This window comes from Micromonospora sp. CNB394 (assembly GCF_000374985.1).
GTDB lineage: Bacteria > Actinomycetota > Actinomycetes > Mycobacteriales > Micromonosporaceae > Micromonospora > Micromonospora marina.
Genome location: NZ_KB895844.1, coordinates 1 through 56702 on the forward strand (window position 1 = coordinate 1; position 56702 = coordinate 56702).

50 protein-coding genes, 1 tRNA gene and 4 pseudogenes (1 of these 55 running past the window's edge) are annotated in these 56702 nt (G+C 73.3%); 17 read left to right on the plus strand and 38 right to left on the minus strand.

All coding sequences use genetic code 11. The features are described from left to right. Positions 1–290: 290 nt before the first annotated feature. Both C569_RS35085 and C569_RS34425 read left to right on the plus strand, forming a co-directional pair. Positions 291–692: pseudogene (locus C569_RS35085) on the plus strand (Eco29kI family restriction endonuclease); the annotation flags it as partial. A gap of 42 nt (positions 693–734) precedes the next feature. Next, positions 735–1061, plus strand: coding sequence for a hypothetical protein (locus C569_RS34425; RefSeq protein WP_018787616.1), 327 nt, complete (start codon positions 735–737; stop codon positions 1059–1061). Here C569_RS34425 and C569_RS32495 read toward each other — a convergent pair. From C569_RS32495 to C569_RS0120370, 4 genes are all read right to left on the minus strand, one after another. After that, positions 1054–1893 (minus strand): very short patch repair endonuclease, encoded by an 840-nt coding sequence (locus C569_RS32495; RefSeq protein ID WP_231394848.1) that lies wholly within the window; start codon positions 1891–1893, stop codon positions 1054–1056. The two genes, C569_RS34425 and C569_RS32495, sit on opposite strands and share 8 nt — an antisense overlap. Positions 1894–1907: 14 nt before the next feature. Further along, positions 1908–3161, minus strand: coding sequence for a DNA cytosine methyltransferase (locus C569_RS0120360; protein ID WP_018787618.1), 1254 nt, complete (start codon positions 3159–3161; stop codon positions 1908–1910). Between the two features lie 356 nt (positions 3162–3517). After that, complete coding sequence (locus C569_RS0120365) at positions 3518–3955, minus strand: DUF6416 domain-containing protein (RefSeq protein ID WP_018787619.1); 438 nt, start codon at positions 3953–3955, stop codon at positions 3518–3520. Between the two features lie 919 nt (positions 3956–4874). Next, a tRNA-Tyr gene (locus C569_RS0120370) sits at positions 4875–4958 on the minus strand. 147 nt (positions 4959–5105) lie between these two features. Between C569_RS0120370 and C569_RS0120375 the strand changes: the two genes are divergently transcribed. Continuing rightward, entirely contained in the window at positions 5106–5600 is a 495-nt protein-coding gene (locus tag C569_RS0120375; protein WP_018787620.1) for a YajQ family cyclic di-GMP-binding protein, read from the plus strand. A gap of 52 nt (positions 5601–5652) precedes the next feature. Here the strand turns inward: C569_RS0120375 and C569_RS30625 are convergent, their stop codons facing one another. After that, entirely contained in the window at positions 5653–6846 is a 1194-nt protein-coding gene (locus C569_RS30625) for an epoxide hydrolase family protein (RefSeq protein ID WP_051090509.1), read from the minus strand. 185 nt (positions 6847–7031) lie between these two features. On the opposite strand from C569_RS30625, the pseudogene C569_RS30630 reads away from it, so the two are divergent. Next, positions 7032–8313 (plus strand): annotated as a pseudogene (locus C569_RS30630) (MFS transporter); the annotation flags it as partial. A gap of 44 nt (positions 8314–8357) precedes the next feature. On the opposite strand, the gene C569_RS0120390 reads toward C569_RS30630, so the two are convergent. From C569_RS0120390 to C569_RS0120425, 8 genes are all read right to left on the minus strand, one after another. After that, positions 8358–9617 (minus strand): MFS transporter, encoded by a 1260-nt coding sequence (locus tag C569_RS0120390; RefSeq protein WP_018787623.1) that lies wholly within the window; start codon positions 9615–9617, stop codon positions 8358–8360. Positions 9618–9754: 137 nt separating this feature from the next. Beyond that, positions 9755–10633, minus strand: a complete 879-nt coding sequence (gene htpX / locus C569_RS0120395) for a zinc metalloprotease HtpX (RefSeq protein ID WP_018787624.1) — start codon at positions 10631–10633, stop codon at positions 9755–9757. A 149-nt stretch (positions 10634–10782) separates the two neighbouring features. Then, positions 10783–12249: an NADH-quinone oxidoreductase subunit N gene (locus C569_RS0120400; RefSeq protein ID WP_018787625.1), complete on the minus strand. Its 1467-nt coding sequence runs from the start codon at positions 12247–12249 to the stop codon at positions 10783–10785. Continuing rightward, complete coding sequence (locus C569_RS0120405) at positions 12246–13751, minus strand: NuoM family protein (protein WP_018787626.1); 1506 nt, start codon at positions 13749–13751, stop codon at positions 12246–12248. Before C569_RS0120405 ends, C569_RS0120400 begins: the two co-directional genes overlap by 4 nt. Next, positions 13748–15673 (minus strand): NADH-quinone oxidoreductase subunit L, encoded by a 1926-nt coding sequence (locus C569_RS0120410; protein ID WP_018787627.1) that lies wholly within the window; start codon positions 15671–15673, stop codon positions 13748–13750. The genes C569_RS0120405 and C569_RS0120410 overlap by 4 nt, the downstream gene beginning before the upstream one ends. Next, positions 15670–16023: an NADH-quinone oxidoreductase subunit NuoK gene (nuoK, locus tag C569_RS0120415; protein WP_018787628.1), complete on the minus strand. Its 354-nt coding sequence runs from the start codon at positions 16021–16023 to the stop codon at positions 15670–15672. The genes C569_RS0120410 and nuoK overlap by 4 nt, the downstream gene beginning before the upstream one ends. Next, entirely contained in the window at positions 16020–16604 is a 585-nt protein-coding gene (locus tag C569_RS0120420; RefSeq protein ID WP_018787629.1) for an NADH-quinone oxidoreductase subunit J, read from the minus strand. Before C569_RS0120420 ends, nuoK begins: the two co-directional genes overlap by 4 nt. Next, complete coding sequence (locus tag C569_RS0120425; RefSeq protein ID WP_018787630.1) at positions 16601–17191, minus strand: NADH-quinone oxidoreductase subunit I; 591 nt, start codon at positions 17189–17191, stop codon at positions 16601–16603. Before C569_RS0120425 ends, C569_RS0120420 begins: the two co-directional genes overlap by 4 nt. Before the next feature lie 104 nt (positions 17192–17295). On the opposite strand from C569_RS0120425, the gene C569_RS0120430 reads away from it, so the two are divergent. Continuing rightward, positions 17296–17871: a Uma2 family endonuclease gene (locus C569_RS0120430; RefSeq protein WP_018787631.1), complete on the plus strand. Its 576-nt coding sequence runs from the start codon at positions 17296–17298 to the stop codon at positions 17869–17871. Here the strand turns inward: C569_RS0120430 and C569_RS0120435 are convergent. Continuing rightward, positions 17852–18274: an ester cyclase gene (locus tag C569_RS0120435; RefSeq protein ID WP_018787632.1), complete on the minus strand. Its 423-nt coding sequence runs from the start codon at positions 18272–18274 to the stop codon at positions 17852–17854. The two genes, C569_RS0120430 and C569_RS0120435, sit on opposite strands and share 20 nt — an antisense overlap. A 112-nt stretch (positions 18275–18386) precedes the next feature. On the opposite strand from C569_RS0120435, the gene C569_RS0120440 reads away from it, so the two are divergent. After that, entirely contained in the window at positions 18387–19409 is a 1023-nt protein-coding gene (locus C569_RS0120440; RefSeq protein WP_018787633.1) for a glutathione S-transferase C-terminal domain-containing protein, read from the plus strand. Positions 19410–19478: 69 nt separating this feature from the next. On the opposite strand, the gene nuoH is transcribed toward C569_RS0120440, so the two are convergent. Further along, positions 19479–20441, minus strand: a complete 963-nt coding sequence (gene nuoH / locus C569_RS0120445; protein WP_013288672.1) for an NADH-quinone oxidoreductase subunit NuoH — start codon at positions 20439–20441, stop codon at positions 19479–19481. A gap of 335 nt (positions 20442–20776) precedes the next feature. Further along, positions 20777–21376, minus strand: a pseudogene (locus tag C569_RS34430) (NADH-quinone oxidoreductase subunit C); the annotation flags it as partial. Positions 21377–21479: 103 nt separating this feature from the next. Here C569_RS34430 and C569_RS0120455 point away from each other — a divergent pair. Next, on the plus strand, positions 21480–22526 hold the full coding sequence (locus C569_RS0120455; RefSeq protein ID WP_026268426.1) for a glucose 1-dehydrogenase: 1047 nt from the start codon (positions 21480–21482) through the stop codon (positions 22524–22526). A gap of 20 nt (positions 22527–22546) precedes the next feature. Here C569_RS0120455 and C569_RS0120460 read toward each other — a convergent pair whose 3' ends face one another. After that, on the minus strand, positions 22547–23863 hold the full coding sequence (locus C569_RS0120460) for a DUF2252 domain-containing protein (protein WP_018787636.1): 1317 nt from the start codon (positions 23861–23863) through the stop codon (positions 22547–22549). A 37-nt stretch (positions 23864–23900) separates the two neighbouring features. Further along, positions 23901–24461 carry an NADH-quinone oxidoreductase subunit B gene (gene nuoB, locus C569_RS0120465; RefSeq protein WP_018787637.1) on the minus strand — a complete coding sequence of 187 codons (561 nt, stop codon included), beginning with the start codon at positions 24459–24461 and terminating at the stop codon, positions 23901–23903. 353 nt (positions 24462–24814) lie between these two features. On the opposite strand from nuoB, the gene C569_RS0120470 reads away from it, so the two are divergent. The 3 genes from C569_RS0120470 to C569_RS0120480 all read left to right on the plus strand — a co-directional run bounded on the left by C569_RS0120470 (position 24815) and on the right by C569_RS0120480 (position 27595). Continuing rightward, positions 24815–25372, plus strand: coding sequence for an RNA polymerase sigma factor (locus tag C569_RS0120470; RefSeq protein WP_026268427.1), 558 nt, complete (start codon positions 24815–24817; stop codon positions 25370–25372). Next, on the plus strand, positions 25365–26555 hold the full coding sequence (locus tag C569_RS0120475) for a hypothetical protein (protein ID WP_018787639.1): 1191 nt from the start codon (positions 25365–25367) through the stop codon (positions 26553–26555). Before C569_RS0120470 ends, C569_RS0120475 begins: the two co-directional genes overlap by 8 nt. A 98-nt stretch (positions 26556–26653) precedes the next feature. Beyond that, the gene (locus tag C569_RS0120480; protein WP_018787640.1) at positions 26654–27595 is read left to right on the plus strand and encodes a hypothetical protein; all 942 of its coding nucleotides are present in this window, start codon (positions 26654–26656) and stop codon (positions 27593–27595) included. A gap of 48 nt (positions 27596–27643) precedes the next feature. On the opposite strand, the gene C569_RS0120485 is transcribed toward C569_RS0120480, so the two are convergent. From C569_RS0120485 to C569_RS0120495, 3 genes are read right to left on the minus strand one after another with little or no spacing between them, the layout of a single operon-like run. Further along, complete coding sequence (locus C569_RS0120485; protein WP_018787641.1) at positions 27644–29122, minus strand: aminotransferase class V-fold PLP-dependent enzyme; 1479 nt, start codon at positions 29120–29122, stop codon at positions 27644–27646. Positions 29123–29153: 31 nt separating this feature from the next. After that, a complete protein-coding gene (locus tag C569_RS0120490) occupies positions 29154–30548 on the minus strand; it encodes an MFS transporter (protein ID WP_036346393.1) in 1395 nt (464 codons plus the stop codon). Between the two features lie 32 nt (positions 30549–30580). Then, positions 30581–30895, minus strand: coding sequence for an MGMT family protein (locus C569_RS0120495; RefSeq protein ID WP_018787643.1), 315 nt, complete (start codon positions 30893–30895; stop codon positions 30581–30583). A 13-nt stretch (positions 30896–30908) separates the two neighbouring features. Between C569_RS0120495 and proB the strand changes: the two genes are divergently transcribed. After that, positions 30909–32066 (plus strand): glutamate 5-kinase, encoded by a 1158-nt coding sequence (gene proB, locus C569_RS0120500; RefSeq protein ID WP_051090510.1) that lies wholly within the window; start codon positions 30909–30911, stop codon positions 32064–32066. A gap of 77 nt (positions 32067–32143) precedes the next feature. Next, positions 32144–33385 carry a glutamate-5-semialdehyde dehydrogenase gene (locus C569_RS0120505; protein ID WP_018787645.1) on the plus strand — a complete coding sequence of 414 codons (1242 nt, stop codon included), beginning with the start codon at positions 32144–32146 and terminating at the stop codon, positions 33383–33385. Positions 33386–34379: 994 nt separating this feature from the next. Here C569_RS0120505 and C569_RS35090 read toward each other — a convergent pair. The 6 genes and pseudogenes from C569_RS35090 to C569_RS0120535 all read right to left on the minus strand — a co-directional run. Continuing rightward, positions 34380–35312, minus strand: a pseudogene (locus tag C569_RS35090) (prenyltransferase/squalene oxidase repeat-containing protein); the annotation flags it as partial. A gap of 42 nt (positions 35313–35354) precedes the next feature. Next, on the minus strand, positions 35355–36602 hold the full coding sequence (gene moeZ / locus C569_RS0120515; protein WP_026268429.1) for an adenylyltransferase/sulfurtransferase MoeZ: 1248 nt from the start codon (positions 36600–36602) through the stop codon (positions 35355–35357). 41 nt (positions 36603–36643) lie between these two features. Next, positions 36644–37462: a DUF3152 domain-containing protein gene (locus C569_RS0120520; protein WP_026268430.1), complete on the minus strand. Its 819-nt coding sequence runs from the start codon at positions 37460–37462 to the stop codon at positions 36644–36646. A 78-nt stretch (positions 37463–37540) separates the two neighbouring features. After that, positions 37541–38419 carry a DUF3152 domain-containing protein gene (locus C569_RS0120525; RefSeq protein ID WP_026268431.1) on the minus strand — a complete coding sequence of 293 codons (879 nt, stop codon included), beginning with the start codon at positions 38417–38419 and terminating at the stop codon, positions 37541–37543. A gap of 5 nt (positions 38420–38424) precedes the next feature. Next, complete coding sequence (locus C569_RS0120530) at positions 38425–39423, minus strand: alpha/beta fold hydrolase (protein ID WP_018787650.1); 999 nt, start codon at positions 39421–39423, stop codon at positions 38425–38427. A 40-nt stretch (positions 39424–39463) separates the two neighbouring features. After that, the gene (locus C569_RS0120535; RefSeq protein ID WP_036346398.1) at positions 39464–42304 is read right to left on the minus strand and encodes a hypothetical protein; all 2841 of its coding nucleotides are present in this window, start codon (positions 42302–42304) and stop codon (positions 39464–39466) included. Between the two features lie 149 nt (positions 42305–42453). On the opposite strand from C569_RS0120535, the gene C569_RS0120540 reads away from it, so the two are divergent. Further along, entirely contained in the window at positions 42454–43092 is a 639-nt protein-coding gene (locus C569_RS0120540) for a TetR/AcrR family transcriptional regulator (protein ID WP_018787651.1), read from the plus strand. 65 nt (positions 43093–43157) lie between these two features. Beyond that, the gene (locus tag C569_RS0120545; protein ID WP_018787652.1) at positions 43158–43385 is read left to right on the plus strand and encodes a DUF3107 domain-containing protein; all 228 of its coding nucleotides are present in this window, start codon (positions 43158–43160) and stop codon (positions 43383–43385) included. A 136-nt stretch (positions 43386–43521) separates the two neighbouring features. On the opposite strand, the gene C569_RS30640 is transcribed toward C569_RS0120545, so the two are convergent. Then, the gene (locus tag C569_RS30640) at positions 43522–43746 is read right to left on the minus strand and encodes a ferritin-like fold-containing protein (protein WP_018787653.1); all 225 of its coding nucleotides are present in this window, start codon (positions 43744–43746) and stop codon (positions 43522–43524) included. A gap of 282 nt (positions 43747–44028) precedes the next feature. Here C569_RS30640 and C569_RS0120560 point away from each other — a divergent pair, with 282 nt between their 5' ends. Together C569_RS0120560 and C569_RS0120565 are read left to right on the plus strand one after the other, a co-directional pair. Beyond that, positions 44029–45681: a DEAD/DEAH box helicase gene (locus tag C569_RS0120560; protein ID WP_018787655.1), complete on the plus strand. Its 1653-nt coding sequence runs from the start codon at positions 44029–44031 to the stop codon at positions 45679–45681. Between the two features lie 161 nt (positions 45682–45842). Then, the gene (locus tag C569_RS0120565) at positions 45843–46991 is read left to right on the plus strand and encodes an SAM-dependent methyltransferase (protein WP_018787656.1); all 1149 of its coding nucleotides are present in this window, start codon (positions 45843–45845) and stop codon (positions 46989–46991) included. An 11-nt stretch (positions 46992–47002) separates the two neighbouring features. Here C569_RS0120565 and C569_RS0120570 read toward each other — a convergent pair whose 3' ends face one another. Then, entirely contained in the window at positions 47003–47434 is a 432-nt protein-coding gene (locus C569_RS0120570) for a hypothetical protein (RefSeq protein WP_018787657.1), read from the minus strand. Between the two features lie 191 nt (positions 47435–47625). Here C569_RS0120570 and C569_RS0120575 point away from each other — a divergent pair, with 191 nt between their 5' ends. Continuing rightward, a complete protein-coding gene (locus C569_RS0120575) occupies positions 47626–48045 on the plus strand; it encodes a helix-turn-helix transcriptional regulator (protein ID WP_026268433.1) in 420 nt (139 codons plus the stop codon). A gap of 20 nt (positions 48046–48065) precedes the next feature. Here the strand turns inward: C569_RS0120575 and C569_RS0120580 are convergent, their stop codons facing one another. From C569_RS0120580 to C569_RS0120620, 9 genes are all read right to left on the minus strand, one after another. Next, positions 48066–49187 (minus strand): hypothetical protein, encoded by a 1122-nt coding sequence (locus tag C569_RS0120580; protein WP_018787658.1) that lies wholly within the window; start codon positions 49185–49187, stop codon positions 48066–48068. Then, positions 49180–49410 (minus strand): heavy-metal-associated domain-containing protein, encoded by a 231-nt coding sequence (locus C569_RS0120585; protein WP_018787659.1) that lies wholly within the window; start codon positions 49408–49410, stop codon positions 49180–49182. Before C569_RS0120585 ends, C569_RS0120580 begins: the two co-directional genes overlap by 8 nt. A gap of 151 nt (positions 49411–49561) precedes the next feature. Further along, positions 49562–51673 carry a RecQ family ATP-dependent DNA helicase gene (locus C569_RS0120590; protein ID WP_026268434.1) on the minus strand — a complete coding sequence of 704 codons (2112 nt, stop codon included), beginning with the start codon at positions 51671–51673 and terminating at the stop codon, positions 49562–49564. Continuing rightward, positions 51670–52377 carry a helix-hairpin-helix domain-containing protein gene (locus tag C569_RS30645; protein WP_231394850.1) on the minus strand — a complete coding sequence of 236 codons (708 nt, stop codon included), beginning with the start codon at positions 52375–52377 and terminating at the stop codon, positions 51670–51672. Before C569_RS30645 ends, C569_RS0120590 begins: the two co-directional genes overlap by 4 nt. 99 nt (positions 52378–52476) lie before the next feature. Further along, the gene (locus tag C569_RS0120600) at positions 52477–53229 is read right to left on the minus strand and encodes an SDR family NAD(P)-dependent oxidoreductase (RefSeq protein ID WP_018787662.1); all 753 of its coding nucleotides are present in this window, start codon (positions 53227–53229) and stop codon (positions 52477–52479) included. Between the two features lie 114 nt (positions 53230–53343). Further along, entirely contained in the window at positions 53344–54453 is a 1110-nt protein-coding gene (locus C569_RS0120605) for a branched-chain amino acid ABC transporter permease (protein WP_018787663.1), read from the minus strand. Continuing rightward, complete coding sequence (locus tag C569_RS0120610; RefSeq protein WP_018787664.1) at positions 54450–55340, minus strand: branched-chain amino acid ABC transporter permease; 891 nt, start codon at positions 55338–55340, stop codon at positions 54450–54452. The genes C569_RS0120605 and C569_RS0120610 overlap by 4 nt, the downstream gene beginning before the upstream one ends. Further along, positions 55337–56080, minus strand: a complete 744-nt coding sequence (locus C569_RS0120615) for an ABC transporter ATP-binding protein (RefSeq protein ID WP_018787665.1) — start codon at positions 56078–56080, stop codon at positions 55337–55339. The genes C569_RS0120610 and C569_RS0120615 overlap by 4 nt, the downstream gene beginning before the upstream one ends. Further along, a protein-coding gene (locus C569_RS0120620) for an ABC transporter ATP-binding protein (protein ID WP_013288706.1) crosses the window boundary here: on the minus strand, positions 56077–56702 show its 3' portion. The gene runs 118 nt beyond the window's last position; 626 of the gene's 744 nt are visible here — the last part of the coding sequence; its start codon lies off the right edge, out of view; it ends in the stop codon at positions 56077–56079. The genes C569_RS0120615 and C569_RS0120620 overlap by 4 nt, the downstream gene beginning before the upstream one ends.

Sequence of the window (56702 nt, forward strand, 5' to 3'; positions counted from 1 at the left end):
AGCCGGTGCCGGACACCGCGGCGGGCACGGGGATCCGGCAGGTCGGCCAGCGCTGCGGGCAGTCCAGCAGCGGTTTCGGGCACGGTGACATCCGGTGCGCTGGACACAGACGATATCAGCGATGATGGCAGGGCGGGCATGACTCACTTCGGACGATCAACAAGGCGTAGAGAACCTCGATGATCATTTAAACGAGTCATGCCCGCCCTGCTACCACCAGCACGGGCGCGTCTACACCAAGCGGATCAAGCCGGACACCCTCACGACTTTGCCGGGGCCCTGGTGACTTCCTGGGGGCCGGCGTTTACGCCCTCTACTACCACGGAGACTTCGCGCTCTACGCGTCGCTCAAGGACACCGAGCGCGAGGTCCCGATCTACGTCGGAAAGGCCGAGGCCGGCAACTCCAGCTACGGAGATCCCGCGAGTCCGGACGGCTTCCAGCTCGTCAATAGAATCAAGAAGCACGCCGAATCCGTTGCCGAGGCAGGTCAAACCCTGAACGTCACCGACTTCAAGGTCCGGTACCTGCCCCTCGACGATGCTTGGATCGTGCTCGCCGAGCGGGCGCTCCTCCGCGAGTACCGGCCGGTTCTTTGGAACACCGTGATGCCCGGATTTGGTGCGAACGCCCCAGGCTCTGATCGCCAGAACGCGCGGTCTATCTGGGATACAGTCCATCCCGGGCGGCCTCGTGCTGGACGCTTGTGTAACCGCCGGTTCACGTTAACAGAGATGTGCGAGAGGGTCCGCCTGGCAGTCGCCGCGTCGATCCTCGAAGAGGGACACGAGCGGATTGCAGCTATAGAAGCCTTGGAGGAGTACCAGAAGCGACCGATCTGGCGCCCCAAGAAGAAACGCGAGGGCGGCCCCAGGGTTGTGGTCCAGGACCAGGCTCGGTTCCTCTCCGAGATGGCGCGGCTCGGCCTTGAGATCCCTGACCACCGGGTGGTGGACAACGAGCTCGTTCCGACGGAGGACCCAGAGGCCACTGCTGAGCGGAACACTCTCGTCGCCGAGCAGTTGAGCATGGATTTGGAGACCGCAGGCAGGCTTATGTGACGGTGAACGGGACGGTGGACTGATCTTCCAGATGGCGGACCCGTCTAGTGCTCGGCTTCGCCTGACGCCGGTCGGCACGCAAGGCCAGCACAGCCTCCGCGATGCGGCTAGCCGCTTGCTGCGTGTCCTCGTGTTCCCACACTCGGATTACGGTCCAACCCGCAGCGGCCAGGTTCTCGTCGGTTTGTGCGTCACGCTCCCTATTGCCCGCGATCTTGCTTGACCAGAACTCGCTGTTGCGCGTCGACGGCCGGTAGTGCTGCGGGCATCCGTGCCAGAAGCAGCCGTCTACGAAGACGGCGACGCGCGGCCCGGCGAAGACTAGGTCAGCTTTTCGCCGTAGTCCGACCAACGGTTGGCGGTCTACGCGGTAGCGCAGCCCCAGGGCGTGCACGGCCGAACGAAGGGCCATCTCTGGTCGGGTATCGCGGGAGCGGTTCGCCCGCATGACGCTACGTACGGCCGGAGATGAGGCCCACGACTGCGCCGCCTTCTTTGGCCGCTGAAGCGAGGCCAGTCCGACGCTCAGGGCCTGGCGCCATGCTTGCGCGAGGTTTTCCTCCCGAGTGTCGCAGTCGACCTGGCAGACGTATCGCTCGCGCGTCTTCCGTCCTTCCGGCCAGCGAAGGTACGCGTACACCCGCCGTGACTTCGGCGGTAGCCGCAAACAGATAGAGGCTAGAACGGTCCGGCCGGACGCCCCCAGCAGATACCTGTTCCTTCGTCCACCTGCTGCCTTGTCCTGTTCCTCGGCTCGTTCGCTGGCTGACATGCCCTTGACCGGCTTCCATGCCGATTCAGTGGGCGCGGCGTCCCGCCATTGAGTGGCCATAGAACGATTGTGGCCTATGCCCGCTCGCTGGAGGACTGCTGCAGTGCCTTGGCCACGGACTCTGCCATTACCTGCCCAAGCTGCACCGGCACGGCGTTGCCAAGCTGGCGCATCTGCTCCCCGCGTGGGCCGTCAAGCCGCCAGTCGTCCCGGAAGGTCATCACACGAGCGGTCTCCCGGACCGTCATGTACCGGATTGACCCGTCATCAAGCCGCACCACACTCTCGCCGCCCGGAACGCCATGAACACCCGCCTTAACAGTCTTTGCCGGTCGGTCCAAGTCGTTGGGAGTATGTCCCGGGTACTGGCGGGCGCCCGGCCAGCCGACATGGTGCAGCCAGTCTGGGTGCTCGATGTAGTCACCTACAGGTTCGGGAAGGCGTAGCGAGCGCGATTCCGGCGACGCCGGCCAAATCGCATCTCGCAGGGTCCGCCAGCGCGGCTTGCCGTCAGGCAGCGGCAGGACTTCTGGTAGCAAATCCTCTCGCACCGGGACGCCGTGCTCCTCCCAGTACTCTCCACTGTCCTGGGCGTGCTTCAGCGCGAGCTCCGAATGAGTCGGCTCGGGGAACTCCCAATCAGCTAGCCCGAGATCCTTGCGGAAGGCCACGACGAACACTCGCCACCGCACTTGCGGAACGCCGTAGTCCGCCGCGTTGACCAGCTTGTACTTGACGTCGTACCGCTCGGTTAGGTCAACGTCATGAGCGCGGAGCGCTTTGACCAGGCGCTTGTCGTGGTCGCGCCAGTCCTCACCCTCGATCCGCTGCTCGAAGGGGGCCGACAGTTCCCGGATGATGTAGTCGTAGTACGGCTTGAACGACGGCCGCAACAGGCCCTTGACGTTCTCCGCCACGATCGCCCGCGGTCGGGTTTCGCGGGCACAGCGGAACAGTTCGGGCCACAGGTTGCGTGGATCATCGAAGCCCTTGTGAGCGCCTCCGAGGCTCCACGGCTGGCACGGCACGCCACCGGCGACCACGTCGACCTCGCCAAGCCACCGGTCGAACTTCACCTCCCGCACGTCGCCCTGCCGCAGCGGCCAACGGTCGCCCAGTGACTTCGGAAGGGGGGACCCCTTTTCGTAGTCGACAGCGCCGTTCAGCCGCAGCGTGCCGCACGCCCGCCGCTCCAGCTCAACCGCCAGGAGGTGACGGAAGCCAGCCTCATGCATCGCCAGGGCCAAGCCGCCGCCACCCGTGAACAGTTCGATGCTGGTACCCACGCCCGGCTCTGCCTGAGCGGTGGGCTTCTTGCGGCTTGTCATGCCGAAACTATACCGCGGATCTTGATCAAGTACTCGATCGTATGTGCGTGTCATCGACGGACTTCCCGTCTGTGAGCCCCGGCGGGCCACGGCGCCCTAGCTCCCGTAGTTCGCGACAGCAACGAGTGGCAGCGTCGGCACTGGACTCCGCGATGCGGCGATGCGGCCCCGCCGTCAGCAAGAAGTCAGCGAGACGCGCGACAACCGCCGACAACCGCTGGCACAGGACAACAAGATCGCCGACGCGAACCGCACTCGCCGACATCCATCAGCGAGCGTTCACTGCCGCGAGCCGCCTTTGCAAGGCAAGGGTTAGGGGCGGAGTCCGTGTGAAGCTGGTTAACGTTGCAGGTGGGCTAGCCTTCGCGCGCCTGCCGAAACAGGCCAGCGAGCTCGTCGGTCATCCAATACACGACGGGGCCGCCCTCCCGGGAGCTCCATAGCCAGCAGTAGTTGCGTCCCGCTGCGGCGCAGTGCCGGCTGGGCCATGCCAGGACACCCGCGACGCCATGCCGCCCGTTAGGGATGTTCAGCGACTCTGCTAGATCATCGCCATCAAACTCGCGGCCAGGCTGATCGATCAAGGTGGAGAAGAGCGCCTTAGCGTTGTCGCTGAACCTCCCCCAGACAGTGCGGGCCAGGTCTACATCTGCTTGGGTCCAGTCGGTTGGCTCTGGCTTGACCCCGCTAACTTGCCCGGCGCTGGCTGCGTCTGCCCCAGCCAACCAGCGGCCATACATCGAGTAAAAATCCGCTACCCGCTCCGGGGGCACCTTCACAGTGATGTCCAACATCGCGACCGACCCCTTTTTGGCGCTAGTACATGTTTCCCGGAGGGTATGCGCGACCCCCGCACGGGGTCAAGACTTACCTAAAGCGGGTCTGGAGGCATCTCTTAGGTACCTCCGCTGGCATGCTTGCTGAGAGGAAGCCGAGCTGCCCTGCATGCCCAGTTTCTGCATCTTCGGGCTCTCGGCCACAGCCAGGGGTCAACAAGATCATCGGACACAATCCGGGCACAACTGACAGCGACAAGGACTGTCAACCGCTGTAAAGCAACGAGAGACCTCGCCCAGGTCAGGACGCCGATCCGCCCGATCTGAGTCGATCCACAGACAGCCGAAGGGGTTCAGGGTTCGAGTCCCTGGCAGCAAAAGCGTGCGGCATCCGGGGGCGGAAGCCGAATGGCTTCATTGCCGATTTCCTCTTGTTTGGATCAAGGCACCGCGCTCCGCGCGGCGCAGGGCGGTAACCCGGCCGGCGGCAAGCCGCCCCGGCCGCCTTCGGCGCCGGGGCGGAGAGCCACCGACTACCGCCGGACCACCGCCCCGAGTCTGCTGATCCGGCCGACGACACGATCACGGCCAGGCGGTACGGAAGCCGAGCTGGTCGGCCTTGTCGGCGGTCAAGGCTTCCGACTGCCGCGCCAGTCCAACCCCGGGACTGGCTTGCCCCCGGTCCATCTCCCGCAGCCGGCGACACCTCACCGCGGAAGCCCTCAGCCGGTCGATACACGCATGGCGCCTGCCCGACCGGACCCTCACGGCCAGCCCAAGCGTTCACCGCCCCAGAAGAACGCTCAGGCCGCAAGATCGACCTGCCCACCATCTGCCCACAACCAGTCGTCAACGGCTGGACTCAGCCGGACTCGGCTAGATCAACGACAACGGCCCCCGATCAGCATTCCTGCTGGTCAGGGGCCGTTGGTGCACCTGGTGGCGGGTAGAGGATTCGAACCTCTGTAGCTTTCGCGACGGATTTACAGTCCGCTCCCATTGGCCGCTCGGGCAACCCGCCAGGGCACGCCACCGCGTCGCAACGCGGCAGCGGAAGCAAGGATAGCGGTTGCCCCCGGCACTGCCGCAACCGGGTACCGTCAGGAGGTCCCACGCTGGTCAGCGCGGGACGGACCAGGACAGACCGCCGGACAGCAGGAGCATGAGCATGGCAGCGAACCCGTCGTTCGACATCGTGAGCAAGGTCGACCGGCAGGAGGTCGACAACGCCGTCCGCCAGTCGGAGAAGGAGCTCTCGACGCGGTTCGACTTCCGGGGCACCGGCGCGGAGATCTCCTGGGCGGGCGAGGAGGCGATCAGCCTCCAGGCAGAGACCGAGGAGCGGGTCCGGGCCGCGCTGGACGTCTTCAAGGAGAAGTTGGTCAAGCGGAACATCTCGTTGAAGTCGCTCGACGCCGGCGAGCCCCGGCAGTCGGGCAAGATCTTCAAGATCGACGCCAAGGTGGTGCAGGGCATCGACTCGGACAAGGCCAAGGCGATCAGCAAGAAGATCCGCGACGAGGGCCCGAAGGGCGTGCAGGCGCAGATCCAGGGCGACCAGCTCCGCGTCACCGGCAAGAAGAAGGACGACCTCCAGTCCGTCATCACGCTGCTCAAGGGTGAGGACTTCGGGCTGGCGCTCCAGTTCACCAACTACCGGTGAGCACGACCGCGTCGTGGCCGGTGACCGGCCCGGTCACCGGCCACGACGCGGGTCAGCGGCCCCGCAGCGGCCGGAACGCGGCCCGCATCTCGGCCGCGAACAGCTCCGGCTCCTCCCAGGCGGCGAAGTGCCCGCCCCTGTCGACCTCGTTGAAGTACGCGACGCCGGGGTAGACCGCCTCGACCCAGCTGCGCGGCGCCGCCCAGATCTCGTCGGGGAACGCGGTGAATGCGACGGGCACCTTGGCCGGCGGCGGGGCCTGGCCGGCCTCCTTGGCGGCGGCCAGGAACCGGCCGAACTCCCAGTACCACCGGGCGGACGAGGCGCCGGTGCCGGTCAGCCAGTAGAGCGTGATGTTGTCGACGACGCTGTCCCGGGTCAGGCCACCGACCGGTGTGCCGTCGACGAACGCGCGGGAGATCTTGTAGTAGCTGTCGGTGTCGTGGTCGAGCATCCAGGCGGCCAGCCCGACGGGTGAGTCCAGCAGCGAGTAGCCGATGGTCTGCGGCCGGGTGGTCTGCTCCAGGAAGTAGCCGAACCCATCCGTCGTGAACAGCTGGAGCGCGTCGTGTGCCGCGCGTTCCTGCTCGGACTCCGCCGGCAGCTCGTCCTTGAGGTCGATCGCCCCGGCGAGCAGGTTGACGTGGACGCCGAGCAGCCCGTCCGGTCCCTGGCGGGCCATCGCGTCGGTGACGGCGGCGCCCACGTCGCCGCCCTGGGCGACGTAGCGGGTGTAGCCGAGGCGGCGCATCAGCTCGGCCCAGGCGGCGGCAATGCGGCCGTTCTCCCAGCCGGGTTCGGTCGGCGTACCGGAGAAGCCGTAGCCGGGCACGGACGGCAGCACCAGGTGGAAGGCGTCCTCGGCGGTGCCGCCGTGGGCGGTGGGGTCGGTGAGCGGACCGACGACCCCGAGCAGTTCCACCACCGAGCCCGGCCAGCCGTGCGTCATGATCAGCGGCAGGGCGTTCTCGTGCTTCGACCGTACCTGGACGAAGTAGATCTCCACGCCGTCGATGGTGGTGGTGAACTGCGGCAGGGCGTTCAGCCTCGTCTCGCAGGCGCGCCAGTCGTACTCGTTCGTCCAGTAGTCGGCCAGCGCCCGGACGGTCGCGAGCTGCACACCCTGCGAGCGGTCGTCGACCAGTTCCCGGCTGGGCCAGCGGGTCGCCGCGATCCGGCGGTGCAGGTCGGCGATGGTCTCGTCCGGCGTGTCGAGCCGGAAAGGGTGGATGTCGTCGGTGGCCATGGCCTGCACCTTTCGCGTCGAGTGGAATGGGCGCGGAACACCGGCGGGTAACGATCAGTCTGGCAGGGGCCGGACGCCCGCCGGGCCGGAACGACGTGCCCGCCGGTTGCCACCGTTTCCAGCCCTGTTTCTGCCGTCAGGCGACTTCCTTGGGGTACGGGCCGGGCATACGGTCGGGTGGGAGCATGACGCCCACGATGCTCCTCCCCTATCGGCCGGTGCTCGGTCAACCGGTGCTGCGCCGGCTGCTGCCCGGGCTCGCGGCCTCCGCTCTCGGTGACGGGCTCGCCCTGGTCGCGGTGACGTGGCTGGCCCTGCAACTCGCCCCCGCGGGGCAGCGCGGCACCTGGACGGCGTTCGCGGTGGCCGCGTACACGCTGCCGGGGGCGGCCGGCACGCTGCTGCTCGGGCGGTGGCTGGGTGGGCGGAGCGGGGCCCAGCTCGCCGGCTGGGACGCGACTGTGCGGGCCGCAGCGTTGGGGGCGATCCCGGCCGCCCACCTCGCCGGGGTGCTGGACGTCGGCCTCTACGTCGCCTTGCTCGCGGTGTCCTCACTCCTGCATCCCTGGGGGTCGGCCGGTCGCTTCACGCTCGTGGCCGAGCTTCTGCCACGGCGGCACCACCTGGCCGCGAACGCGCTGCTCGGCGTGTTCGGCCAGGCGGCGACGATCGTCGGCCCACCGCTCGCCGGTCTCCTCATCGCCTGGGCGGGCGCGGTGTGGGTGATCGCGATCGACGCGCTTCGCCGTGCTGGCCGTCAGCTACCGCCTCGTCGTCCCGGCCGTCCGCCGTGGCAGCGCCGTCCGGAGTGGAGGCGCCCGCCGTGAAGGCAGCGTCCGCCACCCGGCCGGAGCCCAGCACGAGGACGGAGACCGCGAGGACGGAGACCGCCACGAGGACCCGACGGCCGGACCGTCCCGTACGTCGGGATTCCGGATCATCGCGCGGGACCGGTCGCTGCTCGGCCTGCTGTCGCTGTCCTTCGCGTTCTTCTTTTTCTTCGGACCGTTCTACGTCGCCATGCCGATCTTCGTCACCGACGACCTGCACGCCTCCGCCGGGACGCTCGCGGCCTACTACACCGCGTTCGGCGTCGGCTCGCTGCTGGGCGGGCTGCTCACCGGTCACCTGCGCGGACGGCCACTGCGGGCCACGCTCGCCGGGGTCGTCGCGCTGTTCGGCGCCGCACTGCTGCCGCTCGGCCTGGGCGCGCCGGTCGTCCTGTCGCTGCCCGCGTTCGCGCTCGCCGGCCTGGTGTGGGCGCCTTACCAGCCGACCGCGATGGCGTTGTTCCAGCGCCGCGCCGGCACCGTGGACCTCCCCCGCGTACTGTCGGCCAACGGGGCGGTCACCGTGCTGGCGGTGCCGCTGGGCACGATGCTCGGCGGTCCGGCGACCGCCGCGTTCGGGGCACGTCCCACGCTGCTGGCGTGCGCGGTGGCGATCCTCGCGCTGGGCCTGGCCGCCGCCCGGCGGCGCGGAGCGGGTGGTGACCGCCGGCGGGTGAGCGGTCAGGCGGCGAGCGACTGCTCGGCGCGTACCGCTGTGGCTTCGGCCCGGGCGATCGGGCCACCGGGCAGCGCGGCGACCGCGGCCCCGACGGCGACCGCCACCCCGGCGAAGACGAACGCCCACGAGACGCCACCGGCGTGATCGATGATCAGGCCCGCGACCGAGCCGCCGGCGGCGCTCGCCGCGACCGACATGGTCACCACCCAGGTGTACGCCTCGTTCAGCATGCCGGACGGGGTGATCCGTCCGACGAGTGTGTTCTCCAGGGTGAGGGCGGGGGCGATGGCCGCGCCGCCGAGCACCAGCGCGACGCCCAGCGCCGCCGGGTCGGGAATGAACGCGAAGACGACGAGGCTGGCCGCGACGGTGCCGAGCAGCCAGGCGAACTGGCGGGTCATGTTGGCGGCGGGCTTGCGTACGCCGAACCAGAAACCACCGATGGCGCTGCCGATGCCCCAGACGGCGAGCAGGACGCCGGCCAGGCTCTCGGGGTCGTCGGCGCCGGAGTTTCCGGCGAAGGCCGGGACGATGACGCCGGAGGCGCCGAACGCGATGCCGAGGCTCGCCACGCAGAGCAGCAGCGCGGGGAAGCCGCCGAGCCGCAGCGGGCCGAGGCCCCGGGCGTGGTGCTCTCGCGCGTGCGGGCGCCAGCCGCGCATGACCCGGCCGAGCGCGACGGTGCCGGTGCCGACCAGGGTGACCACCGCGGCGCCGACGAGCGCGGCGGAGGCGTCGGCGAACAGCACGAAGCCCGCCACCAGCAGCGGGCCGACCACGAACACGACCTCGAACAGCGTGGTCTCGGCGGCGAGCGCGGTGTTGCGCAGGTGCCCCCGGCCGGTGGCGGGGGCGGTGAGGTCGTTCCAGGCGCCTCGGATCGCGGCGGTCAGCGGCGGATACGTGGCGCCGGCCAGGCCCGCGGCCAGGTAGATCAGCCCGAGGTTGCCGCTGTCGGAGCGGGTGGCGACGAGCAGCCCGATCAGGGCGAGCGGGTGGGCGAGCGCGGTGGCCAGCAGGACGGGAGCGGGTCCGACCCGGTCGGCGATCCGGCCGGCGACCGGGCTGAGTGCGGCACCGGAGAGCGCGTAGATGCCGCCGGCGACGGCGGCCAGGGAGTACCGGCCGGTGACCTGCTCGACGACGAGCAGCAGCGCCAGCGGGGTCATGCCGATCCCGAGCCGGCCGATGATGCCGAGGATCAGCAGCATCGGCGCGCCAGGGATCCGCCAGACGCCCTGGTACGGGCGCAGTGCGGCCACGGTCGACCTCCAGGAGGGTAATGAGCGGGAGACGTTTCGACCCTAACGGCGCGGCACGACCGGGGGAAGCGCATTGTGCCCGGACACACCACCGCGCCCGCGTCGTGCGACGCGGGCGCGGCGGGGCGTACGGCGGGTCAGCGCTGGAACTGCACCGGCCCGGAGTTGCGGGCCATCTGCTCCAGGCGGGCCACCCGCTGCTCCATCGGCGGATGGGTGGCGAACATCGCGGCGATGCCGCCGCCCCGCTTGAACGGGTTGTCGATCATCAGGTGCGCGGTGCTGGCGAGCTGGCCCTGCGGCGCCAGCGGGCGCGCCTGCGTACCCCTGTGGATCTTGCGAAGGGCGCTGGCAAGGGCCAGCGGGTCGCGGCTCAGCTCGGCGCCCGACTGGTCGGCCTGGTACTCCCGGCTCCGGCTGATCGCGAGCTGGATCACCGTGGCGGCGATCGGGCCGAGGATCAGCGTGAGCAGCAGCACGGCCGGGTTCGGGCCGTCCTCGTCGTCGGACGAGCCCAGCGGGATGAACCAGGCCAGGTTCGCCAGCATGGTGATGATGCCGGCCAGGCCGGCCGCCACGCTGGAGATCAGGATGTCCCGGTTGTAGACGTGGGACAGCTCGTGGCCGATCACGCCGCGCAGCTCCCGGTAGTCCAGGATCTCCACGATGCCCTGGGTGACGCAGACCGCCGCGTTCTCCGGGTTACGACCGGTGGCGAACGCGTTGGGCTGCGACGTCGGGCTGACGTAGAGCCGGGGCATCGGCTTCCCGGCCAGCGTGGAGAGCTCCCGCACCATCTGGTACAGCTCGGGGAACTGTGCCTCGCTGACCGGTTGCGCCTTCATCGAGCGCAGTGCGAGCTTGTCGGAGAAGAAATAGGTGACGCCGTTCATCAGCAACGACACGACGACGGCGATGACGAGACCGCCGCTACCGCCGAACCAGTAGCCGACCGCGAGGATCAGCGAGGTCAACAGGCCGAGCAGCGCTGCGGTCTTGAGACGGTTGTGATGCACGATCTCTCCTTCGGTGCACGGACCCTTGCGGGAGGCCCGCTGACCGGTTCAACACACCGGTACCCGTCAACCATCCGGCTCATGGCTGAAAGTTGGCTGGATGTTGCTGTGCGCAGGCTGAAGCGGTCGCCCATCCGGGCAGGAACCGGTCAGCGCGCCGCCACGTCCAGCACGATCTGCGGTGCGAAACCGATCACCACCGCCGCGGCGGTGGCCACGCCGAGCGCCAACACCACGGTCCGGGCGGGCCGGACCGCCGCCGCGCCGGCCGGCGTCGCGTAGAGGGACGCGGTGACCCGCAGGTAGTACGCCAGGCCGATCACCGCGTTCAGCGCCACCACCAGCGCCAGCCATCCCGCGTGCCCGGCCAGCAGCGCGCGTACCACAGTCACCTTGGCGAACAGCCCGGCCAGGCCCGGCGGGAGTCCGGCGAGCCCGATCAGCGCCAGCGCGAACGCGCCGCCCACCCACGGGTGCCGCCGTGCCGCGCCGCGCAGGTCGGCGAGCGTGCCGCCGTCACCGTCCGCCGGGCGCAGCGCCACCACCGCGGCGAACGCGGCAAGTTCCAGCAGCACGAAGAAGATCGCGTACGCGACGGCTGCGGCGTACGCGGCCGCTCGCGCGTCGCCGGTGCGGCCCGCGGACAGCGCCAGCGCGCCCAGCGGGGCCAGGATGTAGCCCGCCTGGGCCACCGACGACCAGGCCAGCAACCGCACGGTACGCCGCTGCCGCAGCGCCACCAGGTTGCCGACGGTCATGGTCAGCACCGCCAGCGCTGCCAGCACCGGACCGGTCAGGTCACCCGGCAGCGCCCGCTGCACCACCGCCAGCAGCGCCACCACGCCGCCGAGCTTCGAGGCGGTCGACAGGTACGCGGCCACCGGCAGGGGCGCGCCGTCGTACGTGGCGGGGGCCCAGGCGTGGAACGGCACGGCGGCGACCTTGAACGCCAGCCCGGCCACCACGAGGGCCACCGCGACGCCGGTCAGCGGCAGATCGGTCAGGTCGGCGCGGACGGCCAGGGTGGCGCCGAGCCGGTCCAGGTGCAGCGTGCCGGTGACCGCGTAGAGCAGCGCCGCGCCGAGCAGCGTCACAGTGGTGGCGACCACGCTCACCACGAAGAACGTCACCGCCGCCTCGGCACCGGCGAGGCTGTCCCGCCGCAGCCCGACCAGCACGTACAGCGGCAGCGTCAGCGTCTCCAGCGCCACGATCAGCGTGATCAGGTCACCGGCGGCGCCGAGCACCACGCCGCCGGTCATCGCGCAGGCGAGCAGGAAGCAGTACTCGCCGACCGGGGTACGACCGGCGCGCAGCAGCGGGCCGGACAGCGCCAGCACGCCGAGCGTGAGCAGGGCGATCACGGCACCGACCAGTGCGGCCCGGCCGCCCCACACCCAGGAACAGTCGTCGCCGACGCAGAACGTGCGCCGCTCACCGGCCGCCCCGACCAGTGCCGCGCCGGCCGCGGTGCCGGCCGCGCCGAGCGCCGCCATCGCCACCGTGACGGCGGGCCGGGCCACCAGCAGGTCGAACAGGAGCACCAGCACGGCCGTGCCGGCGGCCAGGTACGCGGGCAGCATCGCCACGTTGTCGACCGGCTGGACCAGGCTCATGGGACGACCCCCAGCAGCGCCTCCACCGGACCGGAGGCGTACGACAGCACGAGCGCCGGGGCCAGACCGACCGCGAGCGCGAGCAGCACGAGCGGCGCCCAGGCGGTCAGCTCCGCCCCGGCCAGCCCGGGTGCGAGACCGGCCACCGCCGGGCTGGGCCGGCCGTGCGTGACCCGGCGCAGCAGCCGCAGGAAGTACGCGGCGGTGAGCGCCCCGCCCAGCGCCGCCAGCACGGCCAGCGTGAGCCAGAGCGGGCCGCCCCGCTGCACGGCGGCGACCACTGCGAACGCCTCACCCCAGAACCCGGCCAGGCCGGGCAGCCCCAGCGAGGCGACCGCCGCGAAGCCGAGCAGCCCGGCCAGCCGGGGCGCGGTCTCCCGCAGCCCGGACAGCTCGGCCAGCGAGCCGGTGTGCGCGCGGTCCTTGACCGCCCCGGCCAGGAAGAACAGCAGGCCGGTGATGACGCCGTGGGCGATGTTGCCGATCAGTGCGGCCTGGATTCCGGTGGCGGTGAGCGTGGCGACCCCGAGCAGCACGAAGCCCATGTGCCCCACGCTGGAGTACGCGATGAGCCGCTTCAGGTCGTCCTGCGCCAGGCAGACCAGGCCACCGATCAGAATGGCGGCGACGGCGAGTACGCCGAGCACCGGCGCGGCCCACCGGGCGCCCTCCGGGGCCACCCCGACGGCGATCCGGATCAGTCCGTACGTGCCCATCTTGAGCAGCACCCCGGCGAGGATGACGCTGCCGACGGTGGGTGCCTGGGTGTGCGCGTCCGGCAGCCACGAGTGCAGCGGCCAGAGCGGGCTCTTCACCGCGAACGCGAGCGCCAGCAGTGTGAACGCGGCGAGCTGGGTGCCCCGGGACAGCCCGGCGCCGCCGGTGAGCGCGACCAGGTCGGCGGTGCCCGCGGCGGCCACCACCACGTAGACGCCGACCAGCAGCAGCACCGAGCCGAACAGCGTGTAGAGCGCGAACTTGCGGGCCGCGCGCCGCCGGTCCGCGCCGCCCCAGCCGGCGATGATCGCGTACATCGGCAGCAGGACGACCTCGAAGAACAGGAAGAACAGCACCAGGTCGAGCGCGAGGAACGTGCCGAGGATGCCCACCTCGACCACCAGCAGCAGCGCCACGAGCGCCCGCCCGCTGCCGCCGCCGGGCGGCACCCGCCACAGCGTGTACGCGCAGCACAGCAACGTGAGCAGCGCGGTCAGCACCACCAGCGGCCAGGAGATCCCGTCCACGCCGAGGTGGAAGCGCAGGTCGAGCCCGGGCACCCACGGCAGGTCGAACTGGTGCCACGGCTGCACCGCCGGGCGCGGCCCGTACCCGAACCAGCCGTGGTCGCCGCCAACCAGCGGCAGCGCCGCCAGCAGCGTCACCGCGGCGGCGACGGTGCCGACCACCCGGCCGGCCCGGTCACCGGGCACGACCGCTGTGGCCAGCGCGCCGAGCGCCGGCACCGCGACCACCGCCACCAGCAGGACCTGCCCGAACGTCATGAGGTCACTCCGATCAGCGCGACCGCGAGGCCGATCAGCAGCGCGCCGGCCAGCACGCCGGCCGCCGCGCGCGGCAGCGCCGCCCGGTGCAGCGCGGCCAGGCCGCCGCCCACCTCGACCGCCGCCCGGCCGCTGCCCTCGACCAGCCCGTCCACGCCCAGTTCGTCACCGGTACGCACGACCCGCGCGAGCGCGCCCGCCGGGCGTACGACCAGGGTGTGCTGCACGTCGTCGAGCCGGAACGCCCGGGCGAAGACCGGCCGCAGCGGACCCAGGAAGCGGGCCGGGTCGGCGGCCGGGTCGCGGCGCCAGCCCGCCCAGGCGACGCCCGCACCGGCGAGCAGCAGCAGGAACGGCAGGATCAGGTTCGGTGCCAGGTGGACCAGCTCGGCCGCCTCGCCGGTGTCGTCGCCGGGCACCCGCAGGCGATCGGCGAACCACGGCGCGAACGCGGCCAGGCCCAGCAGCGCGGCCGGGACCGTGAGCAGCAGCACCGGCCAGCGCAGCAGCGCGGGCGGGTCGTGCGGGCGCAGCAGCGGCGTGCGGGTGGCGCCGAGGAAGGTACGCAGCAGCAGACGGGTCGCGTACCAGGCGGTCACCGCCACGCCGGCCAGCCCGGCCAGCCAGACCAGCCAGCCGACCCAGGCCGCGGTCGGCCCGGCGCCGTCGAGCGCGACCGCCTCGGCGGCGGCCAGCACGCCGTCCTTGCTCCAGAAACCCGAGAGCGGGGGTACGCCGGCGAGCGCGCCCAGGCCGACCACCGTGCACCAGAACGTCACCGGCATGGCGGAACGCAGGCCGCCCATCCGGGACATCAGCGTGGTGCCGACGGCGTGGATCACCGCACCGGCGGCGAGGAACAGCAGCGCCTTGAACGCGGCGTGGGTGAGCAGGTGGAACAGCGCGGCAGCCGGTGCGCCGACCGCCAGCGCGCCGGTCATGTAGCCGATCTGCGAGACGGTCGACCAGGCGAGCACCCGCTTGATGTCGTCCTGCGCGGTGGCGGCGAACGCGCCGAGCAGCATCGTGATCGCGGCCAGCACGCCGAGCACGGCGAGCGCGGCCGGGGCGCGCTCGAACAGCGGGAACAGCCGGGCCACCGCGTACACCCCGGCGGCGACCATCGTCGCGGCGTGGATCAGCGCGGACACCGGCGTCGGGCCGGCCATCGCCTCGGGCAGCCAGGTGTGCAGCGGGAACTGGGCGCTCTTGCCCGCCACCCCGGCGAGCAGCAGCAGGCAGGCGGCGGTGAGCGTGCCGGTGCCGTAGTCGTAGGCCAGCACGTCGGCGATCCGGAAACTCCCAGCGCCCACGCCGAGCAGCGCGATGCCGAGCAGGAAGCCGACGTCACCCACGCGGGTGACCAGGAACGCCTGCACCGCCGCGCCGGGCGCCTCGGGCAGCCGCCGGTCGTGGGCGATGAGCAGGTACGAGCAGACGCCCATCACCTCCCAGCCGACCAGCAGCATGATCAGATCGCCGGACACCACCACCGTGAGCATGGCGGCGGTGAACAGGCTGAGCTGCGCCGCGTACGGCGGGTAGCGGTGGTCGACGTCCACGTCGTCGTGCGGGCCCCGGCGCAGGTAGCCGATCGAGTAGACCTGCACGGCCAGCGCGACAGCGGTGACGGCGGTGGCGACGAGCACCGCCACACCGTCCAGCCGCAGGCCCAGCGTGACCCGCAGCCCACCCAGGTCGATCCAGGTGGTGGACGCCTCGACCGGCGCGTCCACGCGCACCAGCAGCGCCAGCGCGGCCAGCAGCGACACGACCGCCCCGGCCACGCCCAGCGCGACCGCGGAACGTCGGGCCGACGCCCGGTCCTGGTGCGGAGCGGGCGGCAGCAGCAGGCCGAGCAGCCCGGCGAGGAGCGGCGCGGCCGGCAGCACCGCCGCGAGCCACAGCGTCGGCGTGCTCACCGGATTGCTCCTTCCGGCCGCTCGACCGGGGTCACCGCCGGAGCCGGCTCGGCCAACGGGACGTCGTCGACGGTGACGCCGGCGCGCAGCCGGTAGAGCTGGAGGACGATGGCGAGCCCCACACCGATCTCGGCGGCGGCGAGCACGATCACGAACAGCGCGAACACCTGACCGGAGTGCGGCAGCACGGCCTGCACGGTGGTGTCGGCGGTGACCAGCACCAGGTTCACCGCGTTCAGCATCAGCTCCACCGCCATCAGCACCAGGACGGCGTTGCGGCGGCGCAGCACGCCGTACACGCCGAGGCCGAACAGCAGCGCGGCGGTGACGTACGGGATGACCGGCCTCACGGGCGCCCGCCCTCGTCGGCGGCCGGGGTGGACGCGACGCGGGCCGGGCGCTCGCCGCCGTCGGGGGCCGCTGTGGGCGCGGCCGGACGGCCGATGTCGGGGCGGGAGAGCACGATCGCGCCCACCAGCGCGGCCAGCAGCAGCACCGACAGCACCTCGAACGGCAGCACCCAGGAGCGGAACACCTGCTCGCCGAGACGCTCGGCGGTGCCCGCGGCGGGCAGGTCCACCCGGGACCAGCGGAACGCGTCGATCAGCAGCACCGCCAGGCCCAGGCCGCTGCCGGCACCGACGAGCGCGGCGGGCCAGCCCGGCCGGTCCAGGTCGTCCGACGGGCCGATCGGCGCACGGGTCAGCATCACCGCGAACAGCAGCAGCACCACCACCGCGCCCACGTAGATGAGCACCTGCACCCAGGCCACCAGCTCGGCGGTCAGCACCAGGTAGTTCCCCGCCAGCGCGCCCAGGCAGACCACCAGCCACAGGCCGGCCCGGACCAGGTGCCGGGTGGCGACCACCAGCGCACCTGAGCCCACCGCCACCGCGCCCAGCGCGAGCAGCAGGACGTCCACACCGGTCATGAGGCAGCGCCTCCGCCCGGATCGGTGGCGGCGTCGGGGCGTACCCGGGCGGGAGCCGGACGGGCCGACGGACCCGCCGCCTTCCGGGCGGCCGTGGTCTCCTCCTTGGAGGGGTCGCCGAGCGGGTCGTGGGCCGGCGGCGGCGGCACGGTGGCCATCCACTCCCCGAGGTGGTCCTTGTCGTGCAGCAGATCCTTGATGTCGTACTCGGCGTACTCGAACTCCGGCGACCAGTAGAGCGCGTCGAACGGGCAGACCTCGACGCAGATGCCGCAGTACATGCAGAGCGAGAAGTCGATGTCGAACTTGTCGAGCACGTTGCGCTGGCGGGGGCGGGCGGCGCCGGGCACCGCCACCTCCTCCTTGTGCGAATCGATGTAGATGCACCAGTCCGGGCACTCGCGGGCGCAGAGCATGCAGACCGTGCAGTTCTCCTCCAGCAGCGCGATCACGCCGCGGGAGCGGGGCGGCAGTTCGGGCGCGACGTCCGGGTACTGCTGGGTGGTCGAGCGGCGGGTCATCGTCTTCAACGTGACCGCCAGGCCCTTGACCAACCCGGCACCGGGCACTCCACCGTGCTCGCTCATGCCGCCCATCCTGCCCTGTGGCCCGGGCGCGCGCGACCACCCCCCGACTCTTGGCGGCGGTATCGTGAGCGCGGGGAGAACGACGCACCGGGAAGGGCTCACCGATGACCGCCGCGCTGGAGAGCGATCACCCGCCGGAGGGCGGGTGGACGACAGACGATCTGGACGCGCTGCCGGAGGACGGTCGCCGCCGCGAACTGCTCGATGGAGTGCTGCTCATGTCCCCCTCCCCCACCCGGATCCACCAGAGCATCGCGGCCCTGCTCATGGTCGCGCTCGACGAGGACTGCCCCGACGGGTACGACGTGACCCAGGGTGTGGAGGTGCGCATCAACCGCACCCGCTCCTTCATCCCGGACGTGCTGGTCACCACCGCAACCGCCGCCGCGCGCGAGCCGTCCCGGTACGAGCCGCACGAGGTGGTGCTCGCCGTGGAGATCGTCTCGCCCAGCACCCGGTCCATCGACCGGGTGCTCAAGCCGGCCCTCTACGCGCAGGCCGCGATCCCGTTCCACTGGCGGATCGAGATCGAGGACGAGGGCATCGTCGTCTACACCTACAAGATCGATCCGGTGCACGAGGTCTACACGGAGACCGGCCGGTGGACGAAGTTCGTCGACACCGGCGAGCCGTTCCCGGTGAACCTGCCGGTCGACCGGATCACGCCTCGCCGGGTCTGAGCGGGGGCAGCATCTGCACGCCGAGCTGCTGGAGCACCTGGAACAGCTCGTTGACGCTCCACACGTCCACGATCCGCCCGTCGTCGTCGAAACGCAGGAACGTCGCGCCCGAGTAGCTGACCACCCGGCCGGTCGGCGGCACCGGGCCGAACTGGCCGGCCTGGGTGCCGGCGGCCCGCCAGCGCACCGCCACCCGCGTACCGGTCGCCACCACCTCGACGATCTTGTAGCGCAGGTCGGGGAACGAGGCCCGCCGGTCCCGGTGCCACGCCAGCATCGCCGCCGGGCCGGTGCCGCCGAGCCCCGGGCAGTCCGCCGCCACCAGCTCGTACGCGCTCTCCTCGCGCCCCGCGTTCCACACGTCGGCGACGAAACGCCGAGCTGCCGCCTCCACATCGGTCACGGCGGGCAGCCTATGCGCTCTCCCGGGCGCTCACCCTGCCGGTCTCCGCAGACGCTCGCCCTGCCGGCCACCGCCGGAGCGACCATGATGGGAGCGAGAAGCGAACTCGGAGGTGGGCGTGGTCAGCGACGACGAGGGCCTGAACCGGACCGGCGGCAAGTACGTGGAGCCGGGTGGCGAGTTCACCCGCGACCAGCGCTACATCGCCACCCGGATCACCGCGGACGAGCGGGACGGCTGGCCGGTGGAGCCGGGGCGCTACCGGCTGGCGGTCAGCCGGGCCTGCCCCTGGGCCAACCGGCTGATCATCGTCCGCAGGCTGCTCGGGCTGGAGGACGCCATCTCGATGGCCGTGGCCGGGCCCACCCACGACAAGCGGAGCTGGACGTTCGACCTGGACCCGGACGGCAAGGACCCGGTGCTGGGCATCGAGCGGCTGGCCGAGGCGTACTTCGCCCGCTTCCCCGGCTACGAGCGCGGCATCACCGTCCCGGCGCTCGTCGACGTGCCCACCGGTCAGGTGGTGACAAACGACTACGCGCAGATGAGCCTGGACCTCACGACCGAGTGGACGGCGCACCACCGGCCGGGCGCGCCGGACCTCTACCCGGAACCGCTGCGCGGCGAGATCGACGAGGTGAACGAGGTCGTCTTCGCCGACGTCAACAACGGCGTCTACCGGTGCGGCTTCGCCGGCAGCCAGGAGGCGTACGACAAGGCGTACCACCGGCTGTTCGACCGGCTGGACCGGCTGAGCGAGCGGCTGGCCGGGCAGCGGTACCTGGTCGGCGACACGATCACCGAGGCGGATGTGCGGCTGTTCACCACGCTCGTCCGCTTCGACCCGGTCTACCACGGGCACTTCAAGTGCAACCGGCAGAAGCTCAGCGAGATGCCGGTGCTGTGGGCGTACGCCCGGGATCTGTTCACCACGCCCGGGTTCGGCGACACCATCGACTTCGACCACATCAAGCGGCACTACTACGAGGTCCACCGGGACATCAACCCGACCGGCGTCGTGCCGCTCGGCCCGGACCTGAGCAACTGGCTCACCCCGCACGGGCGGGAGGAACTGGGTGGTCGTCCCTTCGGCGACGGCACCCCACCCCCGCCCCACCCGAGTCCGAGCGAGTAGACCCCGCCCCGGCCCGCCCCTCCCCGCCGGGGCGGGGGGCCGGGGGGCGGGGAGGGCGGGAGGGGCGGGCTACAGGGCCAGGCGGACTGCGGCGGTCAGGACGAGCTGAGCCAGGGCCAGCGGGACCAGGACCAGCCAGCAGAGGCGCTGCAGCTGGTCCTCGCGCAGCCTCGGGTAGCTCACCCGCAGCCAGATGATCACGAAGGCGACGGCGAAGACCTTGAGCAGCGTCCACAGCCACCCGAGCTGCGCGTCGGCGAACGGGCCCTGCCAGCCGCCGAGGAACAGCACAGTGGTCAGCGCCGCGATCACCACGATGCCCACGTACTCGGCGAGCAGGAAGAACGCGAACCGCAGGCCGGTGTACTCGGTCATGTAGCCGAAGACCAGCTCGGAGTCGGCCACCGGCATGTCGAACGGCGGACGGCGGATCTCCGCCAGTCCCGCCACGAAAAAGATCACCATGGCCGGCGCCTGCCATAGCAGCCACCACGGCTGCCACGCCTCCACGATGCCGGGCAGGCTGAGGGTGCCCGCCGCCATCGCCACCGAGGCGGCTGCGAGCACCAGCGGCAGCTCGTACCCGAGCAGCTGGGCCGCGCCACGCAGCCCGCCGAGCAGGCTGTACTTGTTCGCCGACGCCCACGCCGACATCAGCACCGCCAGCACGCCGACGCCCACCACGGCGAGCACGAAGAACAGGCCGATGTCCAGCGGCTGGGCCACCAGGTCACCCGGTCCGAGCGGGATGACCAGCAGCACGAGCAGGTACGGCACCAGCGCCACCGCGGGCGCCAGCCGGAACACCGGCCGGTCCGCGTCGCGGGGGGTGACGTCCTCCTTCTGCACGAACTTGATCCCGTCGGCGACCAGTTGCGCCCAGCCGTGGAAACCGCCCGCGTACATCGGGCCCAGCCGGCCCTGCATGTGCGCCATCACCTTGTGCTCGGCCTGACCCACGATCAGCGGCAGCGTGAGGAACGCGACGAGCACGCCCGCCACACGCAGGACCAGCTCCAACCAGTCCGGCATCAGCTCTCCCCCGCCGCGTCGGGCCCCGGCTCCTGGCGGGGCGGACCGGTCGGCCGTTCCCCCGGCAGCGGCCGACCGGGCGGACCCGCCTCATCCGCCGCGGGAGCAGCACCGGACCCCGGCCCGGCCTCCCCGGAAGCAGGCCGCTCCGAAGCCTCCCCGGCAGTCGGCCGCGCCGGGCGCTCAGCGGCATTCGGCCGCGCCGGGCGCTCAGCGGCATTCGGCCGCGCCGGGCGCTCAGCGGCAGCAGGGCGCGCCGTACGCTCCCCCGCAGCGGGCCGCGGCGGACGTTCCCGGGCCGGACGCGCCGGCGTACCCCCGCGGGGGCCCGCACCGGCGCCCGCCGCACCCGCCGGCGTGGGCGTCGTGCCCCACTCACCCGGCGCGGGCACGCCCGGCGGCCGCACCGGCCGACGGCCGCCGCCCGCCTCCGACTCGCCCGGCTCCTTCGCGCCGGGCCACGGCTTCGCGACCCGGGAGGCGAGGACGAACTCCTTGCGCAGCGGGTGCCCCTCGAACTCCGGCGGCAGCAGCAGCGGCCGCAGCTCGCGGTGGCCGGCGAAGTCGATGCCGAACATCTCGTGCGTCTCGCGCTCGTGCCACGCGGCGCCGGGGAACAGGCCGACCACCGACGCGACGACAGGCGTGTCCCTCGGCACCCGGGTGCGCAGCAGCAGCCCGTGCCGGTGGCGGACCGACCAGAGGTGCAGCACCACGTCGAAGCCGTCGGCCAGCTCGTCCACCGCCGACAACCAGTCCAGGAAATCGAGACCCAGCTCGTCGTCGTCGCGCGCCGCGCGCACCGCGTCCGCCCAGCTCGCCGGGGGTACGTCGACGGTGGCGCGGGCGTACCCCTGACCGCCGGAGACCGACGCCGTGGCCTCGACGGGCGCGAGCAGCGCCACCACTCGGCGGCCGACCTCTTCCGGAGTCATGCGCTGATCCTATGGCCGACGGCTGCGGACCGGGTCGGGCCGCCCGGGCCGGGATCGCCGCTTTGCCGGGCGGACGGCGGCGGCGCGCGGAAAGATGAGGTCCGTGCGTGCTGTGACTGTGACCCCCGGTCTCCCGGATTCTCTGCGGCTCGTCGAGGACTGGCCTGAGCCGCCGCCCGAGGAGGGCGCGATCCTGGTCGAGTCGCTGGCCGTCGGTGTCTGCGGCACCGACCACGAGATCGTCGCCGGCGAGTACGGCGAGGCGCCGCCGGGCCAGGAACGGCTGGTGCTCGGGCACGAGTCACTGGGCCGCGTGCTGGACGATCCGACCGGCACCTTGCACCCCGGCGACCTGGTCGCCGGCGTGGTCCGCCACCCCGATCCGGTGCCCTGCGCGAACTGCGCGGTGGACGAGTGGGACATGTGCCGCAACGGGCGCTACACCGAGCACGGCATCAAGGGGCTGCCCGGGTTCGCCCGGGAACGCTGGCGGTTGCAGCCCAAGTTCGCCGTCGGCCTGGACCCGGCGCTCGCGTCGGTGGGCGTGCTGCTGGAGCCGACGAGCGTGGTGGCGAAGGCGTGGGACCACATCGAGAGGATCGGCCGCCGGGCCGAGTGGAAACCGATGACCGTGCTGGTCACCGGCGCCGGGCCGATCGGGCTGCTGGCCGCGTTGCTGGGCAGCCAGCGTGGGCTGTCGGTGCACGTGCTGGACCGCAACACCACCGGGCCGAAGCCGGAGCTGGTCCGCGCGCTCGGGGCGACGTACCACACGGCGACGGTGCCCGAGCTGGACGTGAAGCCGGACGTGGTGATCGAGTGCACCGGCGCGCCCACCGTGGTGCTGGACGCGATGTGCAAGGCCGCGCCGACCGGCATCGTCTGCCTGACCGGGGTGTCCAGCGGTGGCCGGAAGATCGACTTCGACGCCGGGGCGCTCAACCGGGAGCTGGTGCTGGAGAACAACGTGGTGTTCGGCTCGGTGAACGCCGGCCGGCGGCACTGGGAGATGGCCGCCGAGGCGCTCGCCCAGGCCGAACAGTCGTGGCTCACGTCGCTGATCACCCGCCGGGTGCCGCTGTCGAACTACCGCGAGGCGTACGCCTCGGCCGGCGAGGACATCAAGGCGGTACTCGACTTCACGCATTGAGGCGCCGCGCCCCGGCCGGCTCAGATGCCGGGCAGCCGGCCGTTGCGGAACAGGTCCACGAAGAGCTGGTGGTCCTCGCGCGCCCGGATGCCGTACCGGTGGCCGAAGTCGACCAGATAGCCGACGAACGCCTCCGGGTCGGCGTCGACGACCGCGACGACCGCCTCCTCGGTGGAGTAGTCGACGAGGTCGTGGCTGGACTCGTCGTCGGCGACCGAGTGCATCCGGGCCACCGCCCGGCCCAGGTCGGCGAGCACGCCTGCCAGTTCCTCCGGCTCGTTCACGTCGGCCCAGTCCAGGTCCGCCGCGTACGGGGACACCTCGGCGACGAGCTGCCCGACGCCGTCCAGCTCGGTGAAGCCCAGCCACGGGTCGGCGTGCGCCTGCAACGCGCGCTGCGACTCGGCGGTGCGGTGCCCCTGGTGCCGGAAGTACGACCGGACCCGCTCGTCGTCGACGTACCGCGCCACGGCCGGCACCTGCGCCTGCTTCATGTAGATGACGACGTCGTTCTCCAGCGCCTGGGTGTGCCCCTCCAGCAGCAGGTTGTACGACGGCAGCCCGGCCGACCCGATGCCGACGCCCTTGCGCAGCACCACGTCCTTGATGCCGGCGGCCACCGGGCGCATCCGGGTGGTCGGGTCCGGCAGCGAGTGCAGGTAGTCGGCGAACGCCGCGCAGACCTTCTCCCGGGTCGCGTCGTCGATCTCGTGGACGCCGTCGCCGAGGGAGAACCGGCGCTCGTAGTTGTCGATCGTGGTCTGCGCGGCCAGCAGGTCCACCCGGGTGTTCAGCCGCGCCTGCTGGAGCACCCGGCGCAGCACACCGTCGGCGTTGTCGAGCGTGATCGAACCGATCGCGTCGTCGCCGCCCGCGGCGATGGCCCGCAGTTCGGCCAGGTACGACCGGGCGAAGCCGGTCACCAGCTCGCCGATCACCCGGTCGGAGAGCGCCTTGGCGTAGCCGAGCAGCGCCACGCTCGCGGCGAAGCGCTTCAGGTCCCAGGTGAACGGCCCGACGTAGGCCTCGTCGAAGTCGTTGACGTTGAACACGAGCTGCCCGGAGGCGTTCATGTAGGTGCCGAAGTTCTCGGCGTGCAGGTCGCCGTGGATCCACACCCGGCTGGTCCGGCCGTCGAGGAACCGGTCGCTGGCGAAGTCGCCCCGCTGGTCGGCGTAGAACAGCGCGGCGCTGCCCCGGTAGAAGGCGAACGGTGACGCCGCCATCTTGCGGAACTTGCGGCGGAACGCCGCCGGGTCGATCGCCATGGACGCGCCGAACTCCGCGGTCAGCACGTCGACGATGAATGCGGAGCGCTCCTCCGCGAGGTCGGTCATGAGCCGCAGGCTATCCCCGCGCCGCCACCCGGGCGGTTCAGCCGACCGGCGGACGTACCGGTGGTGCGGTCAGCGCCTCGACCGGCCGCGCCACCGCGTCCGCCGCGGAGGTCAGCGCGTCGGGCCGGAGCACGCCGCCGACGCCGGACTGCTCGGCGGCGATCCTCTCCTGAAGGCGCAGGATGCCGTGCAGCAGCGCCTCCGGGCGCGGCGGGCAGCCGGGCACGTACACGTCGACCGGGATGAGCTGGTCGACGCCCTTGGTCACCGAGTAGGAGTCCCAGTACGGGCCGCCGCAGTTGGAGCAGGCACCGAACGAGATCACGTACTTCGGCTCGGGCATCTGGTCGTAGAGCCGCTTGACCGCCGGGGCCATCTTGTCGGTGACGGTGCCGCTGACCACCATCAGGTCGGCCTGCCGGGGCCCGTGGGCGAACGGGATCACACCGAGCCGCATGAAGTCGTGCCGGCCCATGCTGGTGGCGATGAACTCGATGGCGCAGCAGGCCAGGCCGAAGTTGAAGACCCAGAGCGAGTAGCGGCGGCCCCAGTTCAGCACGAACCGGATCGGCTCGCCGAGCACGGCCGGCACCTGCATCTCTGGCCTCCCTCGCAGAACTCCGAGGTGCCAGTCAACCACAGCCCGCCGACGGGCGGATCGGGCTCCGATGGGACACCATCACGGTGCCCGAGGCCGATCCGGCCGACAACGCCGTCTCGTTCGATCTGACCATCGCCGGCTGACAACCGTTCCCCCGTCGTCCCGCCCGGAGCCGATCCGGGCGGGGCGACGTCGTCTTCCCCCGCCCGAGCGCGGGGCGGCTCTGCGCGATGTCGGCCGGTTTCCCGACGCCCGACACCGCGCTCGGACGGCAACCACCGCAACCGGTACGGGCGTCAGGGCGTGTGACCGGCGTGACCGCGTCGGCGGTACGCATACGGGGAGGACCAGTGACGGTGACGAGGGAGCCGATGCTCGACGAGCCACCCGAGGGGACAGCGAGGCGCGCCGAGAGGCGCGAGGCAGTCGACTTCGACGGGCTCTACCACGCGCACTTCCGGTCCCTGACGCTTCAGCTCACCGCCTACTGCGGCGACCTGTCCCATGCGCAGGACATGGTGCAGGAGGCGTTCTGCCGGGCGTTCGCCCGCTGGTCCCGGGTGTCCCGCTACGACGACCCGGTGGCCTGGGTCCGCCGGGTGGCCTGGAACCTGGCCACCAGCCGCTGGCGGCGGCTGCGTACGGCCCAGGCGTGGCTGCATCGCCAGCGGGAGGAGTACGTCCCGGGGCCGGGGCCGGACCGGGTCGCGCTGACCGCCGCGCTGTCCGAGCTGCCGCCTCATCAGCGCCGCGCCGTGGTGCTGCACTACCTGGCCGATCTCAGCGTCGCGCAGATCGCGGCCCAGGAGGACGTGCCGGAGGGCACCGTCAAGTCCTGGCTGTACCGGGGGCGGACCGCCCTGGCGGCGAAGCTCACCACCACGAGCGAGGTGAACCACCATGACTGAGCCCGAGGACATCCTGGTCGGCGGCGAGTTCGCCGAGTTCCGCGCCGCGTACACGCCGGTGGTGCACCCGGCCGGGACGGCCGCGGTCCGGCGCACGGTCCGGCGCCGTCGCCGGCGGACAGCGGTGGTCACCGCGACGTCCGTGGTGCTCGCCGTGGTGGTCCCGGTGGGCGCGAACGCCGCCCTGGACCGGCGGCCCGGACCGCCCCCGACGCCCGCGCAGACGGTCACCCCGACTCCGTCCGAGAGCACGTCGCCGCCACCGTCCACGCCGTCGCCGAGCGCTGCCGCCTCGACCCGGGGCGTGCCGGACGGCCGGATCACCCGGTCCCAGCTGCTCGCCGCCCGGCTCGACCTCGTGTCCTGGCCGGACGCGCCGGAAACCTGCGTCAGCGACGACGTCCGGCTCCGGGCCGGGCCGCAGGACGACTCGGTCCCGACGCTGCTGGCCGGTCCGGAGTACGTCGATCTCGACGGTGACGGCGCGGCCGAAACGGTCGTCCTCGTCGCCTGCCGCTACGGCGAGGCGTCGGGCAAGCAGGTGCTCGCCCTCGATCGGGACGACGACGGCCGGGTCATCACCATGGGCCGGGTCGTCGGCACCCGTGCGGGCATGGGCGACATCACCGAGTTCTCGGTGCGGGACGGCGGGGAGATCAGGGCGCACGTCGCCGACGTCCAGCCCTGTTGCGGCACGCCGGAATGGGCGCCGCAACGGCAGTGGCGGACGTACTCCTGGAACGGTGAACGGTTCCGGCAGGTCGACGGACCCACGAGGTTCGGCACCGACCCCCGCCTGACCGACCTCACGATGACCGCCCGGGACGACGTGGCCGGGCCGCCGGACAAAAAGGGGATCCGGAAGGTGACGGTCACCGTGACAGTGGTGAACCGGGGGCCGGTGAGCGTGCGCATGCTCGGGTTCACTGGCTGGTACGGCTACACGGTACCGACTGATTCCGCCCTGGACCGGTGCCGGAACGTGCGGCTCGACGGAGACATCGCCTGTGTGCTGGACACCCTGTCGGCGGGCGCGAGCAGGACGTACACGTTCACGTTCGACCATCCGGTGACCGCCGACGAACCGCCGACGCTGCGCGTGATCCACGTCGACTCGCAGCAGCGCTACTGGAACGACCTGAACCGGGAGGACAACGAGGTCGAGCTGACCTCTGTCGGCTGACCGACAGATCGCAACCAACCGTCCCACATGGACGTCAGACGGGCATCGGACGGGCGGAGATGCCACCGTCCGGCAACGGGGAATCACGGGAGGAAAGCATGACCACACGTACGGCACGGATCGCCACCGCACTGCTCGGTGGGGCCGCCGCACTGATCACCCTGGCCGCGCCGGCCGCCGCCGCGCCGAGCGCCGTCACCGGTCGGGTCGACGTCACTGCCCAGCGGCTCGTCCTCGACCCGACCGACCGGGGGTACGTCGGGACGCTCACCGCGACGGTGACCAACCGGCGGGCGACCGCGACGTCGTTCAGCCTGGTCGTCACCGAGCCGGCGGGTGCCTCGTTCACCTCCATCGAGCCCGGCGGCGGCTGCTTCTACACCCGCCTGGTGGAGAACCGGCTGGTGATCAACTGCGGCGCCGACCAGATCGAGGCCCGCACGAGCGTCACCTTCCGGCTCGGCTTCCACGTCTGGACCACCGCGCGCAGCTACCCGATGGTCGCGGACGGCGGGCGGATCGAGGTCGTCCCGGACGGCGCCACCGCGGCCTCCGACGCAACCGGCTTCACCACCCTCTTCCGCTCCACCACCGGCAGCCTGCGCAAGCCGCGCCCGTACGTGCAGGCCGTCGACACCGATCTCAGCATCCGGAGCAGCGCGGTGACGCTGACCCCGCAGCCGGACGGCACCCTGCTCGGCCGGATGCCGGTCACCGTGCGCTACGGCAACGACGCGCCGACCTTCGCCGTCGACGTCGCGGCCGCACTGCCGGCCGGGGTGCAGGTCGACCACATCGAGCCGCAGGACATGCCGAGCTTCCCGCTCGCGTTCACCGTGCCGGGCGGCCGGTTCATGCCCGGTGAGGAGCGGACCCTCGACGTCTTCCTCAGGGCACCCGCCGGCACCGCTGCCGGTGAGCTGGGCACCGGCACCTTCACCGGGAAGGGGAACTACTTCTGGGGGGCTGCGGACCCGCAGGACGTGGACCCGTCGGACAACACCACCTCGTTCACGGTGACTGCGGTCGCCGCGAGCTGACCGTCGCCCGCCCGGCCGGCGCCCACGCGCCGGCCGGGCGTCGCCGTGTCACCAGGCCGGACGCTGGAGCATCCCGACGAACTCGGCAAGCAGCCGTTCCCGCAGCCGCGCCGGGGCGGAGTCCAGCAACGTGTTCACCACCGCCATCCGGTCCGGCACACCGGCGCCGCCGGCCAGGCCGAGCCCGTCCGCCAGCCCGGCCACCAGCTCGGGGGTGAGCGCCTCCGGCGTGAGGCTGCCGGCCAGCGCCAGCAGCTCCGGCGGCAGCACGACCGGCCCGGCGGCGCGGGCCGCCGCGACCGCCTCGGCCAGCGCCGGACCGAACTCGGCCACCCGGGGCGCCACCGCCGCGGTCACCGTGAGGTGGACGCTGGCCGGCAGATCGGCGTACGTGAGCTGGGGCTGGGTGTGCCAGCCACGCGCGGTCAGCTCGTCGACGAGCACGAACAGGTCGAGCCCCGGGTCGTCGCTGGTGAAGCAGACCACAGTGGTGTCCGGTTCGGCTATCAGCCGCAGCCCGCCGGTGGCCCGTACCGCACCGGCCAGCCCGGCGACCGCGTCCCGGGTCGCGGCGGCCAGCCGCAGGTAGCCGTCCTCGCCGAGGTGGCGAAGTGTGGCGTACGCGGCGGCGATCGGCCCACCGGACCGGGTCGAGGCGATCACCGGGTTGACCATCGTGTACCCGGGCCAGTCGGCGTACGCGAAGAACTGCGGGGCACGCAGCGCCGGATCGCGGTGCAGCAGCACCGAGACGCCCTTCGGGGCGTACGCGTACTTGTGCAGGTCCACCGAGATCGAGGTGACGCCCGGCACGGCGAAGTCGAACGGCGGCACCGGCGCGCCGAGCCGGCGCAGCCAGGGCAGCGCCCAGCCGCCGAAGCAGGCGTCCACGTGGCAGCGCACGCCCGCGGCCTGCGCGACGGCGGCGATCCCGGTCACCGGGTCGACCACCCCGTGGGCGTACGACGGGGCGGACGCCACCACCAGCACCGTCTCCGGGCGGATCGCGGCGGCCACCGCTGCCACGTCCGGCCGCAGCGTCACCGGGTCGACCGGCACGGTGTCCAACGTGACCCGCAGGTAGTGCGCCGCCTTGGCGAACGCGGCGTGGGCGCTGGCCGGCGCCACGATCCGCGGCTCGGTCAGGTCGGGGCGGGCGTCCCGCGCCGCCTTGACGGCGAGCAGCAGCGACTCGGTGCCGCCGCTGGTGACGCTGCCGACCACGTCCGGCGCACCGGTGCCCGGGCCGCCGCCGAGCAGGCGGGCGGCGGCGCCGACGAGCGCGTTCTCCATCGCCAGCAGCGACGGGAACGCGGTCGGGTCGAGGCCGTTGACGTGCGCGCTCTCCGCGTAGGCGGCCTGCGCCAGCTCGTCCAGTCCGGCCACGCCGGGGTCGTAGACGTACGCGAACAGCCGCCCGCCGTGCGTCGGACGGTCGGTGGCCCGCAGCGCGCGGATCTCGTCCAGCACGTCTGACGCGGGCGTCCCGCGCGCGGGCAGCGCGCCCACGTCTGCCGTGTCGGTCATCGGGTGGTTCCTCTCGTGGACGGGCCGGTGTTCACGCCCGCGCGGCCGGAGCGGCGCGGTCGGCCCCGAGGGCGGCGGCGCCGGGCGCGGTGTCCCCGGGCGCGTCGGCCAGCTGGGCCGGGGTCAGGGTGTAGCCGCGCAGCAGCACCAGTGGGATCGCCACCAGCAGGGCGGGCAGCACGGTGAAGCCGAGCAGCACGCCGAGCCGAGCCGTGTCCGACTGGACGGCGGCGGTACCGGTGGACGACGAGACGTAGCCGGAGAGCTGGAGCACCAGCCCGTAGATGCCCGGCCCCAGCGCCAGCCCGAACGTCTCCCCGGCGGTCCACAGCCCGGTGAACACCCCGGCCTGCCGCCGCCCGGTGCGCGCGGTGTCGTAGGCGATGCAGTCCGGCAGCATGGCCAGCGCGAAGACCTGCTGGCCCGCGTACCCGACGCCGATCACCGCGACCACCGCGTAGGCCGCGGCGGCGGGCAGCGCGGGCGCGGCGACCAGGGCCAGCGCGCCCGCCGCGAAGATCAGCGAAGCGGCGACGAGCGACGCCCGCTTGCCCAGCCGGGCACCGGCCCGGGACCAGAGGGGCATGACCAGCAGCGCGGGCGCGACGAAGCAGGCGAACAGCAGTGTCGGGCCGCTGTCCGGCTCGCGCAGCACCTGGTCGGCGAAGTACTTCACCCCGGCCAGCACGGTGGCCACCCCGGCGGACTGGATCACGAAGCAGATCAGCAGCACCCGGAACGGCCGGTTGCCGGTGGCGACCGCGAGCTGCGCGCGCAGGCTCGGCTCGCTCTCCCCCACCGTCCCGGTCGGCGCGGACCTGGTGCCGAGGAACACGCCGACGGTGCCGGCGACGATCAGCGCGGCGACGAACAGGCCCATCCACCGGTGGCCGGGGACGCCGTCGCCGCCCACGGTCACCACCGCCGGGGCCACCGCGCCGGAGACCAGGATGGCCAGTGCCAGCACCGCGATCCGCCAGGTCATCAACCGGGTACGCTCCGCCGGATCGGCGGTCAGCTCGGCCGGCATGGCCACGTAGGGCACCTGGAAGAACGCGAACGCGGTGGCTGTCGCCAGGAACGCCAGCGCCACGTACGCGGCGGCGGCCGGACCGTCGGCGAACGGCGCGGCGAAGATCGAGGCGAACAGTACGGCGAGCGCCAGCCCGCCGCCGAGCAGGTACGGCCGGCGCGCGCCCCAGCGGGAGCGGGTCCGGTCGGAGATCCGCCCGGCGACCGGGTTGACGAGCACGTCCCACGCCTTCGGCAGCAGCACCAGCAGTGCGGCCAGGCCGGCGGCGACGCCGAGCGTGTCGGTGAGGTACGGCAGCAGGAGCAGCCCGGGCACGGTGCCGAACGCGCCGGTCACCAGCGAACCCAGCGCGTATCCGAGATGCACCCGGCGGGGCAGGCCCGAAGCTGTCATGGAGCCGAATGCTACTCACGTTATGGCCGGCGTCACATCCCCTCGTCCGGTGACCAGGACGCCGCCGCCAGGTCCACCCGGTCGCCGCGCAGCGGGCACCCTTCGGCGAGCAGCCGTTCCCGGGCCTTGCGCTCGTGCCCCGGCGGGAGCCGGCCGGCCGCGTTCACCACCCGGTGCCACGGCACCCCACCACCGTGCCGGGCCATGATCGAACCGACCAGCCGCGGCGACGCCCGCCCCGAGCGCTCGGCCAGCGCGTCGGCCACCGCCCCGTACGACATCGCCCGCCCCGGCGGAATCCGCTCGACCAGCGCCAGCACCGCCTCGACGTACTCGTCAGGTGTCACGAGCTGCCACGATATGGGAACGCGCCGAGGCGTGGCAGACCGCAGCGCGCAGAATGGTCGGGTGCGCGAAGCAGTCACCTCGGCCCGGCGGGTCGTGGTCAAAATCGGTTCGTCCTCGCTGACCACCACGACGGGCGGCCTCGACGACGCCCGGGTCGACGCGCTCGTCGACACGCTCGGCGGGCTCGCCGCCGACGGACGTGAGGTGGTGCTGGTCTCCTCCGGCGCGATCGCCGCCGGACTCGCCCCACTGCGGCTGACCCGGCGCCCGCGCGACCTGGCCACCCAGCAGGCCGCCGCCAGCGTCGGCCAGGGCATGCTGATCGGCCGGTACGCCGCGGCGTTCGCCCGGCACAGCCGCACCGTCGGGCAGGTCCTGCTCACCGTGGACGACGTGACCCGGCGGGCGCACTACCGCAACGCGTACCGGACGTTGCGCAAGCTGCTGGACCTGCGCGCGGTGCCGATCGTCAACGAGAACGACACGGTGGCCACCGACGAGATCCGGTTCGGCGACAACGACCGCCTGGCCGCCCTCGTCGCCGCGCTCGTCGACGCCGACCTACTGGTGCTGCTCTCCGACGTCGACGCGCTCTGGACCGGCGACCCGGCCCGGCCGGGCAGCACCCGGATCACCGAGGTGCACGGCGAGAGCGACCTGGCGGGCGTGGACATCGGCGGGGCCGGGCGCGCCGGAGTGGGCACCGGCGGCATGGTGACGAAGGTCGAGGCGGCCCGGATCGCCACCGGCTTCGGCATCCCGGTGGTGCTCACCGCCGCGCCGCTGGCCGGGCCGGCGCTGGCCGGTGAGCCGGTCGGCACGTACTTCCACCCGAGCAGCCGCCGCCCCGCAGCCCGGCTGTTCTGGCTGGCGCACGCCACCGCCCCCCGCGGCCGGCTGCACCTCGATCCGGGCGCGGTGCAGGCGGTGGTCGGCCGGCGCAAGTCGCTGCTGCCCGCCGGCATCACCGCCGTCGACGGCGCGTTCACCGCCGGCGACCCGGTGGACCTGGTCGACACCGCCGGCGCGCCGGTGGCCCGGGGCCTGGTCAACTACGACGCGGTGGAGCTGCCCGGCCTGCTCGGCCGTTCCACCTCCGAACTCGCCGCGGCGCTCGGCCCGGCGTACGAACGCGAGGTCGTCCACCGCGACGACCTGGTCCTGCTGTAAGGAAGGGCCCCTTATTAACAGACGTCTGTTAATAAGGGGCCCTTCCTTAAAAAAAACACCTCCGAAGGAGAAGCACGATGAGCGTCGTCGAGCAGGCCCGGCGAGCCCGGGACGCGGCGGAAGCCCTGGCCACGGCCACCCGTACCGTCAAGGACGCCGCGCTGCACGCGATGGCCGACGCGCTCGTGGCGCGTACCGCAGAGGTTCTGGCGGCGAACGCGGCGGACCTGGCGGCCGGGCGCGAGGCCGGGCTGTCCGCGGCCGTGCTGGACCGGCTCGCGCTCGACGAGGGCCGGGTGGCGGCCATCGCCGACGCGCTGCGCCAGATGGCCGCACTGCCCGACCCGTTGGGTGAGGTGGTACGCGGCTCGACGCTGCCCAACGGCTTGGAGCTGCGACAGGTGCGGGTGCCGTTCGGGGTGGTCGGCATCGTCTACGAGGGCCGGCCCAACGTGACTGTCGACGCCGCCGGGATCTGCCTGAAGTCCGGCAACGCGGCGCTGCTGCGCGGCTCCTCGTCGGCCGCGCACTCCAACGCGGCGCTGGTCGCGGTGCTGCGCGACGCGGTCTCCGGTGCCGGGCTGCCGGCGGACGCGGTGCAGTTGCTCGACTCCACCACCCGCGACTCGGTGAAGGAGCTGATGCGCGCCCGCGGCCTGGTCGACGTGCTGATCCCGCGCGGCGGCGCGTCGCTGATCCGCGCCGTCGTGGAGGAGTCGACGGTGCCTGTCATCGAGACCGGTGTGGGCAACTGCCACGTGTACGTGGACGCCGCCGCCGACCTCGGCAAGGCCCTGGCGATCACGCTGAACGCCAAGACCCAGCGCCTGTCCACCTGCAACACCGCGGAGTCGCTGCTGGTGCACCGCGACGTCGCGGACGCGTTCCTGCCGGCCGTGCTGGCCGCGTTCGCCGAGGCCGGGGTGACTGTGCACGGCACGCCCGCTGTCGCCGCCCACTCCGACGCCGTGGTCCCGGCCACCGAGGAGGACTTCGGCGCCGAGTACCTCTCCGCCGACATCTCGGTGGCGGTGGTCGACTCGCTGGACGCGGCGGTCGCGCACATCCGCCGGTACGGCACCGGCCACACCGAGGCGATCGTCACCGATTCGCAGCGGGCGGCCCGGGAGTTCGTGGCCCGGGTGGACTCCGCCGCGGTCATGGTCAACGCGTCCACCCGTTTCACCGACGGCGGCGAGTTCGGGTTCGGCGCGGAGATCGGCATCTCGACGCAGAAGCTGCACGCGCGCGGCCCGATGGGCCTGCCGGAGCTGACCAGCACGAAGTACGTGGTCACCGGGGACGGCCACGTACGCTGACCGGCTCCGGCTCGTGGCGTGCTTGCGGTAGCGCCACCTCGCCGTACTGGTGGGGCCGCCGCCAGATCGGCGAGGTGGCGGCATCCCGGCGCCCCTGATGCCGCCACTTCGCCGAACCGGTGTTGATCATCGACGGGTTGGGCTACGCGAGCTGGAGTGGACCACCGTCCGCCGGTTCGGCGGGGTCGACCGGCGGGAATGTGCCGGGCTGCAGCGAGGAGGCGATCGTCGGGGCCATGGGCGCCGGCGGCGGCGTGGCGAGCGGAGGCGTCCCGGGAGACACCGGGGCCGCACGCGGCGTCGCAACCAACGGAGGTAGACCGGGCATAACCGGGCCGGGCGGCAGGTCCGGCACCGAACGCGCAGCAATCCCGGTGCCCTCTTCGGGGAGCAGGCCGGGCGTGACGATCCAGTCAGACCACGGACCCGGCCCACCGTCCGGACCAGCCGACAGCGCGGGCGCTGCCACCGGTCCGGTCGACGGGCCGGGGTCGGGACCGGAGGGCAGGTCAGGGCCGAAGCCCGCCGACGATTCGGGCCCGCGGCCGGACGAAAGCTCAGGGCCACGGCGGACCGACGGGTCGGAACCGAAACCCGCCGATGCAGCAGATCCCCCGGCCGGGCCCGTCAGCGGGCGAGCCAGGGCAGGGCTGGCAAACGTGGACAGCGGAAGGGCGGGGGCGGGCGCGGCCGAAGGCGCAGGGGCGGGGGCGGGCGCGGCCGAAGGCGCAGGGGCGGGGGCGGGCGCGGCCGACCCAGGCGCAGAGACGGGCGCGGGCAGCGCAGACACGGACCCGGACGGCGGGGACACGGGCGCGGAAGACGGAGACACGGGCGCGGATGACGGAGGCGAGGAGACAGGCGGCGCAGGCGTGGCGGACGGCGGAGAGGCGGGGAGCCGGCGCGGGGCCGGTATGGCCGGCGGCGCGGGCAGCTCGGCGGTCTGCGGCACCACGAACGGCGCTCCGGACACCGGGGCCTCGGGCGTGTCCGGGCGGCACGCGCGGATCGCCCGCAGCGTGGTGTGCACGTCGAACTGGTGGCCGTCGTCGCTGTCCCAGCCGCCGTCGCTGCGCTGGGTCTCGGCGAGCCGCCTGCGCGCCGAGACCAGCAGCCACTGCTCCTCGCCCACGTCGGCCCGGCGCAGTGTGGCGGCCAGCCAGGCCACGTCGGCCGGGGACATCTGCGGGACCCGGTCGGCCAGCACCGCCTGGATGCGCGCCGACTCGTAGTACATCTGCTGGCGGTGCAGCACCGCGGCGGCGAGCCAGCCGGCCGGCAGGAACGACGGCCAGCTTCCGTCCGGCGCGAGCTGCGCGGCCAGCGCCTGCGCCGCCGCCTGCACCACACCGGCGTACGCGCCGCCGACCCGGTGGTCCAGCGGCCCGGCGGCCCGGGCGTCCAGCCCGGCCACGGTGAGCCAGAATCCGGCGTTGGCGGTCTGGTAGAGCCGAGCCTCGGGGTCGCCCGGGGTGGCCCACTCGGGGGCGAGCCCGGCCAGTGAGGGGTCCTCGTCCCAGCCGCCGTCGGGTAGTTGCCGGGCGGCCAGCCAGTCCAGCGCGTGCCGGGCGGCCGGGCGGCCCAGCGCGCCGAGGTCGTCCAGCTCGGCCAGGCGGAAGCAGGTCGCGTCGATCGAGGCGACGTCGCCGTCGAGGACGGCGGGCCAGCCACCGCCCGGCGCCTGTCCGGCCTCGGCGGCGTCGAGCACGTCGGGCGGCACCGGAGCGCCGGAGCGCAGCCGGGAGAGGCGGGCGCGGTCCACCGCGTCACCGTGAGCGACGACGAATCCGATCGCCGCGTCCAAGTCGACCACGGCACTGACGGTACTGGCGCGGCCGACGTCACGCCTCGGTAGCTCGGTCAGGACCACCCGGCCCAGCGGTCGCCGCGATCGGCGTATGCCCACGCCAGGGGCGCCGGAGAGCACGATGGGCCCGCCCGGGACGCCGGGCGGGCCCATCGAGAAGACTCAGTACGCGGGCAGCGACGGGTCGACCTGCTTGACCCAGGAGAGCACACCGCCCTGGAGGTGCACCGCGTCGGAGAAGCCCGCCGCCTTCAGCGCGGCCAGCGCCTCGGCGGAGCGGACGCCGGACTTGCAGTGCAGCACGATCTGCCGGTCCTGCGGGAACTTGGCCAGCGCCTCGCCGGACAGGATCTCGCCCTTGGGGATGAGCGTCGCGCCGGGGATCCGGACGATCTCGTACTCGGCGGGCTCGCGCACGTCGACCAGGAAGATGTCCTTGCCGGAGTCCTGCCAGTCCTTCAGCTCCAGCGCGGTGATGGTCGAGTCGACCACCGCCTCCTGCGCCTCGTCGGAGACCGCGCCGCAGAAGTCCTCGTAGTCCTCCATCAGGTCGGTGAGGGTCGGGTTCTCGCCGCAGAGCACGCAGTTCGGGTCCTTACGAACCTTGATCTTGCGGTAGCTCATCTCCAGGGCGTCGTAGACCATCAGCCGGCCGACGAGCGGCTCACCGATGCCGGCGAGCAGCTTGATCGCCTCGTTGACCTGGATCGACCCGATCGACGCGCAGAGCACGCCGAGCACGCCGCCCTCGGCGCAGGACGGGACCATGCCGGGCGGCGGGGGCTCCGGGTAGAGGCAGCGGTAGCAGGGGCCGTGCTCGGCCCAGAACACCGACGCCTGGCCGTCGAAGCGGTAGATCGAGCCCCAGACGTACGGCTTGCCGAGCAGCACCGCCGCGTCGTTGACCATGTAGCGGGTGGCGAAGTTGTCGGTGCCGTCGACGATCAGGTCGTACCGGGAGAAGATGTCCCGAACGTTCTCCCGGTCCAGCGCGGTGTTGTGGATCTCCACGTCGACCAGCGGGTTGATCTCGCGGATCGACGCCGCGGCGGACTCCGCCTTGGACCGGCCCACGTCGGAGACGCCGTGGATGACCTGGCGCTGCAGGTTCGACTCGTCGACGGTGTCGAAGTCGATGATGCCGAGCGTGCCGACACCTGCCGCGGCCAGGTAGAGCAGGGCCGGCGAGCCGAGGCCACCGGCGCCGACACAGAGCACCCGGGCGTTCTTCAGCCGCTTCTGCCCCTCCACCCCGACGTCCGGGATGATCAGGTGGCGCGAGTAGCGGCGGATCTCGTCTACGGTCAGCTCGGCGGCGGGTTCGACGAGCGGGGGCAACGACACGGTGGACTCCCCGGAATCGGCGGTGTGACCGCGCCATTGTCGCTCGCCCGGACGGGGATCGGCCATGATGAGGGACACTGCGCCCGAACTGCGGGACCGGGAATAACTCAGACGCCGTCGGTGGGCTCGCCGGAGTATCGCGTCCCGCCGACGTACGGCCAGGCGTTGGGCAGGCAGCCGTCCAGCCCGTACGTCTGCTGCTGCATCACCGGGGCGGGCGCTCCGGGCTCGGGGCACGCCTGGTGCAGTTCGCCGAACTCGTGCCCGACCTCGTGGTTGATCACGTATGTGCGGTAGACCTCCAGCGGGGCGCCGTAGTCGGGCACCGCCGTCATCCACCGGGCCAGGTTGAGCACGACCCGGCCGGGCAGCCGGCAGGAGGTGTACCGATCGGTGCGCAGGCCACCCTCGGCGCACATCCGCTCGGAGGTTACCGGGGTGGCGAGGTAGACGGTGAAGTCGGCAGCGACCGCCTCGGGCACCCGTTGCACCCGCAGGTCCCCGGACGCGATCCAACTGCGCGGGTCGCCGAGTACCGCGTCCACGGTGGCGGCGAACCCGTCGGCGTCCTGCCCCGTACCCTGCTCGACCTCGACCCGGTAGCGGCGCAGCGGGCCGTCCTGCCCGCGTACCGGGGACCGGCCCTGCGCCACCGCGAACGTTCCGGGGCCGGCGGTGGGGTAGCCGGTCGGCGCCGCGGCCGGGACGTCGGCCTCGGCGCCGCGGGCCAGCGACGGTTCGGCGGCGAGCGGCGTGTGCCCGGACGGCGGCGCGTTCAGGCGGGTGACGCCGGCCGCGCCGCTCAGGGCCGCGAGCAGCATCGCCAGCAGCAGAACCGAGCGGCGCCGGCGCCGGCGCATCCGGCGCCGCGTGGGACGCTCGGGTGGCGGTGCCGCCGGGTTGTCGTAACGGGACGACGACGTCATGACCCCAGCGTCCCATGCAATTCGGGCATTTAGCTGCTTTTGCCACCTATGCCGCGAATGTTATTCACAAGCCGGCGCTCAGAGGGACGGCCCGGTGTACCGCTTGCCACCCAGGTAGGGCCACGGGTTCGGCCGGCAGCCCTTGAGGAAGAGCGTCTGCTGCTGCATCACCGGCGCCGCCCGGCCCGCACCCGGGCACCCCTCGTGCCGGTGCCCGAGCTGGTGACCCACCTCGTGGTTGACCACGTAGAGGCGGTACGCGTCCAGCGGCATCCCGGCGTCGACCAGATGCGGCGCCGAGGTACGCCACCGGGCCAGGTTGATCACCACCTTGCCCGCCACCCGGCACGACGTGTACGGCACGCCGCCCACCCGGATGTCGATCCCGCCCGCCCCGCACAGCCGTCCGGCCGTGTCGCGGGTGGCCAGGTAGACCGTGAAGTCGTACCGGTCGTCCGAGCCGACCCGCTGCAACCGCAACCGGCCGCCGTCGACCCAGCTGCCCGGGCCGGCCAAGGCCCGCTGCACCGCCTCACCGAAGGCGGTGACCTCCTCGCCGGAGCCGTTCTCCACCGCCACCCGGTAGCGGCGCAGCGTCCCCGAGCGGCCGAGCACGCCGCTGGGCCGCTCGTCGTACGCGAAGCTGCCCCGGCCCTTCGCCGGACCGGGGTCGGACAGCGTCAGCACCGGCGCGGCCGGAGAACTGGGCACCACCGGAGGCGACGGCGGAACGCTCGGCATGGACGGTCCCGGCATGGACGGTCCCGGCGTTGAGGCCGGCGGCTGGGCGACGAACCCGTCGGTGAACCGCGCCACCGCACCCGCCGACGGCAGTTGCACCGCCGCGCCGACACCGACCGCGGCGGCGACGACGAAGGCGCAGACCACGAGCACGGTACGCCAGTGACGGAGCGAGGAACGGGAGCGGGCGGCACGAGGACGGCGTGAGCTGGGCATCCGGCTCAGCCTGCCATGTCGCGCTCCGTTCCGCTCTCCCCCATGCCGGTGACGAGCGACGGGGTCGCCTCGGCCAGCAGGCCGAGCACCGCCCGCGCCACGGTCCGGGGCACCTCCAACTGGGCCACATGCCCGACGCCGTCGAGCATCAGCAGCCGGCTGTCCGGGATGACCCGGGCCGCCTGCGGCGCCACCCGCACGTCGACCAGCCGGTCCTGCCGCCCGCCCACCACGAGCGTGGGCACCCGTACCGCCGCCGCCTGCCGCCAGAGCGCGCCCTCCCCCGGCAGGTACGAACGCAGGAAGCTGCCGACCAGGCCCCGGAACGTCCGCACGTACGCCGCGGCGTAGTGGGCCGCCTCGTACCGGATCCGGATCTCGTCGATCGCCTCCTGCCGGCGCTGCTCGCTGATCCGGGTCAGGTCCGCCACGCAGGCCTCCATCACCTGCTGCGCCGTCACCTCCGGGCTGAACTGGGCCAGCCGCCAGGCGGCCAGCCGTTCGCCCCGGGGGATCGCCAGCAGCGGGAGCATCCGCCCCTGCAACGAGCGGCGGAAGTCCAGGAACGGCAGGGCGGGTGAGACCAGGGTGAGCGTGCGGACCAGGTCCGGGCGCAACGCCGCCACCCGGACCGTGATCGCGCCGCCGAGCGAGTTGCCGAACAGGTGCACCGGGCCCCGGTCGCTGTGCTCGATCCACCGGATCACCCGATCGGCGAAGGACGGGATCGTGTAGCGCGGGCCGGGTTCGCTGCGCCCGAAGCCGGGCAGGTCGATCGCCTGCCCGTCGAGCCGGTCCGCGAGCAGCCCGGCCAGGTCGGTCCAGTTCTGCGCCGACCCGCCGAGGCCGTGCACGTACAGCGCGGGCTCCGCGCCGCCACCGGTGGCCGGGGTGTCGCGGACGTGCACGAGCGTGCCGTCGAGGCGTACGTGCCGGCCGGGCCAGGGCGGCGGGACGTGGTGTGCGGGAAGGCTGTGCTCCGGCCACAGTGCGGCGCGCTTCATGCCTCCAGTCTTCCCCGCCGGGGCCGTACCGCACACGCGCTCAGGAGAGCAGCGCCTCCAGCCGCCGGTTCACCGCCGCGAGCGTGGCCCGCACGACCGCCTGCCGGGGATCCCCGGCCACCAGCGCCGAACCGGCCAGCTGCTCCACCCAGCCGTCGCAGACGAGCAGCACCACCACTGTGGCGACCTCGCAGTTGCCGAACGGCACCACCGCGGCGTGCTCCACGAAGCACCGGCCCCGCTCGCCGGCCGGGACGGCCCGGCCGAGCAGCTCGTCCACCGCGGCGGCCGCGGCCACCGCGCAGAGCCGCAGCACGTACCCGTCGACGGCCGGCCCGGTCGCGTGCCCCTCGGCCGTCCGGTCACCGGCGACCAGGCGGACCTCCGTGGTGGCGTCCAGGCCGAACGTGCTCACCAGGACGTGCTCGATCACCACGCGGGGCCCCGGCACGCCGCCGGTGTCCAGCGGTCGCGACGGCGCGGTCTCCGTCGTGGTCATCTGCCCACCGGAGTACGACGTACCGAGCGTGACCGGGCTGCCGGTGGACATGCCGGTCGGCGCGGCGGCCAGCGACGTCTCGTCCACAGCGGCCCGGCCCCGGTGGGTGGCCTGCCGGCGGCGGCGCGGCGGCTCGTCGCCGTCGCCGGGCACCTCGGCCGGCCGCGTGGCGCGGTCCGCGCCGAACCGCGCGTCGCCGGACCGGTTCGCGGCCGGACGTGCCACACCGGTCCGCGCCGGCATCTCGTCGCCGCCCGTCTCGTCACCGTTGCGGGCCTCGCCCGGCTCGGGCTGCGCGGCGCCGGTCCCGTCGGTACGGGCCTGGCCCGGCGCGGACTGCCCGCCGGGTGCCCGGTTCTCGCCCGCGCGCGCCTCACCGGAGCGGTCCAGCCGCGCCGACCGGCGGCGCAGCGGCGCCGGTGGCGGCACGGCGGGCTCGCCGGGCAGGTTCTGCGGGGCGGCGGCCAGGCCCATCCGCTCCTGGAGCAGCCGGGCCACCAGGCGGCTCACCTCGGCCGGGTCCGCGCCGTCGGCCAGGTCGAGCCGGAGGCTGTGCGCGCCGGCCGGGGTGCGGCGCAGCGCGGCGTCGCGTACGCCCGCCACCTCCCGGACCGCGTCGAGGATCGCGTTGACGTCGAAGCCCTCCGGCCGCTCCCGTAGTGGCGCGGGTTCGTCGTCGCGGCGCAGGTGGGTGGCGATGCGGGCGAGTTCGGGGGTCTCGGCGGACGGTTCCACTGCCGGTGGCTCCGGCACGACTGGCACGTCCGGTTCCGAGGGGACGCGCTGCGGCAGCACGGGGGACGGATCCTCCGGTCGGGGCTCGGCGACCGCGTCGGCGGCCGGCACCGGTTCCGGTGCGGACCGGCGGGCGGCGTAGGGAGGGGCGCTCGTCGGGTGGGACGCGGGTGTGCGGTCGAAACGGGGCGCGCCGCTCGTGGCGGGCACGCCTGAGGTCGGCGGGGCGGTGGCGGCCGCTTCGGTGGGGGGCGCCGGAGCGTATCCACCGGCCGGGGCGGGCGGGGCGCTGGTCGGCGCGGGGCCGGCGGGCGCGCCCAGCGGGGCGACCGGCACCGGCGGCCCGGCCCAGGAGGGCCGGTCGTAGCCGTGCGGCGGTTCGGCGTCGCCCCGGGCCAGCCGGAACGGCCGGGTCGCCTCGGTCGCCGGCTCGGGTGCGGCCGGCGGCTCGTACCGGCGCGCTGGCTCGGGCCCGGCACCCGGCTCGTACGGCCAGGACGCCTCGGACTCGGCGGACGGCGGGTACGGCCGCGCCGCCTCCGGTCCCGGGGCAGGCTCGGCGCGCATCGGCTCGTACTGCCGTACCGGCTCGGGTCGGGGTGGCTCGTAGGCGGCCGGCGGTTCGACGCGGGCCGGCTCGTACTGCCGCACCGGCTCGGGCGCCCACTCGGCCGCGCGGTCCTCGCGGGGGGTGCGGTGGGCGGCGCTGTCGTCCTCCCACTCCCGCCGCTCGGCGACGGGCTCTCCGGTGCGGCGGGCCGGCGGCTCCTCCGGGCCCCGGACCGGCGGCTCCTCGGCCCGGCGGGCCGGCGGCTCGTCGGTGCGGGCCCACGGCGGGGCCCAGCCTTCACCCCAGCTCGGGCGGTTCCAGGACGGCCCCGACCAGTCCGGTTCGGCGGCGGCTCTCGGGTCGTCCGCCGGGATCTCGGCCGCGGCCCGTGGCTCGGCGGTGACCGCCCGGCCCTCCGGCGGGTGCACGTCGCCCGGTGCGTGCTCCGGCCGGCTCGGGACCGGCGGGGTGATCGGCCGGTCGGCCCAGCCGCGGGACAGCGACGGGGTGGATTCGGTGTTCGGCGCGTGGAAGCCCGGCGGCACCTCGAAGCCGGAGGCGGCGGCGCCGACCGGCGGGACCTGGAGAGCCGGCGGCGCGGAGGTCGGCCCGCTGTCGGCCCAGCGCGGGGCCCGGGCGGCCGGGTCGTCGGCGGCGTGCCGGGAACCGGTGGCCTCTCCCGGGTCGGCCGGCTGCTCGATCGTCGGCGCCGGGCGCGGGGCCGGTACGGCCAGCCGCTCGCCGTCGGCCGGCCGGGGCGGCTCGTCCGCGGGCGGGGCGCTGACCGGCGCCTGGCGGGTCACTGGCGACTCCTCCCCGGCGTGGTGCACGCCGTTGACGTGGCGGCCGTTGACGCGGCCCGGTTCCGGCGCGGAGTGGCCGGGCAGCGGGGCCGGCAGGTCGCCGTGCCGGGGCGAGGAGGCGGCCCAACCGCCGAGGTCGCCGTAGGGCCAGCCGCCGGACGCCGGAGCGCCGCGGGACCAGCCGCTCGGCGGGGGCGCCCAACCGCCGCCGGTACGGACCGGGTCGTCCTGCTGGCCCGTCCCGTCGCCGTGCTCTCCCGGGGTGGCGGCTCCGGGTTGCCCTGTTTCACTCACCGCGCGCTCCTTGGTCGCCCCCGCTGAGGCTACCGTGTGGTGACAGTGGCGATAAGTTACAGCGGCGGGCCAATTCCGCGACGGGTTCACGAACCCGGACCGGTTCGGGTGATACGTGCCGGCTCGTACGCAGATACTCGGAGGATCCGATGACCGCAGTGGGGAACGGTGCACAGACCGCCGGTCGGCCCACCCGCCTGCCCCGCTCGGCGCGCCGTAAGCAGCTGCTCGCCGCCGCCCAGGAGGTGTTCGTCGCGCAGGGCTACCACGCCGCCGCGATGGACGACATCGCCGAGCGGGCCGGTGTCTCCAAGCCGGTGCTCTACCAACACTTCCCCGGGAAGATGGACCTGTACCTGGCACTGCTGGACACGCACTGTGACGCGATAGTGGCCAACGTGCAGGACGCGATGAGCGGCACCAACGACAACAAGGAGCGCGTCGGCGCCGCGGTGCGCGCGTACTTCGACTTCGTCGACCACGAGAGCGAGGCGTTCCGGCTGGTCTTCGAGTCGGACCTGCGCAACGACCCGGCGGTGCGGCAGCGGGTGGAGCGGGTCGAGCAGGGCTGCATCGCGGCGATCACCGACACGATCATCTCGGACACCGGGGTCAGCCGCTCGCACGCCCAACTGCTCGCCTCGGGTCTGGTCGGCGCCGCCGAGACGGCCGCCCAGTTCTGGCTCGCCGGCGGCCGCCAGGTGCCCAAGGCGGAGGCCGAGGCGCTGGTAGCGGCCCTGTCGTGGCGTGGCATCGCCAGCTTCCCGCTGCAAGGTGAGTCGGCCTGAACATCGGGCCGCCGGATCGGATAGCCTTCCCACGGTGGCTTTTTCGCCCCAGTTGAGGAGGCACAGTGGAGGTCAAGATCGGCGTGCAGTACGCGCCGCGGGAGCTGGTCCTGGAGAGCGCGCAGTCGCCGGCCGAGATCGAGCAGATCGTGACCGACGCCTTCGCCAAGGGTGAGGGCACGCTCTCGCTGACCGACGAGAAGGGCCGGCGCGTGATCGTGCCGGTCGGCAAGGTCGCCTACGTCGAGATCGCCGAGGCGTCGCCTCGCGCGGTCGGGTTCACCGTTCGCTGATTCCCGCGGCACCGGCCGCCGTGGCGGGCTCCCGCCACGGCGGCTCAGTTGTTCGATCCGGCGGCTGCCATCCGCGCGGTGTGCGCATCGGTCAGCCGGCGCAGCAGCCCCGGCACGTCCCCGCCGGTCCACCTGATCAACGCGACGAGCGCGCCCCGGCCGCCCGGCCCGCCTGGGACAGTGCCTCGCCCAGCAGCCGCCGCACCCACATCGACAGCCGCCCGGCCGTGCGGGGATCGACCTCGATCGCGGCCCGGATCTCGGCGGCGGCGAGGCGGTCGAACGCGAGCGGTTCGCCATGGGCGACGAGCCCGAACAGGTCGGCCGCGGCAGGGTCGGGCAGAGCTTCGGGGGCGGACACGAGCGCAGGGCTACCGGCGTCTCGCATGTGACCCGAGTCACAGGTAATCACCCCGCGTACACGGCCACCACCTGGAATCGGGACGACCCGCTGGCCGTTCAGGTACGATGAGACAGTTGCCGTGGGCACCGATTCGGTCACTTGCTGATCAACGCCGGTCCCCGACGCGCGTGCGGCCCGGTCCGGCTCGGCGAGTTCGCCCCTGACCGCGTGGCCCGCGCCACACCGATCGCGCCCTGAGGACAGAAGGGGCGCACCACGAGAGGGCACCCCCACATCCACATGAGCGAACAGATTTCCGGCCAGCCACTGGCCCCCACCGCTCCGGTCCCCCCGGAGGCACCCACGTTCGCCGCGCTCGGCGCGCGGCAGGAGACCGTCGAGGCGCTGGCCGCCGCCGGCATCACCCGCGCCTTCGCCATCCAGGAGTACGCGCTGCCGATCGCGCTGCGCGGCGTCGACCTGATCGGGCAGGCGCCGACCGGCACCGGCAAGACGCTCGGCTTCGGCATCCCGCTGCTGGAGCGGGTGTTCGCCCCGTCCGAGGGCAGCGACGGCGTCCCGCAGGCGCTTGTCGTCGTACCCACCCGCGAGCTGGGCATCCAGGTCGCCAAGGACCTCGACGCCGCCGGCCGTACCCGGGGTGTCCGGGTGCTGCCGATCTACGGCGGTGTGGCGTACGAGCCGCAGATCGAGGCGCTCCGCAAGGGCGTCGAGATCCTGGTCGGCACCCCGGGCCGCCTGCTGGACCTGCAGAAGCAGAAGCACCTGCGGCTCGACCGGGTCCGTGCGCTCGTCCTCGACGAGGCCGACCGCATGCTCGACCTGGGCTTCCTGGACGACGTCGAGAAGATCCTGGCGATGCTGCCGGAGGACCGGCAGACCATGCTGTTCTCGGCCACCATGCCGGACCCGATCGTCGCGCTGTCCCGGCGCTTCCTGCGCCGGCCGGTGACGATCCACGCCGGGCACACCGCCGAGACCGGTCCGTCGCCGCAGACCAAGCAGCTCGCGTACCGCACCCACTCGCTGAACAAGGTCGAGATCGTGGCGCGCATCCTGCAGGCCGAGGGCCGCGGGCTGACCATGATCTTCACCCGCACCAAGCGGGCCGCCGACCGGGTCGCCGAGGATCTCGACTTCCGCGGCTTCGCCGTCGCCGCCGTGCACGGTGACCTAGGCCAGGGCGCGCGCGAGCGGGCGCTGCGGGCGTTCCGGGCCGGCAAGATCGACACGTTGGTCGCCACCGACGTGGCCGCCCGGGGCATCGACGTCACGGGCGTCACCCACGTGATCAACTATGACTGCCCCGAGGACCAGGACACCTACACCCACCGCATCGGCCGTACCGGCCGGGCCGGGGCCACGGGTTCCGCCGTGACGTTCGTCGACTGGGACGACATGCCCCGCTGGCGGATCATCGACAAGACGCTCGGGCTGGACATGCCCGAGCCGCCGGAGACGTACCACACCTCCGCGCACCTCTACACGGACCTGGACATCCCGACGGACATCAGCGGCACGCTGCCGACCGCGGAGCGCACCCGGGCCGGTCTGTCCGCCGAGGTCGAGGAGGACCTGGGCGGTGGCGGCCGGTCGCGGCGCGGCGAGCGCCGGGGCGACAGCCGGGGCCGTGAGCGCGGCGACCGCGGCCGGCGCCGGGGCGGCGAGGCCGGTCCCGCCGCCGGTTCGTCCACCGGGCAGGCCGACGGCGGTGACGAAGAGACCCCGCGTACCCCGCGTCGGCGGCGTCGTCGCCGGGCCGGCGAGACGGTGGCCGGTGAGCCGACCGCGGTGATCGGCACCGAGGGCACGGCCGAGGCCGCCGCCGCACCGCAGCCCGCGGAGGGCGAGGTGGCGAGCACCAAGCCCCGTCGCCGCCGCCGTCGCCGCAGCGGCACCGGCGCACCCGCCGAGTCCACCACCACCGACTGACGCACACCACGGATACGGCCTCCCGGACCCCGGTCCCGGAGGCCGTCCCCATCCCCGCCCCTCACCACCTGCGACGATCATGAAGTTGACGGCGCGACACGCCGTGCTCACGGCCGCCAACCTCATGATCGCCGGGGCGGAGGCAGGAAAGGTAGGTACTGATGCCGGAAGCGTTGGACTCCGCGCTGGCCGAGGTGCGGGCGCTGCTGCTCGCGCCGGGGCTGACCCGCGCGGTCGCCGCCGGGCGCCGTCGTGGGCAGCGCCCCTCGGTCGTGCGCGCGGAACTGCGCCCGGTCACGCTGAAGGCCGGTCCCCGGTTGCAGATCGCCGTCTCCGACGGATCTCGGCCGCACACCCGCAACGTGGCACCCGGCACGGAGGCCGGCGCCGCAGTCGACGAACTGCTCGCCGAACCGTTCGGCAACTGGCACGTCGAGACCGCCGACGCCACGCTCCAGCTCCGGGTCACCAAGTCCGGCGAGGCGCAGGTGCACCGTGCGGCGGCCAGCCGTCCGGCCACCGAGCCGGGCGGGCACGATCGCGCCAAGGAGTGGCTGCTCGACCCCGGTGATCCCCTGTTCCGGGAGATCGGCGGCTCGGCGGCCAAGCGCCGCCAGGTCGACGCGTTCCTGCGCGCGCTCGCGGCGACGCTGCCCGACGACCTCACCGGCCCGCTGCGCGTGGTGGACCTGGGCTGCGGCAACGCCTACCTGACCTTCGCCGCCTACCGTCACCTGGTCCAGCGCGGCCTGGACGTGACGCTGGTCGGGGTGGACGTGCGCGAGGACCAGCGCCGCCGCAACACCGAGCTGGCCGAGCGGCTGGGCTGGGCCGACCGGGTCGGCTTCGTGGCCGGCACCATCGCCGACGCATCAGTCGAACCGGCACCCGACCTGGTGCTGGCGCTGCACGCCTGCGACACCGCGACCGACGAGGCGCTGGCCCGGGCCGTGCGCTGGGGCGCCCGCTGGGTGCTCGCCGCGCCCTGCTGCCACCACGACCTGGCCGCCCAGCTCCGCGCCGGTCCGGCCCCGGCACCGTACGAGTTGCTGACCCGGCAGGGCATCCTGCGGGAGCGGTTCGCCGACGTGCTCACCGACTCGCTGCGGGCCGCGCTGCTGCGACTGCACGGCTACCGCGCCGAGGTGGTGGAGTTCGTCGACTCCCAGCACACCCCGCGCAACCTGCTCATCCGGGCCCGGCGGACAGCCGGTGCGCCGACCGACGGGCAGCGCGCCGAGTATCGCGAGCTGGTCGGCCAGTGGGGTGTCACGCCCCGGCTGGAGACGCTGCTGACCGAGGCGCGCTGAGCGGCAGCGGTCTACCGTCCCCGGTCGCCCCGGTTGCGGTCGCCCCGGTCCAGCACCGGCACCCGCTCACCGGCGCCCCGGTTCGGCGCCCGCGCGCCGTCGTGCGGTGCGCTCGGGAACGGCACCACCTTGCCGGGCTGCTCGGCGTTCCCGGCGGCGGCGAAGGCGTTCCACGAGATGTCGACGAGCAGCCGCTTCAGCTCGGCGTGCCGCGCGGCGGCGTTGCGCTGCAACGCCAGCCGAGCGCCGAGCACCACCGCGGCCAGGGTGGTGCAGATCGCGCCGGTGGCGGCGATCAGGTGTACGCCGGTCGCCTCGCCGCCGCGTACCGCCAGCACCAGCAGCCAGATCCAGAACCCGAGCGCGAACACCGCGGCCTTGGCCACGAAGAACAGGCTCACCGCGCCGGGGCGATGCGGTACGGGACGTTCCGGCTCGGCCATGCTGCTCCTCCATCGACTCACAGGGTTCCCTCAGCCTATTACCCGAAGCGTATTGCCCGAAGCGAGCTTCCGTAGTCGTCCGGGTCTCGCCGACGGGACTTCCGGACCGATCAGTCAGTTACTTCTCCGGCCCGGCGTACTAGGCTCGACGAGCGAGCCGGGCCACCGGAGGAAGGACAGATCCGCCAGGGATGGGTTCCGCAGACGTTTCGCCGCAGATGGCCTTCGCGCGCTTCGTACGCCGGGCCATCGACGCCGCGCGCGAGGAGCGCGGCTGGACGGTGACCGACCTCGCCACCCACACCGGTGTCGGCCGCTCCACAGTGTTCCGCTGGCTGGCCGGCGACTGGCAGGACTACCCCGAACTCGCGAAGGTCCGCGGCTTCTGCGCCGCCCTCGACCTGCCCGTGGCGGCCGCGTTCCGCGCGCTGGGCCTGCCCGACGCCGGGCCGGTGCCCCGCCGCCGGGGTGCCGAGGACGGCCCGGTGGAGGCCGACGTGCGGGTGATCCTGGATCGGCTCGCCGACCCGAACGTGCCCGCCGAGGAGAAGCACCACATCCGCGACCTGCTCCGCTACCTTGCCCGCCGCCCGGTCCGCCGGGCCGGCTGACCGCCCAGGCGGCTCGCGACTCAGGCGACGGTCAGCGTGAACTCCGCGGTGCGCACCACGCCGCCGACCTGGAAGTCCAGGAACATCCGGTAGCTGCCCGGCCCCGGCGCGGTCAGCCAGAACGTCACGTCGTCGCCGTCGCGCACCTGCTCCGGGTGCACGTGCAGGTAACCGAGGTCGCCCTGGCGCAATGCCACCAGGTGCCCGTACGCCCCGAGGTACGGCTCCAGCGCCGCCGCCGCGCCGTCCGCGCCGGTGACCCGGAACCGCAGCGGCACCGACTTCCCCACCTCCGGCGTTCCGGTGTACCCGACGGTGAACCCGTCGACGGTGGCCGACGTGGCGGCGGCGGGCAGCGGCCCGGGCCGGTACGCGCCGGACGCGGTCAGGTCGGCACCGAGGACCACGGCGACCTGGCGACCGTCGTCGGCCACCGCGGTGAAGTCCGCGTACATCCGCCAGGGGCCCGCCGCCGGTGCGGTGATCGGCACCGACCAGGTGCCGTCGGCGGCCATCGCCGGGTGCAGGTGCCGGTAGCCGCCGAGGTCACGCCGGACCATGATCACGTGCATCGGTTTGTCGTGCACCACGGCGAACCGGGTGACCGCCCGGCGCTGGTCGTCGCGGATCTGGAAGCGCAGCTCACCGGCGCGGCCCGCGACCAGCCCGGTCGACGGCACCAACGTGTAGCCGGCCGAGGTGATCGACAGTCCGGTCGCGCCGTCGCCGCCGCCCTGGGTGACTGTGGCGCCGTCGTGCGTGTGCGCGCCGGTCCCCGGTGCGTGGGCGTGCACGCCACCGTCGGCGCCGCCCGTGGCGGCCCCGCCGGCCGTCGCGGGCCGGGCCGGGCCGGCCGGCGCGTTCATCCGACCGAGGCCGAAACCGAGCAGGACGGCGAGCACCAGGCCGCCCACCACCAGGGCCAGCCGCAGCGTCTCCCGGTCCACCGCGACGGGCCCGGCCGTCCCGGCCGTCCCGGCCGGACCACCCGCGCCGTTCCCGACCAGCGCCGCGTCTCGGGTCAGCACCGCGTCCCGGGTCAGCACCGCGTCCCCGGGCTGCGCAGCGGGAGCGCCTGAGCCGGCCCCGGCGTCGTCGGGGACGACGCCGGGGTCGGAGGTGACTGACGACGACTCAGGCACCGCCGCCGACCAGCTCGTAACCCGCCTCGTCCACGGCGGCACGCACGGACTCGTCGGACAGCGGCGTCGCGCTGGTGACAGTGGCGGTACCGTTCGCCAGATCGATCCGGACCTCGTCGACACCGGGCAGCGCGGACAGCTCCTCGGTCACCGCCTTGACGCAGTGTTCGCAGGTCATCCCGGTCACGGTGTACGTCTGGACGACGGGTCGCTGCTCGGTCATGACCCCACGGTACCGCCGCCCGGGTCCGGACCCGACGACGGTCCGCCGACGGTGGTGACGCTCGCATTCCGCCCGGCCCGGGAACTTTCCGCGCACGCCCGGACCTCCCCGCGGCGACCGGCAACACGCCGGGAACCGGCGCCCGGACGGGTCAGCCGGCCACCGCCAGCGCCAGCGGCAGCACGTCCGGCGCACCGGCCCGCCGCAGCAGCCGCGCCACCACGCCCATCGTCCAGCCCGAGTCGACCAGGTCGTCCACCAGCAGCACCGGACCGTCCAGCTCCGCCAACGCACCGGCCAGCTCATCGGGCAGCAGGAAGGCGTCGTGCAGCGCGCGTACCCGCTGGGCGCTGTTGCCGCGCGGCCCGCCACCGCCGGCCGGGACGACCTGGCCGAGCAGCGGCAGCCGGCCCACGGCGGCGATCCGCTCGGCGAGCGAGCCGACGAGCAGCGGTCGCGTCCGGGAGCCGACCGCCACCACGCCCACCGGCCGCCGGGGCCACGGGTCGTCGCCGTGCGCCCACGCCTTCAGCACCTCGACCACGGCCGCCACCACGTCGTCGGGCACCGGGCCGTCCGGCGCCTCCGGCCCGACCAGTCCGCGCAGCCGCCCGCCCCACCCCAGGTCGGACAGGCGCCCCACGGCCCGGCCGGCCAGCGCCTGCTCCGCCGGGGAGATGCGGCCCTTCAGGGGTACGCCGACCGCCTCCAACCCGGTGGGCCAGAGCTTCTTCGGCGGGATCGGCACGCCGGGACGCCCGAGGAACGTCTGCGCGGCGGTCAGCGCCTGATCGGAGACGGCGGCGTCGAACAGCGGGCCGGCGCAGTTGTCGCACCGGCCGCAGTCCTGCGCCCCCGTGTCGTCCAGCCCTTCCCGCAGGTAGCGCATCCGGCAGCCGGACGTCGAGGCGTACTCGCGCATGGCCCGCTGCTCGGCGGCGCGCGCGTCGGCGACGCGCCGCAACCGGGCCTCGTCGTAGACCCACGGCTCGCCGGTCGCGAGCCAGCCGCCACGCACCCGGCGGACCGCGCCGTCCACGTCGAGCACCTTGAGCATCAGCTCCAGCCGGGTCCGGCGCAGGTCGACCACCGGTTCGAGGGCCTGGGTGGAGATCGGCCGGTCGGTGTCCAGCGCGGCGAGCACAGCGCGGACCTGTTCCTCGGGCGGGAAGGCGAGCGAGGCGAAGTACCGCCAGATCGCCGCGTCCTCGACGCCGGGCAGCAGCAGCACCTCGGCGTGCTCGACGGCCCGGCCCGCGCGGCCGACCTGCTGGTAGTAGGCGATCGGCGAGGGCGGCGCGCCCAGGTGCACGACGAAGCCGAGGTCGGGCTTGTCGAAGCCCATGCCGAGCGCGCTGGTGGCGACCAGCGCCTTGATCTTGTTGTCCAGCAGGTCCTGCTCGGCGGCCCGCCGGTCGGCGTCCTCGGCCTGGCCGGTGTACGACGCCACGGACCAGCCCCGGCCGCGCAGGAAGTCGGCCGTCTCGGTGGCCGCCGCGACGGTGAGCGTGTAGACAATCCCCGAGCCGGGGAGCCGGTCCAGGTGGTCGGCCAGCCAGGCCAGGCGGTGGGCCGGGCTCGGCAGGTCGAGTACGCCGAGGCGCAGCGACTCCCGGTCCAGGGTGCCCCGCAGCACCAGCGCGTCGCCGAGTTGCTCGGCCACGTCCTGCGTGACCCGGACGTTGGCGGTGGCGGTGGTGGCCAGCACCGGCGTGCGCTCGGGCAGGTTGGCCAGAAACGTGCGCAGCCGCCGGTAGTCGGGGCGGAAGTCGTGCCCCCAGTCGGAGACGCAGTGCGCCTCGTCGACCACGAGCAGCCCGGTGGTGGCGGCGAGCTTCGGCAGTACCCCGTCGCGGAAGTCGGGGTTGTTCAGGCGCTCCGGGCTGATCAGCAGCACGTCGACCGCACCGGCGTGGATCTCGGCGGTGATCTCGTCCCACTCTTCCAGGTTCGCCGAGTTGATGGTGCGCGCCCGGATGCCGGCGCGGGCGGCGGACTCGACCTGGTTGCGCATCAGCGCCAGCAGCGGCGAGACGATCACGGTCGGCCCGTGCCGACCGCCGTCGCGCAGCAGCGCGGTGGCCACGAAGTAGACGGCCGACTTGCCCCAGCCGGTGCGCTGCACGCAGAGCACCCGGCGCCGGTCGACCACGAGCGCCTCGATGGCCCGCCACTGGTCCTCGCGCAGCCGGGCGTGGTCGCCCGCCAGCCGCCGCAGCACCGCCTCGGCGCGCTCCCGGACGGCCATCCGATCCTGGCTCATCCGGCATTTCTACCAGGGTCCACCGACGTCACCGGCGGACCAGGGGTCGACGAAGGCGGCGCGGGCGGCGATACGGGCGGCAGGAAGATCAGCAGCTCGCGCAGCGAGTCCGTCGCCGCCGCCGGCAGCAGGCACCGCGACGCCAGCTCCTCCATCGACGTGTACGGGCCGCGTATCCGCCGGTCGGCCACCACGTGCTGCGCCTGTGACCGGGTCAGCCCCGGCAGCCCCGCGATCACGTGGTCCGGCACCGAGTTCACGTCCACCAGTCCGCCGTCGTCGTACGCGCGGGGCAGGTCGGGGCGGCCGATGCGCAGGTCGTCCCGCGCCGACGGGTACTGGTAGAGCAGGTACCGGGCGTACTCCCGGCGCAGCCGGCTGCGGTCGGCGTACGGCCGGCCCCGCCACAGGCCACGCAGCCAGGCGAGCAGCCGGCCGTTGAGCAGCACCACGTGCGGGACGCCCGAGATCCAGGTAACCAGCCAGACCAGGATCAGGGCGCCTCGGGGTCCGCTGACCTCCTCCGTCTCGCTGCCGCCGATGACCACCACGAACGTCACGCCGACGGTCAGGTAGTAGACCGCGGCGAGGACGTTGCCCCAGCCCCGCCGCCAGAACCCGTAGAGCAGCACCACCAGCCAGGTGAGCAGGCCGAACGAGAACAGGGCGACGAACGCACCGCTGACTGTCGCGAAGACGCTCAACCACCTGGGCACTCCGGCCGGCCGCCTGGCCGGCGGCACGGGGCCGCCGAACAGCGGCGCAGGGGCGGCGGCCACACGGGGGGCCGCCCCTTCCGCGTGTCAGCGGCCGAGCACGGAACCGCCGTTGACGCCGAGCACCTGCCCGGTGACGTACCCGGCGGACGGGCCGACCAGGTAGCGCACGGCCGCCGCGATGTCGTCCGGCTCACCGGCCCGGCCGACGAGCGTGGCGGCGACCCGCTTGGCGTGCCCCTCCGGCGTCATCCGGTCGCCGAAGAACTCGGTCTCGGCCACGTAGCCGGGGCTGACCACGTTCACAGTGATCTGTTCCGGACCGAGCTGGGCGGCCAGGTCGTACGCCCAGCCGTGCAGTGCGGCCTTCGCGGCCGAGTACGGCCCGCCGCCACCGCGCTGCGCGGCGATCGAGCTGAGCAGGACCACCCGGCCGCCGGGGCGGCTCAGGGCCGGCAGCAGCGCCTCGGTGAGCAGCACGGCGGTCAGCACGTTGGCGTCCAGGTTGGCCCGCCACCAGTCCGCCACACCGGCGAGCGAGTCGGTCGACCCGCTGAGGTAACCGCCGGCGTTGTTGACCACGGCATCCACGGCACGATCCCCGACCGCGTCCACCACCGCTCCGACCTGCGCCGGATCGGTCAGGTCGGCGGCGACAGCCACGACCGCCCCGTCCCGCCCGCTCTCGTCACAGATCCGCCGTGCCGTCGATTCGAGCACGTCGCCCCGCCGTCCCACCACGATCACGTCGAACCCGTCGATCACGAGCCCGTGGGCGACGGAGGCCCCGATCCCGGTCCCACCCCCACTGACCACAGCCAGCCGCCGCAGCTCCCCCATGACGTCTTCCCTTCCCCGCTCTCCCCGTTGATCAAGGAGTTTGGGTCATCCTAACCGCGGAATCAGGACACAAACTCCTTGATCAACGGGGTGAGGGGAGGGGGATGGGAGCCGTCAGCGGGGGCGGCGGAGGGCGGTCAGGACGGGGGTCAGGCGGGAGCGCAGGCTGGCCAGGCCGCCGGGGAAGAAGTAGACGGCCAGGATGAACACCGTGCCCAGGACGAACAACGGCTGGCTCAGCGGACGGCTGAGGAACGCGGGCAGGCTGTTCACCGCCTCGCTGCTGCCGAACGCGGTGAGCCGATGGTCCAGGTACATGTAGAGGACGCCGCCGAGCACCGGCCCCCACCGCGTACCGGGGCCGCCGAGCACCACCATGACCAGCAGCGACAGCGTCAGCTCCGACGAGGTGATGTGCGGGCTGGCGCCGCCGACGATCAGCACGTAGACCACCCCGCCGGCCGACGCGAGACCACCGGCCAGCGTGAACGCGACGAGCTTGAACCGGTACGGGTCGAGCCCGAGCACCCCGATGCGCCGCTCGTCGTCACGCAGCCCGGCCAGCACCCGCCCGGTCGGCGAGGCGCTGACCCGGTGCACGACCAGGACCACGATCGCCAGGTACGCCAGCGCCAGCCAGTACAGGTTCACCGTGTTGGTGACGCCCACCAGCGCCGGCGGCAGCCCTGACACGTCCAGCGGCAAGCCCTCCTCACCGCCGGTGAGGCCACCGAAGTCGCGGGCCACCAGGATCGCCCCGACCTGCGCGAACGCCAGCGTCACCATGGCGAACGCGATGCCCACCGTGCGCAGTGCCACCGCGCCGAGCAGCGCGGCGAGCGTGGTCCCGCCGACCACCGTCAGCACGGCGGCCTGCCACAGCGGCAACCCGGCCTCGGTGACCAGGATGTCGGTGCCGTACACCCCGGCGGCGAAGTAGAGGGCGTGGCCGAAGGAGAGCATTCCGGTCCGCCCGAACAGCAGGTCGTATCCGGCCGCGAGCCCGCCGAAGACCAGGCAGATGGCGAGCAGTTGCAGCGTGCCGGGCGAGTTCAGCGGTCCCTCGAAGATGCCCGGCAGGTTCAGCGTGGAGTACGGCAGGACCGCCGCCACCACCAGCGCGACCAGCGGCAGGTACGGGCGCAGTCGGTGCCAGCGGGAACGCCCGGGGGTCAGTTCGTCGGGCACCTGCGCCGGAGGCGCGTCGACCACCGAGTTGGTCATGCGTGAGCCACCTTTCCGGCCAGGCCCTGCGGACGCAGCAGCAGCACCACGGCGAGCAGGCCGACCACGCACAGGTCACCCAGCCCGGACGTGCCGTAGTAGTTGACGAACTGTTGCAGCAGCCCCACCGCGACCGCCGCGTACGCGGACCCGACCACCGAGCCCATCCCGCCGATCACCACCACGATGAAGGCGAAGATCAGCAGCGAGCCGCCCTGCCCCGGCGAGACGGTGCCGAAGTAGACGCCGCCGAGTGCGCCGGCCAGCGCGGCGGCGGCCCCGCCGATCGCGAAGACCAGCGTGAACGCCTTGCGCACGTCGATGCCGAGCGCGGTGACCATCTCCCGGTTCTCCACCCCGGCCCGGATGATCAGGCCGTACCGCGTCCAGCGCAGGAACGCCAGCAGCGCGCCGAGCACCACCACGGCGGCGACGATCAGCAGCAGACCGGCGTTCGGCACCTGGGCGCCGAGCACCGACGTCACCTCCCGGCTCCAGTCCGGGCGCGGGAACGGACGCGGATCAGCGCCCCAGGTGGCCTGGAGCAGCGCCACCCCGGCCAGCGACAGGCCGACGGTGACGAGCACCTGCTCGATGGTGCGGGAGTAGAGCGGCCGGATCAGCACCAGCTCCACCAGCACCGCGACGAACGAACCGGCCAGCACGCCGAAGACGACAGCCAGGACGAAGCCGAACCCGTCCGGCCCGGCTCCGGGCAGGTTGCCCGAGGCCCACCACGTCGCGTACGCGCCCACGCCGAGGAACAGCCCGTGCGCGAAGTTGAGCACGTCGGCGAGGCCGAAGACCAGGGAGAGGCCGGAGGCCACGAGAAAGTAGAGCGCCGCCAGGCCCAGCCCGGTCAGCGTCAGCAGGACCACCGTGTTCACGCGTGCACCTCCCCGGAACCCGAACCCACACCGAGCAGCGACTTGGTAAGCGCGGTCTCCAGCAGCAGTTCGCGGGCGTCGCCGGTCCAGGCGACCTGCCCGGCGGAGAGCACCACCGCGTCGGTCGCCAGTCGCCGTACCACCGCCAGGTTCTGCTCGACCAGCAGCACCGGCACGGATTCCGCCACCCGTTCCAGCACCTCGGCCACCTCGGTCACCACCTTCGGCGCCAGCCCTTTCGTCGGCTCGTCGACCAGCAGCAGCCGGTTGTCGTTCAGCAGCACCCGGCCGATCGCGAGCATCTGCTGCTGCCCGCCGGACAGCGAGCCGGCCCGTTGCCGTCCGCGCCGCTCCAGCTCCGGGAAGAGAGCGAAGACCTTGTCGTACGCGGGCGTGACGCCCCGCCGTTCGGCCAGTCGCAGGTTCTCCGCGACGGTGAGCGCGGCGAACACGCAGCGGTCCTCCGGCACGTAGCCGAGCCCGTCGCGGACCAGCCGGTGGGTGGGGCGCGCGAGCAGGCTCCGGGCCCCCATGCGTACGCTGCCGCGCACCTCGCCGCCGCGCGGCGTCAGCCCGACGATCGCACGCAACGTGGTGGTCTTGCCGACGCCGTTGCGCCCGAGCAGCACCGTGACGCCGGTCGGCGCGACCTCGAACGACACGCCCTGGAGGATGTGCAGTCCGGCGATCCGCACGGACAGGTCCTCGACGGACAGGACCGGCTCACTGCTCGCGTTCACAGGGCCTCCCCCAGGTACGCCTCCTGCACGGTGGCGTTCGCCATCACCGTGTCCGGGGTGTCGCAGGCCAGCAGCGCGCCGTGGTGCATCACGGCGATCCGGTCGGCCAGCTCCAGGATCACGTCCATGTGGTGTTCCACCATGAGCACCGCCCGGCCGCTGTCGCCGGTCAACGACTTGATCACGCTGACCAGCTCGGGCACGTCCTCGGCGCTCACGCCGGCCATCGGCTCGTCCAGCAGCATCACCCGGGGCTCCCCGGCGAGCAGCAGCGCGATCTCCAGCTTGCGCTTCTCGCCGTGGGCCAGGGTGCCGGCGAGCGCCGTACCCCTGTGGTGCAGGCCGACCCGGTCGAGCGCCGCGTCGGCGGCGGCGGCCACCTCCCGGTCGGCCGCCGCCCGCCGCCACAGTTTCATCGAGCCACCCCGGTGTGCCTGTACGGCGAGCCGGACGTTCTCCCGCACGCTCAGCGAGCCGAAGACCGAGGACGCCTGGAAGGTGCGCCCCAGGCCGAGCCGGGCACGCCGGTGCGGCGGAAGCGCGGTGATGTCCGCGCCGTCCAGCAGGACCGTGCCCTCGGTGGGGCGGCGCAGGCCGGTGATCAGGTTGAACAGGGAGGTCT

Bases quoted from the DNA above. Each gene is read 5' to 3' on its own strand.
- C569_RS34425 (WP_018787616.1), top strand. From the start codon at position 735: ATGTGCGAGAGGGTCCGCCTGGCAGTCGCCGCGTCGATCCTCGAAGAG.
- C569_RS0120505 (WP_018787645.1), top strand. From the start codon at position 32,144: ATGAGCGTCGTCGAGCAGGCCCGGCGAGCCCGGGACGCGGCGGAAGCC.
- C569_RS0120590 (WP_026268434.1), bottom strand. From the start codon at position 51,673: ATGAGCCAGGATCGGATGGCCGTCCGGGAGCGCGCCGAGGCGGTGCTG.
- C569_RS0120565 (WP_018787656.1), top strand. From the start codon at position 45,843: ATGCCGGAAGCGTTGGACTCCGCGCTGGCCGAGGTGCGGGCGCTGCTG.
- C569_RS30625 (WP_051090509.1), bottom strand. From the start codon at position 6,846: ATGGCCACCGACGACATCCACCCTTTCCGGCTCGACACGCCGGACGAG.
- proB (WP_051090510.1), top strand. From the start codon at position 30,909: ATGGGAACGCGCCGAGGCGTGGCAGACCGCAGCGCGCAGAATGGTCGG.
- C569_RS0120605 (WP_018787663.1), bottom strand. From the start codon at position 54,453: ATGACCAACTCGGTGGTCGACGCGCCTCCGGCGCAGGTGCCCGACGAA.
- C569_RS0120485 (WP_018787641.1), bottom strand. From the start codon at position 29,122: ATGACCGACACGGCAGACGTGGGCGCGCTGCCCGCGCGCGGGACGCCC.
- C569_RS0120520 (WP_026268430.1), bottom strand. From the start codon at position 37,462: ATGACGTCGTCGTCCCGTTACGACAACCCGGCGGCACCGCCACCCGAG.
- C569_RS0120475 (WP_018787639.1), top strand. From the start codon at position 25,365: ATGACTGAGCCCGAGGACATCCTGGTCGGCGGCGAGTTCGCCGAGTTC.
- C569_RS0120540 (WP_018787651.1), top strand. From the start codon at position 42,454: ATGACCGCAGTGGGGAACGGTGCACAGACCGCCGGTCGGCCCACCCGC.
- C569_RS0120530 (WP_018787650.1), bottom strand. From the start codon at position 39,423: ATGAAGCGCGCCGCACTGTGGCCGGAGCACAGCCTTCCCGCACACCAC.
- C569_RS0120430 (WP_018787631.1), top strand. From the start codon at position 17,296: ATGACCGCCGCGCTGGAGAGCGATCACCCGCCGGAGGGCGGGTGGACG.
- C569_RS0120400 (WP_018787625.1), bottom strand. From the start codon at position 12,249: ATGAGCCTGGTCCAGCCGGTCGACAACGTGGCGATGCTGCCCGCGTAC.
- C569_RS0120375 (WP_018787620.1), top strand. From the start codon at position 5,106: ATGGCAGCGAACCCGTCGTTCGACATCGTGAGCAAGGTCGACCGGCAG.
- C569_RS0120600 (WP_018787662.1), bottom strand. From the start codon at position 53,229: ATGGGGGAGCTGCGGCGGCTGGCTGTGGTCAGTGGGGGTGGGACCGGG.
- C569_RS0120525 (WP_026268431.1), bottom strand. From the start codon at position 38,419: ATGCCCAGCTCACGCCGTCCTCGTGCCGCCCGCTCCCGTTCCTCGCTC.
- C569_RS0120425 (WP_018787630.1), bottom strand. From the start codon at position 17,191: ATGAGCGAGCACGGTGGAGTGCCCGGTGCCGGGTTGGTCAAGGGCCTG.
- C569_RS0120405 (WP_018787626.1), bottom strand. From the start codon at position 13,751: ATGACGTTCGGGCAGGTCCTGCTGGTGGCGGTGGTCGCGGTGCCGGCG.
- C569_RS0120480 (WP_018787640.1), top strand. From the start codon at position 26,654: ATGACCACACGTACGGCACGGATCGCCACCGCACTGCTCGGTGGGGCC.
- C569_RS0120560 (WP_018787655.1), top strand. From the start codon at position 44,029: ATGAGCGAACAGATTTCCGGCCAGCCACTGGCCCCCACCGCTCCGGTC.
- C569_RS0120360 (WP_018787618.1), bottom strand. From the start codon at position 3,161: ATGACAAGCCGCAAGAAGCCCACCGCTCAGGCAGAGCCGGGCGTGGGT.
- C569_RS0120570 (WP_018787657.1), bottom strand. From the start codon at position 47,434: ATGGCCGAGCCGGAACGTCCCGTACCGCATCGCCCCGGCGCGGTGAGC.
- C569_RS0120575 (WP_026268433.1), top strand. From the start codon at position 47,626: ATGGGTTCCGCAGACGTTTCGCCGCAGATGGCCTTCGCGCGCTTCGTA.
- C569_RS0120460 (WP_018787636.1), bottom strand. From the start codon at position 23,863: ATGACCGACCTCGCGGAGGAGCGCTCCGCATTCATCGTCGACGTGCTG.
- nuoH (WP_013288672.1), bottom strand. From the start codon at position 20,441: ATGCCGGACTGGTTGGAGCTGGTCCTGCGTGTGGCGGGCGTGCTCGTC.
- C569_RS0120490 (WP_036346393.1), bottom strand. From the start codon at position 30,548: ATGACAGCTTCGGGCCTGCCCCGCCGGGTGCATCTCGGATACGCGCTG.
- nuoB (WP_018787637.1), bottom strand. From the start codon at position 24,461: ATGCAGGTGCCGGCCGTGCTCGGCGAGCCGATCCGGTTCGTGCTGAAC.
- C569_RS32495 (WP_231394848.1), bottom strand. From the start codon at position 1,893: ATGGCCACTCAATGGCGGGACGCCGCGCCCACTGAATCGGCATGGAAG.
- C569_RS0120585 (WP_018787659.1), bottom strand. From the start codon at position 49,410: ATGACCGAGCAGCGACCCGTCGTCCAGACGTACACCGTGACCGGGATG.
- moeZ (WP_026268429.1), bottom strand. From the start codon at position 36,602: ATGGCCGATCCCCGTCCGGGCGAGCGACAATGGCGCGGTCACACCGCC.
- C569_RS0120420 (WP_018787629.1), bottom strand. From the start codon at position 16,604: ATGACCGGTGTGGACGTCCTGCTGCTCGCGCTGGGCGCGGTGGCGGTG.
- C569_RS0120365 (WP_018787619.1), bottom strand. From the start codon at position 3,955: ATGTTGGACATCACTGTGAAGGTGCCCCCGGAGCGGGTAGCGGATTTT.